General features: G+C 69.4%; 44 protein-coding genes and 9 pseudogenes (1 of these 53 running past the window's edge). 21 read left to right on the top strand and 32 right to left on the bottom strand.

Annotated features, from left to right (window positions below):
• From ACLF3G_RS26650 to ACLF3G_RS26640, 3 genes are all read right to left on the bottom strand, one after another.
• The coding region annotated (locus ACLF3G_RS26650) for a beta strand repeat-containing protein (RefSeq protein ID WP_430672415.1) crosses the window boundary (this coding region is incomplete at its 3' end): on the bottom strand, window positions 1-2609 show 2609 of its 4851 nt. 2242 nt of the annotated region lie to the left of the window's left edge.
• Window positions 2610-2650: 41 nt separating this feature from the next.
• On the bottom strand, window positions 2651-4387 hold the full coding sequence (locus tag ACLF3G_RS26645) for a ShlB/FhaC/HecB family hemolysin secretion/activation protein (RefSeq protein WP_430672414.1): 1737 nt from the start codon (window positions 4385-4387) through the stop codon (window positions 2651-2653).
• Between the two features lie 192 nt (window positions 4388-4579).
• Window positions 4580-5218 carry an OmpA family protein gene (locus tag ACLF3G_RS26640; RefSeq protein ID WP_430672413.1) on the bottom strand — a complete coding sequence of 213 codons (639 nt, stop codon included), beginning with the start codon at window positions 5216-5218 and terminating at the stop codon, window positions 4580-4582.
• Between the two features lie 315 nt (window positions 5219-5533).
• Between ACLF3G_RS26640 and mbhE the strand changes: the two genes are divergently transcribed.
• From mbhE to ACLF3G_RS26625, 3 genes are read left to right on the top strand one after another with little or no spacing between them, the layout of a single operon-like run.
• Entirely contained in the window at window positions 5534-7837 is a 2304-nt protein-coding gene (mbhE, locus tag ACLF3G_RS26635) for a hydrogen gas-evolving membrane-bound hydrogenase subunit E (RefSeq protein WP_430672412.1), read from the top strand.
• 2 nt (window positions 7838-7839) lie between these two features.
• On the top strand, window positions 7840-8256 hold the full coding sequence (locus ACLF3G_RS26630) for an MnhB domain-containing protein (RefSeq protein WP_430672411.1): 417 nt from the start codon (window positions 7840-7842) through the stop codon (window positions 8254-8256).
• A 4-nt stretch (window positions 8257-8260) separates the two neighbouring features.
• Entirely contained in the window at window positions 8261-8671 is a 411-nt protein-coding gene (locus ACLF3G_RS26625) for an NADH-quinone oxidoreductase subunit K (RefSeq protein WP_430672410.1), read from the top strand.
• 8 nt (window positions 8672-8679) lie between these two features.
• Here the strand turns inward: ACLF3G_RS26625 and ACLF3G_RS26620 are convergent, their stop codons facing one another.
• Window positions 8680-9861 (bottom strand): IS110 family transposase, encoded by a 1182-nt coding sequence (locus ACLF3G_RS26620; protein ID WP_430672409.1) that lies wholly within the window; start codon window positions 9859-9861, stop codon window positions 8680-8682.
• A gap of 245 nt (window positions 9862-10106) precedes the next feature.
• On the opposite strand from ACLF3G_RS26620, the gene ACLF3G_RS26615 reads away from it, so the two are divergent.
• The 9 genes from ACLF3G_RS26615 to ACLF3G_RS26575 all read left to right on the top strand — a co-directional run bounded on the left by ACLF3G_RS26615 (window position 10107) and on the right by ACLF3G_RS26575 (window position 19646).
• Window positions 10107-11633: a proton-conducting transporter membrane subunit gene (locus ACLF3G_RS26615; RefSeq protein WP_430672408.1), complete on the top strand. Its 1527-nt coding sequence runs from the start codon at window positions 10107-10109 to the stop codon at window positions 11631-11633.
• Window positions 11630-11956 (top strand): Na+/H+ antiporter subunit E, encoded by a 327-nt coding sequence (locus tag ACLF3G_RS26610; RefSeq protein ID WP_430672407.1) that lies wholly within the window; start codon window positions 11630-11632, stop codon window positions 11954-11956. Before ACLF3G_RS26615 ends, ACLF3G_RS26610 begins: the two co-directional genes overlap by 4 nt.
• Window positions 11953-12252, top strand: coding sequence for a monovalent cation/H+ antiporter complex subunit F (locus ACLF3G_RS26605; protein ID WP_430672406.1), 300 nt, complete (start codon window positions 11953-11955; stop codon window positions 12250-12252). The genes ACLF3G_RS26610 and ACLF3G_RS26605 overlap by 4 nt, the downstream gene beginning before the upstream one ends.
• Entirely contained in the window at window positions 12249-13577 is a 1329-nt protein-coding gene (locus tag ACLF3G_RS26600) for a monovalent cation/H(+) antiporter subunit G (protein ID WP_430672405.1), read from the top strand. Before ACLF3G_RS26605 ends, ACLF3G_RS26600 begins: the two co-directional genes overlap by 4 nt.
• Before the next feature lie 62 nt (window positions 13578-13639).
• Window positions 13640-15091 (top strand): sensor histidine kinase, encoded by a 1452-nt coding sequence (locus tag ACLF3G_RS26595; RefSeq protein ID WP_430672404.1) that lies wholly within the window; start codon window positions 13640-13642, stop codon window positions 15089-15091.
• A complete protein-coding gene (locus ACLF3G_RS26590) occupies window positions 15088-16419 on the top strand; it encodes a sigma-54-dependent transcriptional regulator (protein ID WP_430672403.1) in 1332 nt (443 codons plus the stop codon). Before ACLF3G_RS26595 ends, ACLF3G_RS26590 begins: the two co-directional genes overlap by 4 nt.
• Before the next feature lie 83 nt (window positions 16420-16502).
• Window positions 16503-17810, top strand: coding sequence for a histidinol dehydrogenase (hisD, locus tag ACLF3G_RS26585; RefSeq protein ID WP_430672402.1), 1308 nt, complete (start codon window positions 16503-16505; stop codon window positions 17808-17810).
• 1 nt (window position 17811) lies between these two features.
• Window positions 17812-18576, top strand: a complete 765-nt coding sequence (locus ACLF3G_RS26580; RefSeq protein WP_430672401.1) for an SDR family NAD(P)-dependent oxidoreductase — start codon at window positions 17812-17814, stop codon at window positions 18574-18576.
• Entirely contained in the window at window positions 18573-19646 is a 1074-nt protein-coding gene (locus tag ACLF3G_RS26575; protein ID WP_430672400.1) for a LacI family DNA-binding transcriptional regulator, read from the top strand. Before ACLF3G_RS26580 ends, ACLF3G_RS26575 begins: the two co-directional genes overlap by 4 nt.
• Window positions 19647-19819: 173 nt before the next feature.
• Here ACLF3G_RS26575 and ACLF3G_RS26570 read toward each other — a convergent pair whose 3' ends face one another.
• Together ACLF3G_RS26570 and ACLF3G_RS26565 are read right to left on the bottom strand one after the other, a co-directional pair.
• Entirely contained in the window at window positions 19820-21151 is a 1332-nt protein-coding gene (locus ACLF3G_RS26570) for an RNA-guided endonuclease InsQ/TnpB family protein (RefSeq protein ID WP_430672399.1), read from the bottom strand.
• Window positions 21148-22059 carry an IS1595 family transposase gene (locus tag ACLF3G_RS26565; protein ID WP_430672398.1) on the bottom strand — a complete coding sequence of 304 codons (912 nt, stop codon included), beginning with the start codon at window positions 22057-22059 and terminating at the stop codon, window positions 21148-21150. Before ACLF3G_RS26565 ends, ACLF3G_RS26570 begins: the two co-directional genes overlap by 4 nt.
• 208 nt (window positions 22060-22267) lie before the next feature.
• Here ACLF3G_RS26565 and ACLF3G_RS26560 point away from each other — a divergent pair.
• The 3 pseudogenes from ACLF3G_RS26560 to ACLF3G_RS26550 form a co-directional block, all read left to right on the top strand.
• A pseudogene (locus tag ACLF3G_RS26560) lies at window positions 22268-22618 on the top strand (IS110 family transposase); the annotation flags it as partial.
• A gap of 700 nt (window positions 22619-23318) precedes the next feature.
• Window positions 23319-23414 (top strand): annotated as a pseudogene (locus tag ACLF3G_RS26555) (PEP-CTERM sorting domain-containing protein); the annotation flags it as partial.
• 42 nt (window positions 23415-23456) lie between these two features.
• Window positions 23457-23659, top strand: a pseudogene (locus ACLF3G_RS26550) (hypothetical protein); the annotation flags it as partial.
• Window positions 23660-23672: 13 nt separating this feature from the next.
• Here ACLF3G_RS26550 and ACLF3G_RS26545 read toward each other — a convergent pair.
• From ACLF3G_RS26545 to ACLF3G_RS26535, 3 genes and pseudogenes are all read right to left on the bottom strand, one after another.
• Window positions 23673-23912: pseudogene (locus ACLF3G_RS26545) on the bottom strand (integrase core domain-containing protein); the annotation flags it as partial.
• Window positions 23894-24457 carry a hypothetical protein gene (locus ACLF3G_RS26540; RefSeq protein ID WP_430672397.1) on the bottom strand — a complete coding sequence of 188 codons (564 nt, stop codon included), beginning with the start codon at window positions 24455-24457 and terminating at the stop codon, window positions 23894-23896. The pseudogene ACLF3G_RS26545 and the gene ACLF3G_RS26540, both read right to left, overlap by 19 nt.
• Window positions 24457-24738 carry a hypothetical protein gene (locus ACLF3G_RS26535; protein WP_430672396.1) on the bottom strand — a complete coding sequence of 94 codons (282 nt, stop codon included), beginning with the start codon at window positions 24736-24738 and terminating at the stop codon, window positions 24457-24459. Before ACLF3G_RS26535 ends, ACLF3G_RS26540 begins: the two co-directional genes overlap by 1 nt.
• 66 nt (window positions 24739-24804) lie before the next feature.
• Between ACLF3G_RS26535 and ACLF3G_RS26530 the strand changes: the two are divergent.
• Window positions 24805-24936, top strand: a pseudogene (locus ACLF3G_RS26530) (IS110 family transposase); the annotation flags it as partial.
• Between the two features lie 110 nt (window positions 24937-25046).
• Here the strand turns inward: ACLF3G_RS26530 and istB are convergent.
• A complete protein-coding gene (gene istB, locus ACLF3G_RS26525; RefSeq protein ID WP_430672395.1) occupies window positions 25047-25847 on the bottom strand; it encodes an IS21-like element helper ATPase IstB in 801 nt (266 codons plus the stop codon).
• Entirely contained in the window at window positions 25844-27355 is a 1512-nt protein-coding gene (gene istA, locus ACLF3G_RS26520; RefSeq protein ID WP_430672417.1) for an IS21 family transposase, read from the bottom strand. Before istA (ACLF3G_RS26520) ends, istB begins: the two co-directional genes overlap by 4 nt.
• Window positions 27356-27527: 172 nt before the next feature.
• Here istA (ACLF3G_RS26520) and ACLF3G_RS26515 point away from each other — a divergent pair, with 172 nt between their 5' ends.
• Entirely contained in the window at window positions 27528-28658 is a 1131-nt protein-coding gene (locus ACLF3G_RS26515; protein ID WP_430672416.1) for an IS110 family transposase, read from the top strand.
• A gap of 98 nt (window positions 28659-28756) precedes the next feature.
• Here the strand turns inward: ACLF3G_RS26515 and istA (ACLF3G_RS26510) are convergent.
• Window positions 28757-29470 (bottom strand): annotated as a pseudogene (gene istA / locus ACLF3G_RS26510) (IS21 family transposase); the annotation flags it as partial.
• A gap of 297 nt (window positions 29471-29767) precedes the next feature.
• Here istA (ACLF3G_RS26510) and ACLF3G_RS26505 point away from each other — a divergent pair.
• Window positions 29768-31492, top strand: coding sequence for an FG-GAP-like repeat-containing protein (locus ACLF3G_RS26505; protein WP_430672394.1), 1725 nt, complete (start codon window positions 29768-29770; stop codon window positions 31490-31492).
• Window positions 31493-31642: 150 nt separating this feature from the next.
• On the opposite strand, the pseudogene ACLF3G_RS26500 reads toward ACLF3G_RS26505, so the two are convergent.
• The 3 genes and pseudogenes from ACLF3G_RS26500 to ACLF3G_RS26490 form a co-directional block, all read right to left on the bottom strand.
• A pseudogene (locus tag ACLF3G_RS26500) lies at window positions 31643-31792 on the bottom strand (IS256 family transposase); the annotation flags it as partial.
• A gap of 255 nt (window positions 31793-32047) precedes the next feature.
• Window positions 32048-33001: a rhamnan synthesis F family protein gene (locus tag ACLF3G_RS26495; protein WP_430672393.1), complete on the bottom strand. Its 954-nt coding sequence runs from the start codon at window positions 32999-33001 to the stop codon at window positions 32048-32050.
• A gap of 71 nt (window positions 33002-33072) precedes the next feature.
• Entirely contained in the window at window positions 33073-34716 is a 1644-nt protein-coding gene (locus ACLF3G_RS26490; protein ID WP_430672392.1) for a class I SAM-dependent methyltransferase, read from the bottom strand.
• Window positions 34717-35028: 312 nt separating this feature from the next.
• On the opposite strand from ACLF3G_RS26490, the pseudogene ACLF3G_RS26485 reads away from it, so the two are divergent.
• A pseudogene (locus ACLF3G_RS26485) lies at window positions 35029-37072 on the top strand (IS1182 family transposase).
• A gap of 258 nt (window positions 37073-37330) precedes the next feature.
• Here the strand turns inward: ACLF3G_RS26485 and ACLF3G_RS26480 are convergent.
• From ACLF3G_RS26480 to ACLF3G_RS26455, 6 genes and pseudogenes are all read right to left on the bottom strand, one after another.
• Window positions 37331-38650, bottom strand: a complete 1320-nt coding sequence (locus ACLF3G_RS26480; RefSeq protein ID WP_430672391.1) for a transposase — start codon at window positions 38648-38650, stop codon at window positions 37331-37333.
• Window positions 38651-38979: 329 nt separating this feature from the next.
• Window positions 38980-40950 carry a glycosyltransferase gene (locus ACLF3G_RS26475; protein WP_430672390.1) on the bottom strand — a complete coding sequence of 657 codons (1971 nt, stop codon included), beginning with the start codon at window positions 40948-40950 and terminating at the stop codon, window positions 38980-38982.
• Between the two features lie 8 nt (window positions 40951-40958).
• The gene (locus ACLF3G_RS26470) at window positions 40959-42113 is read right to left on the bottom strand and encodes an HlyD family efflux transporter periplasmic adaptor subunit (RefSeq protein ID WP_430672389.1); all 1155 of its coding nucleotides are present in this window, start codon (window positions 42111-42113) and stop codon (window positions 40959-40961) included.
• A gap of 499 nt (window positions 42114-42612) precedes the next feature.
• A pseudogene (locus ACLF3G_RS26465) lies at window positions 42613-43164 on the bottom strand (DUF2254 family protein).
• Window positions 43145-43825, bottom strand: a complete 681-nt coding sequence (locus ACLF3G_RS26460) for a DUF2254 family protein (protein ID WP_430672388.1) — start codon at window positions 43823-43825, stop codon at window positions 43145-43147. Before ACLF3G_RS26460 ends, ACLF3G_RS26465 begins: the two are co-directional and overlap by 20 nt.
• 96 nt (window positions 43826-43921) lie before the next feature.
• Window positions 43922-45028, bottom strand: a complete 1107-nt coding sequence (locus ACLF3G_RS26455; protein ID WP_430672387.1) for a zinc ribbon domain-containing protein — start codon at window positions 45026-45028, stop codon at window positions 43922-43924.
• On the opposite strand from ACLF3G_RS26455, the gene ACLF3G_RS26450 reads away from it, so the two are divergent.
• The gene (locus ACLF3G_RS26450) at window positions 45020-45739 is read left to right on the top strand and encodes a sulfite exporter TauE/SafE family protein (protein ID WP_430672386.1); all 720 of its coding nucleotides are present in this window, start codon (window positions 45020-45022) and stop codon (window positions 45737-45739) included. The two genes, ACLF3G_RS26455 and ACLF3G_RS26450, sit on opposite strands and share 9 nt — an antisense overlap.
• 224 nt (window positions 45740-45963) lie before the next feature.
• Here the strand turns inward: ACLF3G_RS26450 and ACLF3G_RS26445 are convergent, their stop codons facing one another.
• The 6 genes from ACLF3G_RS26445 to ACLF3G_RS26420 form a co-directional block, all read right to left on the bottom strand.
• Window positions 45964-47043 (bottom strand): AraC family transcriptional regulator, encoded by a 1080-nt coding sequence (locus ACLF3G_RS26445; RefSeq protein ID WP_430672385.1) that lies wholly within the window; start codon window positions 47041-47043, stop codon window positions 45964-45966.
• A 116-nt stretch (window positions 47044-47159) separates the two neighbouring features.
• Window positions 47160-47996: an RES family NAD+ phosphorylase gene (locus ACLF3G_RS26440; protein ID WP_430672384.1), complete on the bottom strand. Its 837-nt coding sequence runs from the start codon at window positions 47994-47996 to the stop codon at window positions 47160-47162.
• Between the two features lie 6 nt (window positions 47997-48002).
• Window positions 48003-48443: a hypothetical protein gene (locus ACLF3G_RS26435; RefSeq protein ID WP_430672383.1), complete on the bottom strand. Its 441-nt coding sequence runs from the start codon at window positions 48441-48443 to the stop codon at window positions 48003-48005.
• Between the two features lie 68 nt (window positions 48444-48511).
• Entirely contained in the window at window positions 48512-49585 is a 1074-nt protein-coding gene (locus tag ACLF3G_RS26430; protein WP_430672382.1) for an NAD(P)H-dependent flavin oxidoreductase, read from the bottom strand.
• Window positions 49586-49612: 27 nt separating this feature from the next.
• Window positions 49613-51487 carry a DEAD/DEAH box helicase gene (locus tag ACLF3G_RS26425; protein WP_430672381.1) on the bottom strand — a complete coding sequence of 625 codons (1875 nt, stop codon included), beginning with the start codon at window positions 51485-51487 and terminating at the stop codon, window positions 49613-49615.
• 100 nt (window positions 51488-51587) lie between these two features.
• Window positions 51588-51911, bottom strand: a complete 324-nt coding sequence (locus tag ACLF3G_RS26420) for a hypothetical protein (RefSeq protein WP_430672380.1) — start codon at window positions 51909-51911, stop codon at window positions 51588-51590.
• Window positions 51912-52149: 238 nt separating this feature from the next.
• Between ACLF3G_RS26420 and ACLF3G_RS26415 the strand changes: the two genes are divergently transcribed.
• Window positions 52150-52533, top strand: coding sequence for a thermonuclease family protein (locus ACLF3G_RS26415; protein WP_430672379.1), 384 nt, complete (start codon window positions 52150-52152; stop codon window positions 52531-52533).
• An 18-nt stretch (window positions 52534-52551) separates the two neighbouring features.
• Here the strand turns inward: ACLF3G_RS26415 and ACLF3G_RS26410 are convergent, their stop codons facing one another.
• The 5 genes from ACLF3G_RS26410 to recD2 all read right to left on the bottom strand — a co-directional run.
• On the bottom strand, window positions 52552-52995 hold the full coding sequence (locus tag ACLF3G_RS26410) for a hypothetical protein (protein ID WP_430672378.1): 444 nt from the start codon (window positions 52993-52995) through the stop codon (window positions 52552-52554).
• Between the two features lie 169 nt (window positions 52996-53164).
• Entirely contained in the window at window positions 53165-53842 is a 678-nt protein-coding gene (locus ACLF3G_RS26405) for an SOS response-associated peptidase (protein WP_430672377.1), read from the bottom strand.
• 746 nt (window positions 53843-54588) lie between these two features.
• Window positions 54589-54747: a hypothetical protein gene (locus ACLF3G_RS26400; protein ID WP_430672376.1), complete on the bottom strand. Its 159-nt coding sequence runs from the start codon at window positions 54745-54747 to the stop codon at window positions 54589-54591.
• 178 nt (window positions 54748-54925) lie between these two features.
• Window positions 54926-55786 carry a hypothetical protein gene (locus ACLF3G_RS26395; protein WP_430672375.1) on the bottom strand — a complete coding sequence of 287 codons (861 nt, stop codon included), beginning with the start codon at window positions 55784-55786 and terminating at the stop codon, window positions 54926-54928.
• A 14-nt stretch (window positions 55787-55800) separates the two neighbouring features.
• The coding region (gene recD2 / locus ACLF3G_RS26390) for an SF1B family DNA helicase RecD2 (protein WP_430672374.1) at window positions 55801-57671 on the bottom strand (1871 nt) is incomplete at its 5' end.

Genomic DNA, 57671 nt, shown 5'->3' with positions numbered 1-57671 from the left:
CTGACGCTGGTGGTGCCGGCGACTGCCCCGGTCAGGTCGAGCGAGGCCGCATTCAGCGCCACGGCGGTGCCGCTGGTGCCGGTCACCGTCAGTGCATCGGTCGAGGTGAGGCCGAGCGTGGTCCCCGCGGTGCCGCCGAAGCTGCCAACGGCATTCGAGCCACCCAGCGCCATGTTCGTGGCGGCGCTGGCGGTGAGGGAGGGGGTGGTGAGGGCGGCAGACTGACTGATGCCGCCGGTGGTGGCGGTGAGGCCGACGCTGGTGGTGCCGGCGACCGCGCCGGTCAGGTCGAGCGAGGCCGCATTCAGCGTCACAGTGGTGCCGCTGGCGCCGGTCACCGTCAGTGCATCGGTCGAGGTGAAGCCGAGCGTGGTCCCCGCGGTGCCGTTGAAGCTGCCGACGGCATTGGCACTGTTCAGCGCGATGCTGCCGGTGGCGGCGGAGGCGGTGAGGGATGGGGTGGTGAGGGCGGCGGACTGGCTGATGCCGCCGCTGGTGGCGGTGAGGCCGACGCTGGTGGTGCCGGCGACCGCCCCAGTGAGGTCGAGCGAGGCCGCATTCAGAGCCACGGCGGTGCCGCTGGCGCCGGTCACCGTCAGCGCGTCGGTCGAGGTGAGGCCGAGCGCGCCGCCCGCCACACCGTTGAAGCTGCCGACGGCATTGGCGCTGTTCAGCGCGATGCTGCCGGTGGCATTGGCCGTCAGGATCGGCGTAGTGATCACCCCGGTCTGGCTGATGGCCGTTGCGGTCATGGTGATGCCGGAGCTGGCGGTAACAGGAGCATCAATCGTCAGGCTCCCGGTGATGAAGCCAATCGACCCATCCTGCACGCGGAAGCCCTGGTTGACCGCAATGGACCCTGTGTCCCGCGTCTCCAGCGTGATGTTGCCCGACGTAGCCCGGTTGACGAGGAAATTGACGCTGATGGTGTTCTCCGCCTGCAGGAGAATGTTCACGCCGGCTGCGAAGGTATTCAGCTCCGCCGCGCTGATGTTGATGACGCCGTTGAGGTTTGGGTCGTCAGCAAAGGCAATCATGCCGCCGCCAATCGTTCCATCAGCATCACCGGCGCCCACAATATTGATGGTGTCCGGATCGATCAGCAGCGTGCCACCCGCTCCGGCTGGCGCATCCAACCGCACATCCCCCGCGAGCGTCAGGCTATGCTGGCCCGAAACCTCGATGAAACCGCCGTCGCCCAAGGCTAAGCCGCCGCGGGCCGAAAGCAGCCCGCGAACCTCCGTCCGTGTGGTGCTGTTCACCGCGATGGTGCCGCCATTCCCGCCGTCGGTCGCATCCGCGCGCAGTTCCGCTCCCGCGTGGATCCGGACTTCCGCCGCCATCACCTGGTCGCGTCCGACCCCCGTGGTGCCCGCCAGCACAGTCCCGCCGCCGCTAGTGCCGGAGGCATCGAGGCTGCCGGCAATTGCCACCTGGTCCTGCGCCTGCGCTGCGACCCGACCGCCGCGCGCGCGGCTGCCGCTGCCAGTTCCGGTGCCGCGGGCGCTGGCTTGGCCGGCCATCGCAACGGTGCGCGTGCTCGCGCCGCCCAGTTGAACCTGGCCACCACGCGCGGCGCCGGAGGCATCGATCCGTGCGCCGGCGGCCACCGCAACGGCGCCGCGCGGGCTGGTCACGGCAACCGTGCCACCACCTGTGCCGGGCCCGGTGCCGGTCGCGCTGACGATACCCCCGTCGATGCGCACGTCGCCGCCCTGGCCGCGGATTGACACCTGCCCGGCCCGGTCGCCGGTGGCAGCGTCCGCGCTGATGCGGCCGGTGTTGCGCACCATCGTGTCGATGACGCCGCGTGCCGCATCGGCGCTCAGCAGGATGGAGCCGCCGGCGGCCTCGATCGTGCCGCTGTTCGTCACCAGGGCCACCGCGCCGTCCGGCGCCTGGCGCACGGACTGCGTCACGTCGATGGACACCATCCCATCCCCCGCCAGGTCGAGCGCATAGGTCTCCGCCCCCGCCAGGGCCACGCGGCCGAGCCGCGCCTGGATCACGCCGCTGTTCGAGACGCCCGGTGCGACGAGGGAGGCGAGGCCGCGATCCGCGACGGTGATCTGACCGTGGTTCTCGATACGCGCGCCGGGTCGCGGCGCACCATCGAACACCATGCGGCCCGACATGAAGTTCTGGTTGGTGATGTTGGCCGCACTGGCGATCAGGCTGCCGACATTCACCTGCGAGCCAGGCGCGAAGACCATGCCGGACTGGTTCACGATGGCGACGCCGCCATTGGCGGTGATGCGTCCCGCGATGAGCGAGGGGTCGGGGCTGTTCACCCGGTTCAGCGTCCAGGCAGCCGCCGAGGGCTGGTGGAACTGAACCGCATGGTTGCGGCCGACGTCGAAGCTGCGCCAGTCGATCGCGGCGCGGCTGCTGGTTTGGTCGATGCGGGTGGCGCCGGCGGATTGCTGGATCGCCGCGTTGCCGGCCACGACCTGGCCTCCGGTCGGCGCCGCGTTTGGCGCCTGCGCCGCGGCCGGCATGACATGCAGCATCGCCACCGGCAGCAGTGCCGTGGTTGCCAGCAGCAGGCGCCGCCTCGGCGACATCGGCAGGATCGTAGCGGGCGATTGCGCCATGTTGGTGGGCCTCATGTCCTGGCGTTGGGTCAGGCGGCGGATCGGCATGGCGGGCCTCAGAACCGGGTCAGGAGGCGGAAGTAGCCGGCCGTCTCATCTAAGGGACGGACGCTGCCCCCGGCTGCATCGACTCGGCGGGTCATGCGGCGCACGCCTTCGACATCCAGCTGCACCGTCTCGGTCAGGAACATCCGCACGCCGCCGCCCCAGGATTCGACGGTCCTGCCGGCATCGGTCCGCAGGTTTTCCCAGGTCCGCCCGAAATCCCGGAACAGGTAGAACTGCGCGGTCGGCTGTACCTCGACCGGTTCCGACTGCAGGCCCGGAATCAGGAAGGGGGCGGGACGCACATCGAACAGAAGCTCGAGCGAAGCGCCCAGCGCGCTGTCGCCGGTGACCTGCCCGGCATAGAAGCCGCGGCCAAGGCGGTTGCCGCCGAACAGGAACTTCTCCGCCAACGGCAGCACGTCGCTGCTGTGCTGGCCCGCGACGAGGCCGGCGACGCTGATCACCAGGCCGTCGGTGGGCGCGAGCAGGGGCTGCGTGCGGCTGGCCTCGCCGGTCCATTTCTGGAACCCGAAGTCGCTCTCGACGCGGCCGGGGCCAGGCACCTCGCCATTGCCGGTGGCGCCGAGCCAGGCGACACCGCGATGCAGCCGGACATTGGCGGTGTTGATGGCGGGGCCCGGCGTGAAGGGAACGAGCGTATCGCGGGCACTGCCATCGAGGCCGAAGCGCAGCGCGCGCACCTCATCGAGGCTCTGCCGTCCGCCCCCGGCCTCGATCTCGCTGTTCAGGTAATCGAAAGCCGCGCTGGCGGACAGGTTGAGCGGACGGCTGCGGATGATCGGGTATTGGGCGGAGATGCCGGCTACCTCGGTGTTCCCCTGGTAGCCGATCTGCGCCAGGAACGAGCCCGGGCGGCTGACGCCGGCGCCGGCATAAAGCCGCATCCGCAGGCCGGAGGCGCCGATGAAGGTCTCGCCCGAGAGCTGCCCGAAGCTCTGTTCCCAATCCTGCGTCTGGAAGATGGTCGCCTCGATCCGCTCGCCGGTCGAGGTGAAGGAGTTGGCGCCAACCGAAAGGATGCCCTGCAACGGGCCGGTCAGGTTGTAGCCACGGTTGTCGACGTAGACGTAGCCGCTGAACGCCCGGCGCGTGACCTGGGCCACCAGTTCCAACTCTCCCGGCCCGCCATCGGCCAGCGGGCGGACCACGCTGCGCACGCTAACACCTGGAACGTCGCCCGCCAGCAGCAGGGCCCGCTCAAGCTGCCCCGTGGTCAGCGGGCCGCTGCCGAGAAGGTTTTCGAGGAAGCGCAGGACCTGGGTGCCGGCAGGACCGATGTCGTTGTCCAGCTTCACCGAAGCGACCCGGCCTTCGACCATGGCCAGGAGGATCTCGTTGCCGCCCTCCACCGGACGAAGCCCGGCCACGGCCGAGACAAAAGGGTAGCCCCTGCGGCCATAGGCGGCGATCGTGTCGACCCGGGCGCGTTCGATCGCCTCCAGTGTCACCTCCTGCCCGACCAGGGGCAGGAAGGCGGCCGTCACCTCGGCATCCGGGAGCACCGTGTTGCCGCTCGGCTGGACGCCGGAGACTCGGATCCGCAGTTGCTCGTTCGGGCCGCGGATCGGGTCCGGGATTGGCGCCTGCAAGGCCGGGGCCAAACGCGGCGCCTGGGTCGGAGCCAGTTGTTGCAGTCGATCGGGCGTGAGGGGCGGCACGGCCTGTGCCGCGGCCTGCTGGGAGCCGAGCAGCAGCAGGATGACAATGCCGTGCGTTGACCGCATGAACTCGGGCCTTCTGGCTGATTTTCCGCAGGGACAAGCGGCCTGCAGCCAGAATGTAACAGAAAGTTTCGATGTGGTAACTAAAGAAAACCGATACTCATGAAAAATTATCGGTCGAAACTTTGATGGTTGTCGGCTGCCAGGACCCGTCCCATCATGCGCGTCGGGGCTAGCCGGCGCGAAAACACTGAACTACCGCCCCAGGTTCAGGACCTGCACCCGGCGATTGGCTGCCGCAGCCACCTCATCCGCGGTGGGGATCAAGGGATCGTCCTCCCCCCGTCCGACCACCTCGATGCGCGCTGCATCGACCTGATATCGCCGCACCAGGAAATCCCGCACGGCCTCGGCGCGTCGCTCCGACAACGCCTGATTCATGTCCCTTGAGCCAATCCGGTCGGTATGGCCTTCGATCCTGAAGCGATCCGCGCTGAGATCCGGCGAGTTGAGCGCCCGCCCAAGCGGCAGGAGGACGGCCTCCGCGCCTGGTGTCAGGTCTGCCGATCCTGACGGGAAAGTCACGGTGATGCTGACGGCGGGAACGTCCACCGGCGCCGTCGTGCTGCGACGCGCATCCGCCACGACCGGAACGGGGCGGCGACGTGCTTCAGCAGCGACCGGGCTTGTCACGGCATCCGAAGCCGAAGCCGAAGCCGAACCGGGCGCCGCGACCGAAGCGGGAGCCGGGGCGGGCAGGCGAATGCCTCGTTCGGCGCTCGGAAGCCGGCTCAGCTGCTGAATCAGGGCACGGGTCGCGGCGTCGGATTGTGCGATGGCAGGCTCATGCGGCGCGAAGATCAGCCCGGCCATGGCAAGCGCGATCAACCTCATCGGCGAGATCCTCGGTGGCACGGTTGCTAACGTATGGTTGATCAAGAATGTTATTTTTGTAACGTCTTACTATTTTTGAAATTGTGTACCGAGTCAACACGAAAATTGCCGTGGCAGATTCGCCCCGGGCGAGCGTCGCGCCACCATGCCGGACGGCGGCATCCGCCGCAGCTGCAAGAACCGGTGTTCATCATCCTGAACGTGGACGTTTAGCGACGTTCAACGGCATTGACGCCAGTTCCCGGGCAGCTGACCCAGGACATTGATTCTACGAACATCGCCGACTGGCACAGAGCTTGCCAACAGCGGCCTGTCATGGCCTCGATCGATTTCATCCTGCAGCTTCCACTCATCCTCGGCATCGTCGCCGCGGCGGTCGTGGCATGCCTGCGCCCCGCCTTCGCTGCACCGGTCGGGGCTGCGGCGGCGGCCCTTTGCTTCGCCCTCTATCTGGGCATCGCCGGCGGAGATCCGGTGTCGGCCAACTTCTGGGCGGTGCCGTCGCTCGGCATCGCGGGCGGGTTGCGGTTGGATGGTCTCGCGGCGCTTTTCGCGCTGCTGATCACGGGCATCGGTGCGCTCGTTCTTCTCTACGCCGGCCGTTACCTGGAAGGCGATGCCCGGTTGACGCGGCTCGTGGTCCTGCTGCTCATCTTCATGGTGGCGATGCTGGGGTCGGTCACCGCCGACGACGTCATCACCCTGTTCATCTTCTGGGAACTGACCAGCCTCGCTTCCTTCTTCCTGGTCGCCTACGACCATGAGAAGCCGGGGGCCCGAAAGGCCGCGATGCAGGCGCTGCTGATCACCGGCGGCGGCGGCCTGGCCTTGCTGGCGGGCCTGGTCCTGGTCGGCATCGCCGCCGGCACCACCAGCATCTCCGGCATCATTGTGGCGCGCGAGGCGGTGCTGGCGCATCCGCTGGCGGTGCCGGCGATGCTGCTGCTGGTGCTCGGCGCCTTCACCAAATCGGCGCAGTTCCCGTTCCACTTCTGGCTGCCGAACGCCATGGCCGCGCCGACACCGGTCAGCGCCTACCTGCACTCCGCGACCATGGTGAAGCTCGGCATCTACCTGCTCGCGCGGTTCAACCCGGTCTACGGCACGGAGGTGCTGTGGCAGAACCTGCTGACGGTGACAGGCTTGGTGACGGCGCTGGCCGGCGCGATCCTCGCCTTTCGCGAGACCGACCTGAAGCGCGTGCTCGCCTACACCACCGTCACCGCGCTGGGCACGCTGACGATGCTGATCGGCGTCGCGCCCGAACTCTCCGCCACCGCGGCCGTGACCTTCCTGCTGGTCCATGCCCTGTACAAGGCCGCGCTGTTCCTGGTCGCCGGCATCCTGGACCACGAGACGGGCACGCGGGACGCCTCCGCCCTCGGCGGTCTGCGCGCCACCATGCCCTGGACGGCCGCCGCGGCCGTGCTTGCCGCGCTGTCCATGGCCGGGCTGCCGCCCTTCGTCGGCTTCGTGGCGAAGGAGATCGTCTATGAGGCGAAGATCGCGACCGATGGCGGGGCGGGCCCGGTCGTCGTCGTCGGCTTCCTGGTGAATGCAGCAGGCGTGGCGATCGCCGGCCTGCTGTCCTGGCGCATCTTCTTCGGCACGGTGCGGCCGACGCCGAAGGCGCCGCATGATCCGCCGGTCGCGATGCTCGCCGGGCCGATCCTGCTAGCGACCCTCGGCCTCGCCGCCGGCACGGCACCGTCCTTCCTCGGCGACTGGCTGCTGGATGGCGCGGCGGCGGCGATCCTCGGCCATCCGCCCGCGACGCAGTTGAAGCTGTGGCACGGCTTCACGCCGATCCTGGCGCTGAGCGTCGCCACCGTCCTGCTGGGCGTCATCCTGCTGCTGCTGTGGCCACGCTTCATGCCGCATCTGCGGGCGACGAAGGTGCTGGACCACATGGGGCCGGGCCGCGGCTATGAGCGCACCCTGGCCGGCACCGTCGGCTTCGCCGAGGCGGTCACGGCGGCGGTGCAGCACGGCAGCCTGCGCGGCTACATGCGGATGCTGCTGCTGGTCGCGGCGCTCGGCCCGGTGGTGATGTTGCTGGCGCGCGGCGGCCTCGCCTGGCCGGCGGATGCGGCCATCGACTCGCGCGTGCTCGCCTTCGGCCTGATCGCCGCCGGCGCGGTGGCGACGGCGCTCGCCACGACCACACTTGCCGCGGTGATGGCATTGGGGCTGGTGGGCTTCGGGGCCGCAGTGGTCTTCCTGACCTTTGGCGCGCCCGACGTCGCGCTGACGCAGTTCACGGTCGAGGTGCTGCTGGTCGTCATGCTGGCGACGGTGCTGATCCGGCTGCCGATCCACGGCCGCGATATCCGCAGGCCCCGCCAGCGGGCCGGCGATGCCGTGGTGGCGGCGGCGGCGGGCAGCTCCGTCGCGCTGCTGCTGCTGGCCGTTCTTGCCTCGCCCTTCGATCCGCGACTTGGCCTGTGGTTCGGCGAGAACAGCATCCCGGGCGGCCATGGGCAGAACGTGGTGAACGTCATCCTCGTGGATTTCCGCGCGCTCGACACGCTGGGCGAGATCGCGGTGCTCGCCATCGCCGCCTTCGCCGTCATCGCGCTGCTGCGCGGCGCGGCCCGCCCGCTCCGGAGTGGAAACTGACGATGCCCGCCTCCCTCATCCTTCGCGCCTCCGCGCCGCTGCTGCTGTGGGTGCCGCTGCTGGTGTCGCTGTACCTGCTGGTGCGCGGGCACAACGCGCCGGGCGGCGGCTTCGTCGGCGGCCTGGTCGCCGCGGCCGGGCTCGTCTTCTACGCGATCTCGCGCGGACAGGCGGCGGCGCTGGGCGCCATGCGCCTGCCGCCGGCGTCCTGGTGCGGCGTGGGCCTGCTGCTGGCGGCGGGCAGCGGGCTGCTGGCCTGGCTCGATCCCTCCGCCGGCTACCTGACGCATCGCTGGTGGTTCCCGGACCTGCCCGTGAAGCTGCCGCTGAACACCGCCTTCGTCTTCGATGTCGGCGTCTACCTCGTGGTGATCGGCACGATCACCGCGATGGTCTTCGCCCTCGTGGCGGAGGATTGAGGCCGTGGGAGCGTTCCTGGCCCTGACCGTCGGCGTGCTGGTCGCCGCGGCGGCCTACCTGCTGCTGGCGCGCGACCTGCCGCGGGCACTGCTCGGCTTCGTGCTGCTCGGCACGGCGGCCAATCTCTCGATCTTCGCCGCCGGCCGGATCCGCACGATGGTGCCGCCGCTGGTGGAGTACGGTGCGACGGCGCTTGTGGCCGGCGCGGCGAACCCGCTGCCGCAGGCCCTGGTGCTGACCGCCATTGTCATCGGCTTCGGGCTTGCCGCCTTCGCGCTGGTGCTGGTGATGCGCGCCCATGCCGAGTTCGGCAGCGTGAGCACCGAGGACATGGATGCGGCGGAGGCGCCGGACCAGCCGGTGGCACCGGCACCGGCGCAGCAGCCTCTCCCCGAGCGGCGGGAGGCAGCCTAATGGCTCAGTCAACTGGCTGTTTTGAATCCGGTCTGGAACGGCGTGCGGCTTTGGACGACGGCCCAGAGCACGTTCACGCGGCGGCGTGCGAGGGCGATGACGGCGGTGTGGTGGCGTTTCTCCTCGCGTCGCTTGCGATCGTAGAAGGCGCGACTATCGGCGTGGCTGAGCGAGCAGAAGGCCGACTGGTAGAAGACGCGCTTGAGGCTCTTGTTGCCGCCATTGGGTCGTCGCAGGAAGCGGGTTCGGCCGGATTGCCGCAGCACGGGCGCCATGCCTGCGGCGGAGGCGAGCGCATTGGCCGAGCGGAAGCGGGAGAGGTTGCCTGCCTCGGCGATGAGTTCAGCGCAGAGTACGACCCCCATGCCGGGCAGGCTGCGGATGAGGGTCGCATCAGGGTGGCGTTCGAGCAGCGCCTCCAATTCGCGATCGAGTTCGATGAGGCGGGAGCGGCAGGCCAGGGCCTCGGCGGCGAGTTCGCGAATCATGCGCGCGGTCATGCGCTCGGCTGGCACGGCGATGGCCTGTTCGGCGGCGGCGGCGAGCGCGCGGTCGGCGAGGGCCTCGACGTTGGGCAGGCCGCCGGCGGCCTGCAAGTGGCGCACCAGGCGCTTACGGCCGGCATCGCGCAGCTCGGCGGGTGTGACGAACTTGGTCAGCAGATGCAGCGGCCCTTTGGTGGTGAGGTCGAGGCGGGCTTCGAGGCCGGGGAAGATGCCGACCAGCAGGTCATGCATGCGGGCCAGTCGCTGGGTCTGGGCGTGCACCAGGTCGCGTCGTCGGCCGGCCAGCAGCTTGATCTCGATGTCTATCTCAGTGAACGGTTCGACCCTGCGAAGATCGGATCGGGTGCGGACCTGCTCGGCGATGGTGCGAGCATCGCGCGGGTCGAACTTGTTTTCGCCGCCGACGGTGCTCTGGCGGGCACGGTTGACGGCCAGGCCCGGCACATGAACGAGGGTGAAGCCTGCTTCGGCCAGCATGACTTCGGCGAGGCCGGCGATACCGCCGATGACGTCGATGCCGATCTGCACAGCTCCGCCGAGGGCTGCGAGTTGTTCTGCCAAGCCCGCGATCTCGGGCGGCGTGTTGGGGAGCTTGCGGTCGATCCGCACGGCGCCGTTGGCGTCGATGGCGGTGACCCAGTGGATGTCCTTTGCGATGTCTATCCCGACACTGATCCTCTCCATGGTGCCCTCCGGCGATTGAAGGTTCGGCACCCCACCCGCGCCGTCGTCGCCCTACAAAGCGATGGATCGCAGAGCCTAATCAGCGGTCGAGGCGGAGTGGCGGTGCCGGGGGATCTACCTCCCGAGCCATCCTGGGCGGCCAGCATGAGAACCATCCCGGCACCGCCGCCGCGCCGTGATCCTGGCATGACAGGACCACGGCGTCAGGCACTGCCAAAGCAGCATCTGAACGGTAGGGCGGCGTGATGCGCCAAATTCTCCTCGTCGCGCCGATCCTGATCCCGCTCGTGGCCACCGCGGCTACGGCCCTGCTGTGGTCGCGCCCCACGGCGCAGCGGCTGTTCGGGCTGGCTGCCGCCATCGGGCTGGTCGCCGCCACCCTGGCGCTACTGGCGGAGGTGATCTCCGGCGGCATGATGGTCGGCCAGATGGGCAACTGGCCGGCACCCTTCGGCATCAGCCTAGTGGTGGACCACCTGGCCGCCGCGATGCTGGCGATCACCGGGCTCATGGGACTGGTGGTCGCCGTCTATGCCATGGGCCCCGGCGCGCAGGAGCGTGACCGCGCGGGCTTCCAGCCGCTGTTCCATGCGCTGCTGATGGGGGTTGCCGGCGCCTTCACCACCGGCGACCTGTTCAACCTGTATGTCTGGTTCGAGGTGATGCTGATCGCCTCCTTCGGCCTGCTGGTGCTCGACCGCACGCGGGAGCAGATCGATGGCGGCATCCGCTACGTGATGCTGAACCTGGTCGGCACCACCTTCTTCCTGCTCGCCGTGGGCCTGGTCTACGGCCTGACCGGCACGCTGAACCTGGCGGATCTCGCGCGCGTCGCGCCGCAGGTCGAGAACCAGGGGGCGCTGGCGGCGGTGGGCGTGCTGCTGCTGGTGTCCTTCGGCGCCAAGGCCGCGGTCTTCCCGCTGTTCAACTGGCTGCCGGCCTCCTACCACACGGCGTCGATGCCGGTGGCGGCGATCTTCGCGGCGCTGCTCACCAAGGTGGGCGTCTACGCCATCATCCGCATCTTCACGCTGGTCTTCGCACATGACCAGGCGCTGTTCGGGCCGATCATCGGCGTCATCGCGATGGCGACGATGGTGGTGGGCGTGCTGGGGGCAGCCGCGCATTACGACGTGCGCCGGATCCTGAGTTTCCACATCATCAGCCAGATCGGCTACATGCTGGTCGGCGTCGCGCTGATGACACCGCTCGCGATCGCGGGCAGCGTGCTCTACGTCATCCACCACATCGTGGTGAAGGCGAACCTGTTCCTGGTGGCCGGCGCGATGCGGCAGGTGGGCGGGTCCTTCGCGCTCGCGCGGCTTGGCGGGCTATGGGTCACGCGGCCGCTGCTCGGCCTCGCCTTCCTGATCCCGGCGCTGTCGCTGGCCGGCATTCCGCCGCTGTCCGGTTTCTGGGGCAAGCTCGTCGTCATCCGCTCGGGGCTGGAGGCGGAGGCCTATGTGCTGGCCTTCGTCGCCCTCGGCGTCGGTCTGCTCACGCTGTACTCCATGGTGAAGATCTGGAACGAGGCGTTCTGGAAAGCCGCACCGGAGTCGGAGGCGCCGCCGGCCGCGTGGACCCCGGCCCAGCGGCTCGCGACCTTCGCGCCCATCGTCCTGCTCTGCGGCGTCACGCTGGTGATCGGCCTGTGGACCGAGCCTTTCGCCGCCTTCTCAATCGCGGCGGCGGAGAGCCTGCTTGACCGCGAGGGCTACATCGCCGCGGTGCTCGGCACCAACCCCATCCAGCTCACGGAGGCCGTCCCATGAAGCTCGCGCTCGCCTGGCTGCGGGTCTGGCTCACCTTCCTCACCGAACTGGCGAAATCCACCGGCGCAGTCGTGCGCGCCGTGCTGGGGCCGACGGAGCGGTTGCGTCCTGCGATCCTGGCCGTGCCGCTCGATGTCCGCTCGGCCGCCGGCACGGCGCTGTTCGCCAACATCGTGACGCTGACGCCGGGGACGACCAGCCTGGACGTCTCGGCCGATGGCCGCACGCTGTTCGTGCATGTGCTGGACGCGCCGGACCGGGAGGCGGCGGTCGCCGACATGAAGGCCATCCTGGAAACCCGCGTGCGTGCGGTGCTGCCATGAGCATCGGGCTGATTCCCTGGGCCGCCGCGCTGGCGCTGGTCATCGTGGCGCTCGGCGTCATTCCCGTCGCCTGGCGGCTGTTGGCTGGGCCTTCCTCGGCAGACCGTGCCATCGCCACCGACATGCTCGGCCTGCTCGGCGTCTGCCTCGCTGCGCTCACCGCCGTGGTCGCCGGCCAGTCGGCCTTCCTCGATATCGCGCTTGGCATCGCGCTCGTCGGCTTCCTCGCCGCGGTCGCCTTCGCGCGGCTGCTGGAGCGCAACGGCAGGAAGCCCGTCGTGAGGCCCGCCGAATGAACACCCTCATCGAGATCCTCGCCGCGCTCCTGCTCGTGGCGGGCGCCGCCGTCGTGGCGCTGGCCGCGCTTGGCGTGGCGCGGCTGCCCGATCCCTTCAGCCGCATGCATGCGGCCGCCAAGGCGGGGGTTGCGGGGGCCGGGCTGCTGCTGCTCGGCGCCGGCCTCGCCTTCGGGACACCGGGCGCGGTGGCGACCACCGTCGTGGCGGTCGCCTTCCTGGTCTTGACGGCACCTCTCGCCTCCCACGCGCTCGGCCGCGCCGCCTATGTCGCCGGCGCGCCGCTCGGCGCCGCGAGCCAGGCCGACGCGCTTGCAGGCGTGCTCGAGCGTCGCATCCAGGACATCAACCCGGCGCGCGTCGCGGCCTTCCCGTCGACATCGCGCGCCCCGTTTCAAGGAGAGCCGCCCATGAGCACCCTCCAGGCGTTCCCGCGCCAGGCCGAAGCGGCCATCCGCGAACCGGATACCGGTGCGCGGAACGACGACGTGGCGGTGCCGCTGCGCCGCATCCTGGTCTGCCTGGTCGGCGGCCCGGCGCAGCGCGAGGCGGCGGCGCAGGCGGTGGACCTGGCGCGCTCGCACGACGCCGCGGTGCTCGGCCTGTCGGGTGCCGGGCTGGAGCCGCGGGCCTGGCGGGGGCCGCTGCCGCTCGGCGGCACCTACTGGTCCAGCTGGCTCGCCTCGAAAAGCCGCGCCCGCATGCGGGAAGCCGCGGCGACGGCCCTGGCCGAGTTTCAGTCGGTCGCCGCCGCCCATCCGCGGGTCGAGACCCTTGCGCGGCATGAGGAAGCCTCCTCGCAGGATCTCGTCCGGCTGCTCGCCGGGCAGGACCTGGTGATCGTGCCGGCGGGGGCCGGGCCGCATGAGGTGGAGAGCCACCCGGGGCACGAGACGGCGGCCTCGCTCGCCGCCGCGCGCATCGTACCGGTGCTGCGGGTACGGCGTCGCCAGGGCACGATCCGCGGCGTGCTGCTCGTGGTCGGCTCCTCCCCCGGCTGCGGGGCGCTGGCGGCGGGGCTGCTGCGAACCGGGCTATGGTCCTCGGCGCCGGTGTCCATCCTGCCGGTCGGCGACGACCGGCGCGGGGTGCGGGAGATGGTCGGGGCCCAGGCCGAGTTGCTGCGGGCGCATGGGCGCCGCGTGGCGGTGATGGCGCCGGTCGGGCTTGATTTCGAGGTGGACGAACTGCGCGCGCGGCTGGCCTGCTTCGATGCGGCGGTGGTGTCCTGCCTTTCGACACGCTACGGAGGATTCTTCGACAGCATCCGCGGCTGCGCCTTCGAGACCGCCGCGGAGACCGTGCCGCTGGTCCTGCTGCCCTGACGCAGGGGCCCCAGGGGTGCGGGTGGGGATGGGATGGGAGGATGGGTGGAGCCGACCGGGCCATGACGCCTGCCCCAGCCAGTGCCCGGCCCCGGCAGCTTCCGCGCCCGGTCCTGTTGCCCGCGTTGCGGCTGCCGGCGGCGGCCGGGCTGATCGTCTTCGCGGTGGCCGTGGGCACCACCCAGGTCGCCCTGCAGGTCACCAACCGCCAAGCGGACCGGCAACTCCAGCAGGTCGGCCAGGTCTATCTCGACGGACTCGTGGCCAGCGTCCGGCCGGGGCTGCAGGCGGGTGATGCGGCCTACATCTCGGCCCGTTTCGCGCGGGCCTTCGGCGAGCAGTACGGGGTCGTCGAGCGCGCGCTGTTCGCCTACGCCGCCGATGGCCGGCTGCTGGCCCGGCACGGCGACCCGAGTTTGCCGGAGCCCGCCGCCGAGATCGTGGCGGGCACCACCTGGCGGATCGACGTCGAGACCGGCATCGCCTGGGCAAGCCGCGGCGTGCAGGAGGTTTCCAGCCCGGTCGGGCGCCTCGTCGCCGCGCTCGACATCGCCCCGGTACTGGCGGCGCGGGAGCGGCTGGCCTGGACGGTGGTCGCCGTGGACCTGCTGCTGGCTGCCGCCTTCGCGGTACTGACCGGGCTGGTGCTGCGCCGCATCGGTCGCCCGCTGCGCGCCCTGGTGCAGGAACTGGCGGAGGGCGCGCAGCGCCCGCCCGCCCGGCTGCCCGAGCCGCTGGTCGCCGGATCCGACCCGCGGACGCGGCACGTGCTGCGCGCCTATAACCGCATGGCCGACGGGGTGCGGGAGCGGGAGAGGCTGTCCGCGGTCCTGGCCGAGCGGGAGCAGGTGGCGGCCCTCGGCGAGCTCGCCGCCACCGTGGCGCATGAGGTGCGAAACCCGCTGGGTGGCCTCGCCACCGCCGTCTCCACCCTGCGGCGCTTCGGTGACCGGGCGGAGGTGCGCGAGGAATCGCTCGGCTTCCTCGAGCGCGGGATCGCGGCGCTGGAGCGGATCGTCACCGGCACCCTCGATGCCTACCGGCCCGGCAATGACCGGCCGCTGACCCGCGCGGATTTCGAGGATCTGCGCCACCTGGTGCGTCCGGCGGCGGAGCGGCGCGGCGTGACGGTGGCGTTCGATCTGGACCTGCCGGAGGGGCCCATCGGGCTGGGCTCCGGTGGGGTTCGGCAGGTGCTTCTGAACCTGCTGCTGAATGCCTGCGCCGCGACGCCGCCGCAGGGCGTCGTCGGGTTGCAGGCGAGGATCGTGGGTGGCGACCTGGTCTGCGAGATCACCGACGAGGGCGACGGACTGGCTCCGGCCGAGGCGATGCGGCTGACCGGCGCGGCGGCATCGGAGCCTGGCTCGCGCCGGCTTGGGATCGGTGTGGTGGTCTCGCTGCTGGGCAACCTGGATGCCCACGCCTCGGTGACGGAGCGACCGACCGGTGGCACCGCGATCCGGCTGGTGATCCCGCTGGCCATTCCTGGTGAAGGCGGGGGCCGCGGATGAGTGGGCCGAAGGTGGTGCTGGTGGTGGAGGATGACCCCGTCCTGGGTCCGGCGCTGGTGCAGCGCCTGCGTCTCGAAGGCTTCCGCCCCCGCCTGGCCGCCACCGGGGCCGCGGCATTGCGGGAGGCGACGGCGCTGCGCCCCGATGCGGTGGTCAGCGACATCCGCCTGCCGGACATGTCCGGCGAGGCGGTGTACCAGCGCCTGGTGGCGGAACTCGGCGCGCTTCCGGCCGTGTTCATGACGGCGTTCGGGGATGTGGCGCAGGCGGTGCGGCTGGTGCGCTCCGGCGCGCGGGACTACCTGACCAAGCCGGTCGACGTCGACCGCCTGGTGGATGCGCTGACGGCCGCATTGGCAGAGGTTCCGGCCGCGCCGAAGGTCGAGGCCGCCGGACCCGTGCTTGGGGTCTCCCGCGCGATGCGGGAGGTCGAAGCCCTGATCCGCAAGGCCGCGCGGGTGGATGCGCCGGTTGTCCTGACCGGCGAGACCGGCGTGGGCAAGGAGGTTGCGGCGCGCTTCCTGCACGCGGCCTCGGCGCGGGCCGATGCCCCCTTCGTCGCGCTGAACTGCGCCGCCATCCCGCGCGACCTCGCCGAGAGCACGCTGTTCGGCCATGAGCGCGGCGCCTTCACTGGCGCTACCGGCCGTCAGGTCGGCGTGGTGGAGCGGGCAGGGGCGGGCACGCTGCTGCTGGACGAGATCGCCGAACTGTCTCTCGACCTGCAGGCCAAGCTGCTGCGGCTGGTGCAGGAGCGCAGCTACCTGCCGCTCGGCGCCGCGGCAGAGCGGCCCTTCGCGGCAGGGCTGGTCTGCGCGACCCATGCCGATTTGGCGGCCCGGGTGCGCGCGGGCAGCTTCCGGGAGGATCTGTACTACCGCCTGCACGTCATCCCGGTGGAGGTACCGCCACTGCGCCGCCGGACGGAGGACCTGCCCTGGCTGGCGGAGCGCCTGTTGGCCGAGGCCGTGGCGCGCTTCGGCCTCGGCCCGCGCCGCTTCGCCCCGGCCGCCCTGGCGTGCCTCGCCGACCACGACTGGCCGGGCAATGTCCGTGAGTTGCGCAACCGGATCGAGCGGGCGGTGGCGCTGGCGGATGGGGAGGAGATCGGGCCTGTCGACCTGTTCCCGGAACGCCGGCTGGAGGAAGGCGGGGGTGGGGCAGGGCCTTCCCGGCTCGGCGCCGCGATCGGTGGCGCGACCCGGGACGCGATCGCCGAAGCTCTGCGCCAGGCCGGAGCCAACCGGGCGGAGGCGGCGCGCCGGCTCGGCATCTCCCGCACCACGCTGTGGAAGCGGATGCGGGAACTCGGGATGGCGGCGGACTGACCTACCGCGTTACGGACGGGCTTGAGTTGACCTTGCATGCGCATGCAAAATAGAGCGCTCAGGGACAGGAATGGGTGCGGGCCATGGCGGTTTGGCTTAAGCGATCGATCGGCGCGGCGGAGAAGGAATCCGCCCAGACCGCGGTGCGCGCGACGGTGGAGACGCTGCTCGCCGATATCGCGCAGCGTGGCGACGTGGCGGTGCGCGAGATGTCGGCCCGCTTCGACGGCTGGGATCGGACCGACTTCCGCCTGACCGATGCCGAGATCCGCGCCTGCCTGGCCGAACTGCCGGCCCGCGCCCTGGATGACATCCGCTTCGCGCAGCAACAGGTGCGCAACTTCGCCCAGCACCAGCGCGCCTCGATGACAGATATCGAGGTCGAGACGCTGCCGGGCGTCGTGCTGGGCCACAAGAACATCCCGGTGAACTCGGTCGGCTGCTACGTGCCGGGCGGCAAGTATCCGCTGCTGGCCTCGGCGCACATGTCCGTGGTCACCGCCAAGGTCGCAGGCGTGCAGCGCATCGCGACCTGCGCGCCGCCCTACCAGGGCCGCCCGGCGCCCGCCATCGTCGCCGCCCAGCACCTGGCCGGCGCCGACGAGATCCGCGTGCTCGGCGGCGTGCAGGCGGTGGGCGCCATGGCGCTGGGCACCGAGAGCATCGCGCCGGTGGACATGCTGGTCGGGCCCGGCAATGCCTATGTCGCGGAGGCCAAGCGCCAGTTGTTCGGCCGCGTCGGCATCGACCTGTTCGCCGGCCCGACCGAGACGCTGGTGATTGCCGACGACACGGTGGACGGCGAGATCTGTGCGACCGACCTGCTGGGCCAGGCGGAACACGGCCCGACCAGCCCGGCCATCCTGCTGACCACCAGCGAGAAGCTGGCGCGCGACACGATGGCGCAGGTGGAACGCCTGCTCGCCATCCTGCCGACCGCCGATATCGCGGCGAAGGCCTGGGCCGACTATGGCGAGGTGATCCTCTGCGAGGACAAGGCGGAGATGCTGCGCGAGGCTGACCGCATCGCCTCCGAGCATGTGCAGGTGATGACCGACGACGACGACTTCTTCCTGAAGAACATGACCAATTACGGCGCGCTGTTCCTCGGCCCGCGCACCAATGTCAGCTACGGCGACAAGGTGATCGGCACCAACCACACGCTGCCGACGCTGGGGGCCGCGCGCTACACCGGCGGGCTCTGGGTCGGGAAGTTCCTGAAGACCGTCACCTACCAGCGCGTGCTGACGGACGAGGCGAGCGCGATGGTCGGCGCCTATTGCTCGCGGCTCTGCATGCTCGAGGGTTTCGTGGGCCATGCGGAGCAGGCCAATGTCCGGCTGCGGCGCTATGGCGGGCGCAACGTGCCCTACGGCCAGGCGGCGGACTGAGATGGACCTGCCGAGGACGCCATCCTTCCGGCTCGATGGCCGACGCGCCCTGGTGACGGGCGCGGGGCGCGGCATCGGGCTCGGCGCCGCGGCGGCGCTTGCGGCGGCGGGCGCGCATGTGGTGCTGGCCGCACGCTCCGCCGCCGAGATCGAGGAAGCCGCCGCCGCGATCCGCGCGGAGGGTGGGTCGGCGGAGGCGCTGCCGCTCGACGTAGCCGACATCGCCGATGCGGGCGCGAAGATCACCGCCGCGGGGCCATTCCACGCGCTGGTGAACAATGCCGGCACCAACCGCCCCGCCGCCTTCCCGGACGTGACGCCGGAGGATTTCGACGCGGTGATGGCGCTGAATGTCCGCGCCGCCTTCTTCGTGGCGCAGGCCGTCGCACGCGGCATGATGGCGACCGGCATTTCGGGCGCCATCGTGCATGTCTCCTCCCAGATGGGGCATGTGGGTGGGGCGCGGCGCAGCGTCTACTGCGCCTCCAAATGGGCGATCGAGGGCATCACGCGGGCCATGGCGATCGATCTGGCGCCGCACGGCATCCGCGTGAACACCCTGTGCCCCACCTTCATCGAGACGCCGATGACCCAGCCCTTCCTGGCCGATGCGGGCTTCAAGGCCAACGTGCTGGAGAAGATCAAGCTCGGCCGGCTGGGACAGGTCGAGGATTTGATGGGCGCCATCCTCTTCCTCTGCTCCGACGCCGCGACGCTGATGACAGGCTCATCCCTGCTGGTCGATGGAGGCTGGACCGCGGAATGACTGCGCGGCGGCACGCGACGGCGACCGATGTGGCGCGCCTGGCCGGTGTTTCGCAATCCGCCGTCAGCCGCGCCTTCACGCCCGGCGCCTCCATCGCGGAGGAAACCCGCGCCCGGGTGGAGGATGCGGCGCGCGAACTCGGCTACCGTCCCAACGCCATCGCGCGGTCGCTGGCCACGCGCCGCAGCCGCATCATCGGCGTCGCCGCGGCCTATCTGCAGAACCACTTCTACCCCGAGGTGCTGGAGGCGCTGTCGCGCGGCCTGCAGGCGCGTGGCTACCAGCTGCTGCTGTTCACGCCGGATGCCGGACGCCATGCCGATCCGCAATTGCAGGACGTGCTGGCCTGGCGCGTCGATGGCCTGATCCTGGCCTCCACCACCCTGTCCTCCGCGCTGGCGGAACAGTGCCGCCTGGCCGGCATCCCGGTGCTGCTGTTCAACCGCACCAGCCGGGCCGCGATTGTTTCCTCCGTCACCGGCGAGAACCTGCGCGGCGGGCGGATGATCGCGGAGTTCCTAGTCGCCGGCGGGCACCGGCGGCTGGCATTCCTGGCGGGCATCGAGAATTCTTCGACCAGCCGGGACCGGGAGCGTGGCTTCAGCGGCTGGCTTGCCGAACAGGGACTGCCGCCGCCGCTGCGCGAAGTCGGCCTGTACCGCTTCGAGGCCGCCGCCGCCGCCGCACGGCGGCTGCTGGCGCGGCCGGACCGGCCGGATGCGATCTTCTGCGGTAACGATCACATGGCAACTGCGGTGTCCGAGGTGGCGCGGCACGAATTCGGCCTGCGCATCCCGCGCGACCTGTCGTTGGTCGGCTTCGACGATACTGGCCCGGCGCGCTGGCCGACCTTCTCCCTGACCTCCTTCTCCCAGCCCTTGCAGCCGATGGTGGATGCCGCCGTCGCGATGGTCTGCGAGATGATCGAGGACCCGGAGACGCCGACGCGGCACCAGGTGGTGCCGGGCGAGCTTGTGGTGCGTGAATCGGCGCGCATTCCGCCCGAATGCTGCGTCAGCATCGGCGGGCAGCTGGTCTGGCGGCCGGTGCGGGAGGAGGCGACGCAATGACGGGCCTGCCAGCAGCGGCGACCTGCCAATAAGCTTGCATGCGTATGCAAGAACAGGCGCGGCGGACCGATCGCGCAGAGGGAGGAGACCGGGCCCTGCCCGGATGCCCAGACCGACCTGCAGTCACTCCCGGCCTGGTTCACCCGCTATAACGACGGCATCGTTGACGTGGTTCAGGCAGCCACAAGGGGCTGCTCCGAACTCGTATCTCCGTTCGCGGCTCCACGACGGGCACCACGACGCAGACCAAGCCCACGCCGCTGAACTCCCGTCTCCCCGCGCGTAGGCTGCCGGGCTACCCCGGCAGCCGGTTCGCCCATGCCTTGGGCTACCCATTCTCGTGTCAGCCGCTCGATCCAACGAGCGGCAGCGTGGTCCCGGTCATGCACCCGACCGCACCCGTAGCAGGTCCAGACCCGCACCTTGAGGCCGAGACGCGGACCCACGAGGCCGCAGTCCGGGCAGCACCCCGTGCTGCGCTCGAACCGGCCCACTTCGTGCAGTCGTCGGCCGCGCCACTCGGCCTTGTAGCCGACCTGCCGATACAACTCGCTCAAGCCCGCATCCGCGACCGATTTCGCGAGATGCGGGTTGCGGGCCATGCCCTTCACCGACAGGTCCTCCACCCCGATCACGGCTGCCTTGGCTGTCAGCGCCGACGAAAGGTGGTGATGGTGGTCGGCCCGCCTGTCCCGCACCTGACGGTGTTGGCGGGCAAGCCGCTGCTGCCGCCGGGCATGGCGGCGGCTGACCTCACGCTCCTCCTTCTTCCTCGCGTGCTCCGCACGGCTCCACCGCCGTTGCAGGCGTCGCAGCTTCTTCTCGGCCTGGCGCAGATGCCGTGGCGCCTCGTCGCTATCGCCCGTGCTCTCCACCACCAGCGCCGACAGGCCACCATCAAGCCCGAGCACATCGACAGTCGGCCCGGGGACGGGCACGCGCGCCTTCGGCGGCGGCGCCCGGAACTGAACAGAGAACACGTGCCGCTCGCCATCGAGGCGCAGCCGGGCGGCCAGCAGGTGTCCCTCGGGCCAACGTCCGCCCCGGATGCGAATGACGCCGAGCCGCATGACCTCCGCCCGGCCACGCGCGTGCTTCTCATGGGTGCGGGTCAAGTCGGGCAACGCCGCCGACGCGAGATAGACCGAGCCCTCGCCCGCCTTGCGCTTCCGCCACTTCGGGAAGCCAGCGCGGCTCCCCTTCGGCAGACCCCACTTGAGGTCCGCGAAGGCGCGCGAACGCGCTTGGCAGTATTGCCGGATCACGTCCACCAAGGCGATGGCGGGCACCTCGGCCAGCCACGGGTGGCTCTCTTTCCAGATCGGCAGCCACTTCGTCAGATCAGCGTAGGGAATACTCTTCCCCGTGCATTCCCTGTGCGCGCCGTCGAACTCGACGCACCGGTTCCAGACCCATCGGCACGAGCCGACCCACCCACGAAGCTCATGCTCCTGCTGCGCCTTGAGATAGGCGCAGAACGTGGCGGCCTGCACGACCTCCGTCATGCCGCCCGCTCAGTCAGCGCGGACCAGCCCAACGGCAGCGCGAACGCCGACAGGATGGCGTCCACCCGCTCGGCGGCGACCACCTTCCTGCGATTCCAGCGCCACTCCATCTCATGGAGATAGCGGTTGGCGTGCTTGCGGCTGATGTGGTGCCAGACGCCGTTCACGGCGCGGCGGAACAGGCCGAAGAAGGCTTCTGCGGTGTTCACATGGGCGTCGCCCTCCGCGAAGCGCCGTCGCCCGTGGTCCACCGTGTCGTGGCCGGCGAAGCCGCGCCCCGGTTCCCGGTAAGCCGGAAGCCCGTCAGAGATCAGCCGCGCGCCGGGGTCCACCGAGGCTCGTAGCGCACCCCCGATGGCCTCCTTGGTGTGGCTGGCGATCAGCCCGGCGCGTGCCTCGCCGCCCCGCTCCACGGCGACGAACATCGTGGCGCGGCCCCTTCCATGACCCCGCTTCGATGCAGCCGGGTCGTGCGGCTCCTCCGGCTTCTTGCGTCCCCCGAGATAGGCTTCGTCCGCCTCCACGATGCCGGTGAGTAGGCGGTCGCGTCCCGCCATCATCGCCCGGATGCGATGACCCATGAACCACGCGGTCTTGGTGCTGACCCCGATAAGGTCGGCCAGCCGCAGTGCGGCAATGCCCTTGCTGGACGATGCGATCAGGTAGATGGGCGTGAACCACTTGGAGAGCGGCACCTTGGTGCCATGAAGTGCGGTGCCGCTCGTGACCGAGAACTGGTGGTCGCAGTCACGGCATTGCAGGAAAGCCGGGTTCCGTCGAAGGCGTCCGGCACGACGAACAAGGCCACAGGCGGGGCAGACGGGACCATGCGGCCAGCGAAGGGCTTCGAGATGAGCGCGACACGCCTCCTCACCTCCGAACCGCTTCTGAAAGGCCGCCAGCGTCATCCCGCCACAGTTCCTGTTACGTTCTCAAGATAGGGTGGGGCCCCGAACCACGTCAACAGTCGGGCTATAACGAAATCCACCCTCACAGCGCGCTTGGATACCGCTCCCCGCGCCAGTTCATCCGTGCCCCGTTAACAGCCTGATCCTGTCCGGGAATTCGGGGGCAACAACAAGTCCCGCACCGAGCCTCATGCATAGGAGACGGGTCATGGAGAAGCTTATCACCTACGTCGGCCTTGATGTGCAAAAGGAGACGATTGCGGTGGCGGTGGCCGCGGCAGACAAGCGGGGCGAGGTCCGCGAATACGGCATGATCGCCAACACGCCGACCGCGCTGGGCGCGTTGGCGGGCAAGCTGGCGAAGTCGGGGACAGCGCTCCATTTCTGCTACGACGCCGGACAGTGCGGCTACGGGATCCAGCGGCAGTTGAGCGCGGCCGGGCACGACTGCGTCGTGGTCGCGCCGTCGCTGATTCCGCGCAAGCCGGGTGACCGGATCAAGGTCGATCGGCGCGATGCATTAAATCTTGCCAGGCTGCACCGGGCGGGAGAGCTGACGTAGGTCTGGGTGCCGGACCCAGCCCATGAGCGCTCGGCAGCCTTGGCCTGCCCACTGGCTGGTCATGCCTAGCCACGGCGGCGAGTCATTGCCAAAGTCGGTCGGATAACCTTACACCGCGTCCGGTAAACGAAACGACAAGACAATATCTTATCTTATTTTCAGACACTTAAGTGTATGGCATAAGCCTTGCTAACAGGAGATGGCACCGCCCAATTCCGCGGCGGCCCTGGATCGGATGAACAAAATGAAGAAGGCACTACTCGGCGCAGTGGCAGCCGTCGCACTCGCCGCCTCCCCGGCCCTGGCAGGCCCCATCGCGGCCGGCAGCACCCTCTCCATCGCGGGCGCCAACAACGTCTCGCTGACGCAGATCACCTTTCCCGCCGCCGGTAGCCTCCTCGTCAGCACAGGCGACTTTGCCGGCCTCGGCACCTGCTTCGGCTGCGTGACTCTCAGCAGCATCACCTACTCACCGACCGTGTCCTCGGGCCAGATCTTCTCCATCAGCAATGCCGGCATCACCGGCACCTTCACGCTGGATCCGGGCGCCAATGCAGTGATGGTTGGCGGCAGTCCCGGCGCGATCAACATCCTCGGCACCGGCACGGCGACGCTCACCGGCTATGACCCGACCCAGGGCAACCTGTCCTTCTCGACGCAGGGCGGCATCCCGCAGACCGTGACCTTCTCCGCCACCGTCACCGCGGTGCCGGAGCCGGCAAGCTTGGCGCTGTTTGGCGCGGGGCTGCTGGGCCTCGGCCTGGTGCGCCGCGCGCGCGCTAAGAAGGCCTGATTATAGGCCAGGCGGAGGCGGGGAAGTTTTCTGCCTCCGCCACTGCCAGACCGCCGTGGCGCACGATCTGACGGCGCCGGTCCGTCACCAAATGTCGATACTGGAGATCGGGTGCGATTGGCGCCGATTGCTCCTGACCGGAACCGGCCTCAGAAGCCTGTCCAGCGCGCACGGATAGTCCCGCTATCGGCCGAGCGGCTGCCCGTTGCCGAGGTAGCCGTCAGGCCGCGGCGAGCCGACCGGCTTAGGTTGATCCGCCTAGATGGTTGGTCCCGGCATTTGGTGGAGCGGGTAGGCGTTGAACCGTTGTGGCTCTGCGGTCCACTGCTTGCAGATGAACTCGTAGGGCGTGAGGCCGCGCAGGGTCTTCAGTCGGCGGCCGAAGTTGTAGGCGGCCACGAAGTCGGCGAGGTGCCGCTCGAGTTGCTCGTGGTCGTCGTAGTGGTAGCGCCGGACCGTGGCGTCCTTGATGGTGCGGTTCATCCGCTCGACCTTTCCCTTATCCGGCATGTCGGCGTCGGCGCCCTGATGTCCCTGCTGACCCGTCTTGGGGCCAGTGCTATGGTGAGACCATCCGGGGCATGGGGCGCCGGGAGCACGCATGTGCGGGCAGGCCGACACTGAGACAATGGGTCGATCGCCCACATGACGTCGGGCGCCTCGGTGATGATCTGGCGCTGATGCGCGTCGTCCGGCCTGCGCCGCGAGCGGTGGGGCGAGAGCAGAGCGTTCTCGCGCATCATGCGCAGGAGCCGTTTGCGGGAGTCGCGGATGCCATCGCGCACGCGCAGGCGGGCCCAGACTTTGCGGTGGCCTTCACCGGTCCAGGTCGAGGTTTCCAGGTCCCGCTTGATGGCGGCGAGCAGGGCCTCGTCGGTGATCGCGGGCTTGGGCCCGCGCCGTGCGGGCAGAGCCGTCGGCGGGGCGCTCTCCGGCGTGGGCGCCTTGGCGGCGTAGAAGCTGGAGCGCGGCACGCCCCAGGCATCACAGACACGCCGGATGCCGTAGGCCTGGCCGCTGGCGGGTGAGGTCGCCTTGGCCATCAGCGCGACCTCCTGCGGGCCAAAGGGCCGGGCCTGTCCATCTTGGCCCGGAGCAGCTCGTTCTCCATGCTGAGCTCGCCGATATGCTGCATGGCCGCGGCGAGCTCGGTGCTGGCGGCCTCCGCCTCGCGCTCCTTGAGTGCGCCGTCGAGGGCGGCGTCGGCCTTCTGGCGCCATTGCTCGAGCCTGAAGATGGGAACGCCGAGCTCGCGGGAGAGGAGCTCCCCGCCCTCGCGACCCACAGGCCCATCAACGGCAGAAGGATCTTCGATCTGCTTCATGTTGGACATCATCGTTCCGGTCTCTCCTCGGACAAATGGGTGTCCAGAGAAACCGGGTGCAGCTCAGTGAGAGTCGTGGGACTGGATATCCACCGCGTATTCGCGGAGGCGGTGATGCTGGACGACGGCAAGATTGTCCGTCTGGGCCGCATCGGAATGACGCGAGATCATCTCGGGGCGTTTGCTTGTAGCGCGACAATCTGGATGCGAGCAGCGCGGCAATCAGGATGAGAATCTGGTGTCGCGGCGCCGGGATGATTATCGCGGCGCGACAGGGTGGCAAGCGGATTTTTGATGACGCGCGACAATCAGGATGAGGCTTTGATTGTCGCGCGGCTTGGCGGCCGGCCTGGCCCGCGTTTGCGCTCGATGGCGGTACGGCGGCGGTAGCTCTCGACGTTCATCTCGAAGATCGTCGCGTGGTGGACGAGGCGGTCCACTGCGGCCAGCGCCATGACCTGGTCGGGGAATACTCGATGCCACTCGCCAAAGGGCTGGTTGGAGGTAATGAACATCGAGCGACGCTCGTAGCGGGTGGCGATGAGCTCGAAGATGACGCTGGTTTCGGCTTGGTCCTTGGTGACGTAGGCGATGTCGTCGAGGATCAGCAGGTGGTATTTGTCGAGCTTGGCGATGGCGGCCTCGAGCTGCAGATCGCGCCGTGCGGCCTGGAGTTTCTGGACGAGATCGGTGGTGCGCGTGAACAGCACGCGCCAGCCGTTCTCGATGAGAGCGTAGCCGAGGGCGGCGGCGAGATGCGACTTGCCGACGCCGGGCGGGCCGAAGGCCAGGAGGTTTGCGCCTTTCTCCAGCCAGCTGTCGCCGGCGGCGAGCGCCGCGACCTGGGCTTTGCTGACCATCGGCACGGCGTCGAAGTCGAAGCTGTCCAGGGTCTTGCCTGGTGGCAGCCGGGCCTCCTCGAGGTGGCGTGCGATGCGGCGGTTGGCGCGCTCGGCGAGTTCGTGTTCGGCGAGTGCGGCAAGGAAGCGCGCAGCGGGCCAGCCCTCCTTGTCGGCGCGGGCGGCAAGCTCGGGCCAAACGAGCTTGATAGCGGGCAGGCGGAGGTCGTTGAGGGCGAGCGAAAGGCGGCCGTTGTCGATGGTGGTCATGCGGCATCTCCCGGGGCGCCGGCGGCGAGACCCTCGTAGGCGCTGAGAGGGGGATGGCGGACGGTGACCAAGGGCAGCGCCGCGGCGTCGGGTGCGAAGTGGGCGCGGAGCGCTGCCATGTCGGGCAGCCTGCCGGCCTCGAGGTCGGCCTCGATCAGGCCAGCGAGTTCCGCCTCGCAGGCGCGCTCGTGGGCGAGGGCCAGCAGTTCCACGGCGAGGCGGCAGGCCATACGGTCGGGGAGTGCGGCCCGCATAGCCTCAAAGGCACGGGCAAAGGCCGGCCGGGGAAAGAGGCTGTCGCGGTAGACCAGGCCCAGCAGCGCCATCGGCTTGCGGCGCAGGGCGCGGATGACGTGGCGGTAGTCGACAACGTGGCCATGCCGGCCGTCCGGGTGTGATCGGCCGCGGGCGGTCGTGAACTGGTGGGTGCTCCCAAGGAAGACCTCGAGCCGGTCGTCGAACAGCCTGACGCGCAGGCGATGGCCGATGAGGCGGGAGGGCACGCTGTAGAACACCTTGCGCAGCGTGAAGCCGCTTGAGGAGGTGACGGCGACGACCGCCTCCTCGTGGTCAGCGGTGCGCCGGATGGGGAGGTCCTGCAGGGCCTCGCGCTCGAGGGCGATGCGGGGAGCGAGGCGGGCATTGTGCCGGCCAACCACTTCGTCGACGAAGCCCCGCCAGGCGGCGAGGTCGGGGAAGTCGCGTGAGCCGCGCAGCAGCAGCGCGTCGGCGATCGCAGCCTTGAGGTGGCCATGCGCGCTCTCGATGGCGCCGTTCTCGTGCGCAACGCCCGGGTTGTTGCGGCTGGGCTGCATGCCGTAGTGGGCGCAGAGCGCGTCGTAGCGGCGCGTCAGGTCCTCCTGCGCGTCGCGGCCGAGGTTACGAAAGGCGGCGGAGAGACTGTCGCTGCGATGCTCGAGCGGTGCGCCGCCCAGCGCCCAGAGCGCGTTTTGCAGCCCCTCGGCGAGAGCGACATAGCTCTCGCCACCGAGGACGACATGGGCGTGCTCGAAGCCCGAGTAGGGCAGACGGAAGTGGTAGAGCCGGTGCTCGAGGGGCTGGCCGACGACGGTGACGGCGAGCTCGCGCATGTCGGTGAAGTCCGACAGGCCGAGGCGCCCGGGCTGATGGATCTGGCGGAAGATCACCTCTCTCTCTGGCCCGTGCAGCGCCCGCCAAGCCCGGATCCGTCGCTCCAGCGTGCGGCGGCTGCCGGCGTCGAGGTCTGGATGACGGCGGCGCATCTCCTCGAAGACAGCGATCGGGCGCAGCCCTGGGGCGGTCTCCAGCAGTGGCACCACCTCGCTCTCCCAAAACGTGGCCAGCGGGTCCGGCCGACGCCGTCCTCGCGGCACGGCGCGGTCCGACGGCGGGCGGGGGTCTCCCTCGAGCCGGTAGGCGGTGGCGGTGCTGAACCCCGCTTTGGCAGCGGCGATCGGAACGGGTTCGGTCCGGCGAAACGTCATGTACAGCCTCATCTGGCGTTCGGTGACATGGCGACCGGGCACCGGAAGACCCCCCGCAGCGAAGGGATCCATTCCGACGCCGGCCGGCCGCGACCGCCAGCCATCCACCCCAGCCCGGGATGGGCGCCCGCCTGCATGGCCCCGCCGGTCGGGCTACGCCCTCCCGCCGGCGCCATGCAGGCGTTTCTCATCCTGATCGCCGCGCGTTCTCACCCTGATCGCCGCGCTGCAGTTTGCTCGGACTCTGACGCACGACGACCACGTCGTGGTGGAGGCGACTGGCAACGCCGCGGCCGTGGTGGAGGTGATCGCGCCACATGTTGGGCGGGTGGTGATCGCCAACCCGCGCCAGGTGCGCCTGATCGCGCACGCCAAGATCAAGACCGATGCCATCGACGCGACGGTGCTGGCGAGGCTCTACGCCAGCAACTTCCTGCCGGAGGTGTGGGTGCCTGACGCGAAGACGCAGGCCCTGCGGCGGCAGGTGACGCGGCGCAACCAGATCGTCCGCCAGCGGGTGCGGCTCAAGACGATCACTCAGTCCATCCTGCAGGCCCACCTGCTGCCCCAGTGTCCGCATGCCGACCTGTTCGGCAACCGCGGCTGGAACTGGCTGCTGGCCCAGCACCTGCCGCCCGATGAGAGGGAAGCAGTGGAGCGGCACCTGCGGGAATACGACCGCTTGGGCGAAGACCTGAAGGTTGTGGAGCGTGAATTGGCCCGCGACGCGCTGGCGGATGGCAGCGTCAAGCGACTGATGACCATCCCGGGGATCGACATGGTAGTGGCGCTCGGGCTGACCGCGGCCATCGGGCCGATTGCCCGGTTCAAGGGACCTGACCAACTCGTCTCCTACATGGGCCTGAACCCAAGCGTCCATCAGTCCGGCGAGGGGCGGCCAAAGCATGGCCGCATCACCAAGCAAGGTCGGACCCATGCCAGGACCATGCTGGTGGAGGCGGCCTGGCAGGCAGTTCGTGGTCCTGGCCCGCTGCGAGCGTTCCATCAGCGGGTTGCGGCACGACGGGGAAACCACATTGCGGCGGTGGCTGTGGCCCGCAAGCTGACAATAATTGCGTGGCACATGTTGACCAGGGGAGAGGACTACGCCGGCGTCAGGCCCGCCCTGCATGCCAAGAAGCTGCGCGATCTCGAGCTCCGCTCTGGACAGCCGGAGCGGCGTGGTCAGCGTGGATCGGCCTACGCCTACAACCTGACACGCACCCGTCAGGAAGAGAAGCGCCGTGCCGAACAGTCAGAGGTCGCCTACAAACGTCTAACCGAGGGCTGGACCAAGCGGGGCCGGAGGGTGCCCATGGGCGCCGCAAAGGAGGAGCGACCGTAATGGCTGCGCGGCAAGGCTCGCACCTCCTGCCTTGCTCTGTGCCGCGTGGTCACCCATGGGCAAGGAGAAAATAGCAGCTCGGCAGCAGAAAGGGACTATTCAATTTCATCCGTGGTTTTGGCCCTGTAGGGGCGGCAGGCTTTTGGAACACAGCCGTAATGCGCGGCGAGACCGAGGAGCTTGTCGTTGTAGACGATGCCGCGGTCGTCGACTTCGCCAAGGACGGCGGTGCGCATGCGGTCGTAGATGACCTCCTCCGGCACACCGCCGATCGCCTGGAAGGCGGCGATGTGGCAGCGCAGCACAGTGGCGAGGTCCTGCTGGGCGACGAAGCCGGCCCACATCATGCGGCTGTGGCGGAGGACGGCGGAGAACAACCAGACGATGCGCTCGGCGCCGGGCTCATCCTCAAAGCGGACCTTGAAGAAGGCGAAGTCGACCTGCGCCTGGCGCCCCGGTGGGGTCTCAAAGCGACGTTCTAAGGCGGCGGGTTCGGCAGGCGGGCGGATGGTGCGCAGGAAGTCGGTGACGGTGGCGTAGCCACCCCCGAAGCCGAGGTCGCGGATCTCCCGCCAGAGGCGCCGGCCGGTCAACTCGGGAAAGCGGCCGATGCGCTCGCGCAGGAAGGGCTCGAAGGGCGCCAGCGGCGAAGGTGCCGGCTCCCGGGGTTTGTAGGCCGGCGGCTCCAGGCCGCGCGCGATGTAGGTGCGGATGGTCTTGCGGTCGCGGCCGGTGCGCCGTGCGATGGCCGAGACGCTGAGGCCCTGCCGGGCGAGATCCAGGATCATGACGAGCTCCCCAAGGGTGACCACCGGCTGCTCCCATGATGCCGGTCGGCATCCTGGCGCATGGCCGGCGCCGCCCGCGCCCGGGGGCTCGCCCCCGGGCGCGGGCAGTCACGCTGAACTGAGGAATTTTCAGCCAGCACATCCGGAGAGAATCCACCCAGCCGCTACACAAAACGGCATTCGGTATAACTATTTATTCAACTTTTGTTTATATTCCAATTAAATCGTGGGTTTTGGATGTGACTCCGTTTGAACTTGTGTACGAAAGCGTTAGGAGGCCCCCAAATCATGGGCATCCAAAACCAGTTGGAGGCGAGCGTAGTGTCGGGATCCAGCATTGGCAGCGGGCCGCAATTTTCCTACGCCACGCAGATCGTGGTGGGCGACTTCAACGGTGACGGCCGCCCGGACGCCTTCCTGCCCATGGCGGCGGGCAATGGCAGCGATGCCGTACCGCAGCGCATCTTCCTCGGCGTCCCGGGCGGCGCCTTCGTCGATGGCGCGCCGCTGTTCGGCGCGGCGGGCATGCCGCTGGCGATCAACCCGACCCGGGGGCTGATCGCGGACTTCAACGGCGACGGGCGCAGCGATGTCATCCTGCTGGACCATGGCGCGGCAGCGTCACCCGTGGGCGGCTTCAGCCAGCTCATCCTGACCACGCCAACCGGCCTGGCGGTCGCCAATGGCAACCTGTCGGGCGCCCAGCGGCTGACCTATGGCGGCGCGACCGGCGACATCGATGGCGACGGCGACATCGATGCCGTGCTGTTCAACCTGTACGACACCACCGGCCGTGCCGTGCAGGTGATGGTCAATGACGGCTTCGGCAACCTGGCGGAGCAGGCGGGGCGGGCGCCGCTGCACTACCAGCCGGCGGTGGGGCGGGCCGGTTCCATGGCCGGCACGCTGTTCGACGCGGATGGCGATGGCGACCTCGACCTGCTGGCGGGCACCTGGTTCGGCTCCGACCTGCCGACGCAGATCTTCCGCAACGACGGCACGGGGTCCTTCACCCTGCCGGAGGTCTGGAACCTGCCGCCTTCCGGCGTCGCGAACGAGGTGGTGTTGCAGGCGGTGCCCATGGACCTCAACGGCGATGGCCTGCAGGACCTGGTGCTGGCGGTGACCGATGGCGGCACCTATGGGACGGATTATTTCACCGTCAGCTACCTGCAGTTCCTGGTGAACCGCGGCAACGGGCAGTTCGACGACGAGACGGCGTTGCGGCTGCCGCAATCCACCGCATCCCGGGGCACCGAGCCCGGGCTGTGGCCGAAATCCGTGCTCAGTCTCGACCTCGACCTCGATGGGGACAAGGACCTGCTGGTCTGGCGCAGCACGCCGTCCGAGGGTGCGCCCTTCGCGCTGCTGAACGATGGCGCCGGCCGGTTCACGCCAGGCTCCTCCGCCTCCTTCCTCGGGCTGGGCGCGGCGGACATGAACCTGGATGCGATCCCGGAACTGCTGGTGATCAACGAGGGCCGGCTCAACGTGCAGGGCAACGGCTTCGCGCCGTTCAGCGGCGGCGTCATGTCGATCACGCGGGACGGCGGCAGTGGCTTCCTGCTGGCGGAGGTCTATGCCGGGCCGGTGGACTACCTGCAGTACGTCTTCCTGGGCTCCGAGGCCGGCGAGGCGGTGGGCGGGACGTCCGGCAACGACTTCATCAACCTGCTGGGCGGTGACGACGCGGCCAATGGCGGGGCTGGGCGCGACGTCCTGGATGGCGGCGGCGGCTCCAACTTCCTGACCGGCGGCGCCGGCCTCGACGTGTTCTTCCTCGATGGCCGGGCCGGTGCGACCACCTGGAGCACGATCACGGATTGGCAGTCGGGCGAGCAGCTCAGCGTGTTCGGCTACCGCCCCGGGGTCAGCACCCTGACCTTTGTCCAGGATGCCGGGACGGAAGGCTATCGCGGCCTGACCATGCATGGCGACCTGAACGGCGACGGCGCCATCGAGACCAGCGTGACCTGGAGCGGATTGACGAGCCAGTCGCAGCTGCCGTCGGCGGTGCAGTTCGACGGCCTGCTCTGGTTCACCTGACCGAATGTCTGGAAAGGCTTGAGGTGAGATAAGGCGTTTGGCTGCCTCAACTTTTATAGCCGAGGCAGCCATGCGCGAACCCCGTCCCCGTCGATTGTGCCCCGAGGCGGCGTGTAGGAGTTGTGCTCCTTGGCGGGTTGAGCCGCCGCGTCAGGCAGCCACGGCGGGCGGGCTGACGGTGGGATGGTCGCTCATGGAGCCGATGGTTTCCAGCGTCATGTATCGGGCACGCTGGGTGGCCCATTCTTCGGACAGTTCGAGTAGAATAGCGCCGATCAGGCGAGTGAAGGCGCCCCAGTTCGACACGCCGAGCTCGCGCATGACATGCTCGACGCAGGCGTCGCTGGGCGAGGCTCACCACTTTCCGAGGCAGCTTCCTTTAACGTGGCCTTCTCGAGCATCAGGTCCGACACAGCCCTCCAAAGCCGCGCGTTCTCGCGCTCGAGTTCCTTGCAACCCATCCGTCCCGCACCAGCGCTGGTTGCGTATTCCTGTTTCCCGCTCGCTTAAAAGCCGCGGCTTGCGGCTGTCCACTACGTCGGCAGGCCGCGCCGCTCAGGGCGTTCGCTCGCGCATTGCAAGGCGCAGATCGCGGCGCACGACTTCCTCCTCCTCCGGTGCGATGTCGCGGACCGCCTCACGCCAATTTACAATGTCGAGCACTTGGGAGGGGTTGCTGCGCAGCAGCTCGCGCTTGAGGAATGGGAAACCGTTGTCGAGCAGGGTGGCCCAAAGATCGGCTGTCGGATTCATGGGTGCCCGGCCATTGGCGGCCATCAGGATGCGCCGTTCCGCCGCGGCACGGATGGCATTCACTTCCTCATAAGGTTCGCGCTCCTCGACCTCCCGACGAACCTGATCGATAAGATCAAGGTACGGCCACAGCGCCTCGCAGGCGATGCCCGCCCGCAGCATGGCCTGGGTCAGCCCGATCTCATAGGCTGTCACCACATGGTGCTTGGAGCGGGAGGGCAGGACCCGGCTCCAGAAGGCCGACCAGGCCGCGCTGCGGAATGCCTCCGGCCGAAACGCCACGAAGTACGATTGCAGGTGATAGCGTTGCTGCCAGCTATCCGTCAGCCCGCAGACCGGGGCCATGGAGGCCTCGATCCGGCGCAGCAACTGCCCGATCGGGCGGAAGGGCCCGTAGACGCTGTCATTCGCCAGAATGATTTGCGTGGTCTCCGGTCGCGGCAGACCGCAGGCCGTCAGCGCGTCCCGCCAGGCGCCAAAGTCATAGCCGATGTTGCGGCGAAGGATGACCACGCCGAAGACCGAGGCCGCCCAGGCCGCATCCTCCGGCGCCAGGCGTTCTGCGTTCGAGGCCAGGACGAGCGACAGGCCCTCTGCCCGCAGCGCCTGCGCATAGCGCCTCGTATGTTCCTGCACGCGGCCGCGCCCATCCCAGTGGCAAAACAGCACCACTCGCGGCCCAAGCGGCGCGCTGCCCTGCGCCATGCTGCGGATCGCAGGCCGCCATTTCTCAGCCTCGGCGATGGTCCTGGCCATGGTTGCCTTGGCCTCGACCCAACCGTGTCGGCAGACCCGGATTCCGTGGCGCATGAGCCGAGCAGACAGGCTCATAGCCCGGCACCTGCGCCGGCAGCGAATTCGGCGGGGGCGGGAGGAAGGGCAGGATTGGCACGCAGCACCGGAAGCACGTCCCGCGCGAAGGCTTCCGCCTCGGTACCCAGGTCCAGCCGCTCCAGCGCCAGCAGTTCCAGTGTAGCGGATGGCCAGGCGAGGCCAGCCGACCGGGCGCCGGGTTCCGTCAGGACCCGGCGCAGCAGGGCTTCCGGCGCCAGTCGTGCCAGCCGCAGGGCCGCGGCGGCATCACCAGGCTGGTGGTTGAGCGCCCGCACGGCGCCAGTGAACAGGCAGTCGATTTCATCATCCGACATGGCCGCGCCAGCCGCGGCCCGTTCGGCGGCCGCCGGAACCACGTCGCCGAATTCCCCAGCTTCCTCCAGGTTGCCGGCATTGACCAGCGTCACGAAACAGCGCCGGCGCAGCAACGCGGTGCGGTGCTGCGACCGCGCCGCATCGCCCGGTGCCGGACCAAGGCCCGCAAGCCGTCCCGGCCCCGTCGCGATCCCTGCCTCGGCTGCGGCGAGAACCTGTTCGAACCGCGCGACCCAGGCGATATCCTCGGCATCGCCATCATCCGTGCCGATGCGCGCAAATGCGTGACGCAGCTGGTCGCAGGCCGCCGCGGCCCGTCCGAGCATAGCATGCACCTCTGCCGCCGGCGCGCCGCGCAGCCTCCAGTGCATGGCCTGGGCATATAGCAGCGGGCCGAGCGCCAGCGGCTGTTCCTGGGCGAGCGCCTCCAGCGATACCGGCCCGCCGACCGGCACGTCCTCCGGCGCATGCCCGAACCGCGACGTCACCTCCGCCGAAACCAGTGGCTCCAGGCGGTCGGCCGCGCCGAGTTCGCCGGCGGCCACCCAATCGCGGTAGGCGCGCACCAGCAGGCCGAGGCGAAGGTCGCTGCCCCTGGCCGCCGCGGCGGCCGCGGCTTCCAGATAGACACAATAGGCCGCGCGATCGGCCTCGTTCGGCTGGCGCCAGAGCGTGCCGGCATCGCTCGCATGGGCGAGCAGCGAAGGCCCGCGATCCTCGACGGAGACATGGCAGAAGCCCGCGGCACTCAGCGCCTGCGCCAAGCTTGCGGCGGTGTGGATGATGGTGTGGAAGCCCACCGACAGCAGCGGCACCAGGATGCCCGGCGTCATTTCCGGCATGATTGCGCCCGCATTGGGCGTGGTCAGCACCAGCACGCCGCCCGGGCGCAGCGCGGAGCGCAGCAGCCGCAGGATCTCCACCGGGCGGAATAGATGCTCGATCACTTCGGAGCAGGTCACCGCATCATAGGCCGCGATTTCGCCCTGTTCCGCGGTGAAGTAGCGGTTGGCGATGGGCAGGCCGAGTTGCATGGCGCCGGCGGCGGCGAAAGGCGATGGGTCGAAGCCCTGGACCTCCCACCCGCGCATGCGGCGCGCGACATCCAGGCCGAATCCAAATCCGCAACCGATCTCCAGCATCCGGCGCGGCCCGGGCAGATCAAGCGGCAGCACGTTCGCCGCGATGCTCCAGATGCCGGCGCCCTGCTGCAGGTAGAAGGCGAGGGCTTCCGGTCCGCCGGTTGGTTGATCTCCGTAATCCGGCCGCGGCATCGGGTCAAAGTGGGTCGCGGTGCAGGCGGAGCAGGACAGCAGGCGCATTCCATCGCTCGGGCCGCCCTGCACGGAAAGAAGGATGCGGTGCGGGCCGGTGGTGTTGCAGGATGGGCAGGTGGATTTATCGTCACCGCTAATGGTCCAACAGAGTTCCAAATCGAATCCTTCTAGTTTGCTGTGGCCAGTTCTATTAAGCCTTATGTGCGTTGCGATATACTCAGTAATGCTCCCTGCATACCGCCAGAAAGTTCTTCCTTTTCAAATGATAAGGTCTGGTCCTGGGGCAGGAATGGCGCAATCCGTGGAGCGGCCATAGGATTCGGCTGCGAACCCAGGACCCTGCCGTTTCCGGACACCATGCCCACCGAAACACACGCTACGCCGCCCCTGCCAGGCCTGTCACCAGTCGCCGGCAAGCCCATCATCGCTCGCTTTGACGGCGGGGCCCTCTCGTCGGATGGCGGCCTGCTGGCGCTGCGCGAGGTTGAGGCGCGGCTTTGCGTGGCCGAACGTCTCGCCGGATGCATCGACGATCGGCGCGCACCCGAGCACATCTAGCACGGCCTATCCGAGATGCTGCGCTTCCGCCTGTTGATGATCGCGGCCGGCTACGAGGACGGCCACGACGCCGACAGCCTGCGGCACGATCCGCTGTTCAAGCTCGCCAACGGGCGCCTGCCGGGCGCGGCCGCGCTCTGCTCGCAGCCGACGCTCTCGCGCCGGGAGAACACGCCGGGGCCGCGCGCGCTGATCCGCATGGCGCGCGCCATGGGCGCTCTATTGCGTCAGCTTCCGCCAAGCGCCGTGCCGCATCGCGCTCGGCATCGACGACACCTTCGACGCCGTCCATGGCGGGCAGCAACTGCGGCTGTTCAACGCCTACTACGACGAGTACGGCTTCCAGCCGATCGTCGTGTTCGACGGCGAGGGCCGTCCTGTCGCCGCCATGCTGCGCCCCGCCAGGCGCCCCACCGGCGCCGAGGCGCGCAACATCCTGCGCCGCCTGGTGCGCGAGATCCGCAGCCACTGGCCGCGCGTGGAGATCCTGGTCCGCGTCATCGATGCCTTCGTCGCCAAGATCGATCTTGCTGAGCTCGGCTTCGAGGGCGTCGTGCCCGAGCGCACTGGCAGGCCCGGCTACCATCCGGCAACGCTGCTGAAGATCTACATCTACGGCTACCTGAACCGCGTTCCGTCCAGCCGGCGGCTGGAACGCGAGGCAGGCCGGAACCTCGAGCTGATGTGGCTCACGGGCCGGCTCGCGCCCGACTTCAAGACGATCGCTGAATTCCGCAAGGACAACGGCCCCGCGATCCGCGCCACTTGCCGGCGTTTCGTCCTCCTCTGCCGCGAGCTCGACCTGCTGTCCGAGGCTTCGGTCGCGATCGACAGCAGCAAGTTCAAGGCGGTCAACGCCCGCGAGCGGAACTACACCCTCAACAGAATCCGGCTCCGCACGGAGCAGACGGAGGCGAGTGTCGCGCGCTACCTCGCTGCGCTGGAGACAGCGGACCGGCAGGAGGAGGAGACGGCGCGCCAGCGGACCGAGCGGCTGAAGGACCGGTTTGCCCGGCTCGAGGAGCGTATGGCGCATCTGCGCAAGATGGAGGCAGCGGTGTGCGCGGCGCCCGATGGGCAGGTCTCGGTGACGGACCCGGACGCGCGTGCGATGGCGACGACGGGCAAGGACACCGGCCTGGTCGGCTACAACGTGCAGGCTGCGGTGGACACGAAGCACCACCTAATTGTCGCGCACGAGGTGACGAACATCGGCAACGACCGCGCCCAGCTCTCGACGATGGCGGGGGCGGCGAGCGAAGCCACGGGCCATGACGCGCTGACGGTCTTCCCCGACCGCGGCTACTTCTCCGGCGAAGAGATCCTGGCCTGCACGCAGGCGGGCCACTCGCCGCTCGTGCCCAAGCCAATGACATCGGGCGCCAAGGCGGATGGGCGGTTCGGCAAGCAGGACTTCGTCTATTTGGCGGCCAAGGATGCGTACCGCTGTCCTGCGGGGGAGACGATGAAGTGGTGGTTCAACCGCGTCGATGAGATTGGAATGACGCTGCGCTACTACTGGACGACCAAGTGCCAGGCCTGCCCAATAAAGGCCAGGTGCACGCCGGCCAAGATGCGTCGCATTGCGCGCTGGGAGCATGAGGGCATCCTGGATGCCAAGCAGCGCCAGCTCGACGCCCAGCCAGACGCGATGCGCCTGCGACGGCAAACGGCCGAGCACCCGTTCACGCTGAAGGCTTGGATGGGCGCGGCACACTTCCTGACCCGGACAATTAAGCGCGTCAGTACGGAGATGAGCCTGCAGGTGCTGGCCTACAACATGAAGCGGGCGATCGCGATCAAGGGCATCGGCCCGCTCCTCTCAGCCATCCCGGCCAGATAGGGGCGGCTGGCCTCGCCTCTCTGGCGCCCAACAACTCGTTGCGTGTCTGCCGGACATCGAGTTCGGCTCTGACCGACGCTGGCCCAGGTCAGGACGTTGTGTTTCGACACGGCCTCGGCGGGAAGCGGACATGCGCGACCTGCGCCGAAGGGCTGCTTTGCGTCGATTCTGTTGAAAAAGAGCTTGGCGGACCGGCTCTGGGGTCGGTGCCTGCTCGGTGCGGGTGACCGCGGTTCGGGCTCTCCCGACGCTACCGCATCAGCCGGCGGGTGCCGGCGTGGGCAGTGGGAGCAGCTTCGCGAGCTTGCGGAGGTTCTGCGCGGCGGCGGCGAGGTGGAACTCGTCACGGGCACCATTCGGACCTCGTAGCCGCAGCCTGCTCAGGCCAAGGATGCGTTTGAGGTGGGCGAACAGCATTTCGACCTTCTTCCGCTGCCGCCGCGAGACCGCGTACTCCTCGGTCCTGGCGATGTCCCGGGCCATGTCGCGCGCGCCCTCGTGGATCGAGCGCGGCAGTTTGCGGGCCGGGTGGTTCGGGCAGCAGCGGGGCTTCAGCGCGCAGCCGCCGCAGTCGTGCTTGGTGGCGCGATAGCGCATGAGGCCTTCGGCATCGACGCCTAGACGGGGCCGCACGAACTGGCGCCGGTAGTGCAGCAGCTCCTTGCCGCCCGGGCAAATGTAGAGGTCGCGCCGGTGGTCGTAGATGAAGTCCGAGCGGCTGAAGGTGCCATCCGTCCGCTGCGACTTGTCGAACACCGGGATGTGCGGCTCGATCCCCTGCTCATCGGCCAGCCAGCCCAGCATCGCGGCCGAGCCGTAACCGGTGTCGGCGATCAGGCGTCCGGGCCAGAGGCCGAAGGTCTCGGCGGTCCGCACCAACATGGTCTGCGCGGCGCCGACCTCCGCCTGGCGCACCGCTGTGCTGGCCTCGACGTCGATCAGGCAGTTGTCGCAGTAGGCATAGTAGGCCAACCCACCGGCCGCCGCCGTCCAGCGCGCGGCGGGATCGGTCGGCGAGACGAACTTCGGCGGCACCTCGGTCGCCGCGCCGAAGGCGGCATCGTCCAGCACCGCCAGATACTCGCCGACTGTCCGGCTCGCGCCCTCCGGGTTCAGATCGGCAGCGCTGGCGGCGCCCTTCTGCCGGCTGGCGTCCGCGCGGATCATGCTGGCATCCACCACAAAGCCCTGGCCGCCGACGATGCCCTCGGCCATGCAGCGCCGTACCGTCGCCTCGAACAGCTGGCGCAGCAGGTCGCTGTCGCGGAAGCGGCCGTGCCGGTTCTTGGAGAAGGTGGAGTGGTTCGGTACGCGGCAAAGGTTCAGGTGGACCTCTTCGCACAGGCGCCGCTCGGAGCGGATGCCGCAGCAGTAGCCGATCAGCAGCATCCGGATCATGAGCTCGGGATCGGCCGACGGCCGGCCAGTCGCGCTGTAAAAGGGCTTGAGCTGACGGCGGATGTCGCTCAGTTCGACGAAGCGGTCGATGGCACGCAGCAGGTGATCGGAGGGCACATGCTCCTCAAGGCTGAAGCCGTAGAACAGCGCCTTCTGCCGCACCGGCCGCTCGCCCATCATGGCCGTGCCCTCCTCTACCAGGAGGACTGAATCAGCGCCGGCGCCCGATCTCAACAGCCTTTTCCAACAAAATCCGTCCATACCTGACATCTGGCGTCACTGCCTCCTTCCCGGTAGCGGACATGGCGTCAACCGGCATCTCTGAGCGAGTTGGGGGGAATTGGATGACCGAAAGGCGGTGAAGCGGCCGATCTGTTGCGTGTTCTGATGATTGTGACAGTCCGTGAACCGGTTGCCCTCTGTGGGCTCGTACCGAGGCTTGTCGCGCGGCTGGCCGAGGCTGGGCTTCCGCCGCGCTCCGCCCGGGGCGACTGCGGCAGGGGGCAGCCTCAGCTGAAGGCGCGGCGCGCCAGCGTCGCCACCAGCCGCCCTGGCGGCGTGCGAGTGACGGAGCGCAAATAGGCGCCCGAGAAGACCTTGCGGATTAGCGCCGCCTGCTCCTGCTGCGTCGCTGCGAAGGCCAAGTGCAGCCCGGCTGGCGTGGCGCGCCGCACCTCCGCCTCCAGCTCGCCGACCCCCTCGACAAACAGTCGCACCACGGAGCCGCGTGGAATGGAGCCCGCCGCCTCCACCCGCGCGCCGAGGATCGACAGGTCGCGCAGCCTGGCCCACTGGGCCGCGCCGTCGGGGCCCGTGAGCAGCGCCGCCTCGTCGGCGTCGAAGCGCTCTTCGCGGCGGAAACGTGGCTGCTCGACGCAGATCATGCAGGCGATGAACAGCACGGCGCAGTTGTAGATGCTCCAGAACAGGTTCATCACCTCGATGTCCGGCGGCGTGCCCGGCAGCGGCCCCTCCAGCACCCGCCAGACCAGCCCGCCCATCGTCGCCAGCGCGAGCAGGAGGAAAGGCCCGACCAAGCTCCATTGCACCACGACCTGGTCGCGGTTCGTGCCCTTCGCGGTGACCTTGAACTTCTGGTTTCGCGACCCGAAAAGGCCGATGACGCTGGCCCGCATCGCCTCCCGCGCGACGAGGATGCCGACCGCCTCCGCCATCACCGGCACGTTCGTGCCGCGGCTGACCCAGCCGAGGAAGCCGACGCAGACCACCCAGTAGGGCCCGAGATGGGCGATGATGCTGGGCAGATCGGTCTGCATCACCGTGAGCCCGAACCACCAGTAGAGCGGCGGGACCAGCAGCGCGAGCACCTTGATCAGCGACCCCACCGTCCAGAACAGCACGGTGTCGAGCGTGTGCAGCCGCATCATCAGCGGCGTCGGCCCGCGCGACAGCGGCCCCCAGGGCGTGCGCACGATCTGCATGGTGCCGAGGCACCAGCGCCCACGTTGCGTCAGGTACTCCTGCATCCCCTCCGGCGCGAGACCGGCGGAGAGCGGCTCGTTCAGGTAGGCGGTGCGCCAGCCGCAGCCCGTCATCTTGACCGAGAGCAGCAGATCCTCCGTCACGCTCTCGGTCGGGAAGAGGCCGATCTGCTCCAGCGCGTTGACGCGCACCACCGCCGAGGTCCCACAGGAGAAAGCGGTGCCGTGCGCATCCTTCGATGCCAAGATGACGTCGAAGAAGAAGCGCTGCTCGTCGGCCACGATGTTGGTGGCCTTGAGGTTGAGCTGGATCGGGTCGGGATTGAAGAAGTACTGCGGCGTCTGCACACAGCCGATCGCCGGGTCCTGCAGCAGCGCCGCGGAGCGGCGCAGGAACTGCGGCGCCGGCACGAAGTCCGCATCGAGCACGGCCACCGCCCCAGCCTTGTCGGGCAGCGCTAGCAGCAGGCGGAGCGCGGCGTTCATATTGCCAGCCTTGCCATGCGCGTTGTCGGCGCGCGTCAGGTAGTTCGCGCCCAGCTCCTGGGCGATCTCCTGCAGCCAGGGCCGGCGGCCGTCGTCCAGCACCCAGACACGGTAGAGCGGATAGTCCTGCGCCAGCGCCCCGACCAGCGTGCGCAGCAGGATCTCGCGATTCTCGTTGTAGGTCGGGATCAGCACGTCGATCAGTGGCGCGCCGTCGGGGAACCGGTCCACCGGGAAGTGCTGGTACGAATCGGCTTCCGCGCTCCGGTCCTTCGTGCGGGATAGGACGTGCAGAAGCAGCAGCCCGGCGAAGGAAGAGAGCGTCTCCACCCCTAAGAATCCGACCGCCGCAGCGTAGCCGAGGGACCATTCCGCCGCCGGCAGCGTCTCCGTCACGCGCCAGAGGATGTAGCGCACCAGCAGCAGCGCCGCGACCGCCGCCACCACCATCCGCGGCCACGGCCGCCGCGGATCGACCTGCGGCAGCACCATCAGGCCGAGCCCGAGCAGCACGAGCGTCGGCGCCGCTGCGAGGAGGATCTGCTCGCCCATGGGGCCGGCTAGAACACCAGCCGCCCGAGCCGCCCCGCCGCGCATTCGACGGCGTCGTCCGGGGCCGGCGCGAAGCGCACCACCACCTGGAAGCGCCCGCCGGTGCCGTCGGCGGCCGGCGGCTCCGCGGCGAGGGTGGCGATGCGCCCCTCCCGCCAAACGCCGCCCGCAACGCGGAACCACGTTGTCTGGCCAGGGGCGAGCGAGCGGAATACCCGCGCCTCCACCGCCGCCACTGCTTCGAGCTGGCCGCAATCGGCCAGCTGCGCCACTTCCTGCCCGGCACGGAGCTGCTCCCCATCCTGCGCGAGGCGGCGCAGCAGCCGTGCCTGCACCGGCACGGCGAGCTGCGCCTCGCGCAGCCGGGCGAGCCGCGCGGCCTCCGCCTCCTCCTGGTCACGGATCGCCGCGCCGCGGGCCGCGATCTCCTCACGCTGCGCGGCCAGCTCGGCGAGCAGTAGGCGCAGTCGGTCCTCCGCCTGCTGCGAGACGGACCGGTCGTTGGAGGGGTCGGAGGCGATCGTGCCGGCGCGCGCCGCCGCCTCCTCGGCGGCTGCGCCGCGGCGGCGGCTGGCGGCGGCCAACAGCTCGGCCTGGGCGACGGCGCCGTTGCGGCGCGCGGCGTCCAGCGCAGCGGGCGACTGCACGCCGCTCGCCGCCAGGCTCACCGCTCGCCGCACGACGGCGGCGGCTTCGCGCGCACGGGCCTGGGCGGCGGCCTCGGCCGAAGCGGCCTCCCGGAGCCGGGCGGCGAGCACTTCGCTGCGCGCCGCAATGAAGGACCCAGAGCGGCGCCTCGCCGCCTCCAGTTCCCCAAGCGCGTCGGCCTGCCGGCGGCCGAGCGCGGCGAGCTCGACCTCGGCCAGCCGACGCTGCCGGGCGAGCTCGGCCAGGCGGGCGTCGTCCACCCGCGGATTGCGCACCTCGCCGATCACGGTGCCGGCCGGCAGCACCTGGCCCGCCTCCGCCGTGGAGGCCAGCCGCAGCGCCCCCTCGATGGGCGCGCGGAGCGTGAGGACGGCTCCGCTCATCACCGCCTGCCGCGCCCCCGCAACGAAGAAGCGATCGTGCAGGAAGACCCCGGCGACAAGGATCAGACCGAGGCCGAGCGCGATCCGCGCCAGCCGCCCGGGCGGCGGCAGCGCCGCCCGGATACGGTCCACAGCCGTCCGGGGCTTCCAGACCGTCGCAGTGACCGCATGCTTGGCGTCGGACGCCGGGACCGCCGGAAGAGGGCTACGAAGACCATCGGGCATAAATCACGTTATAGTGAGAATTGAGTGGCAACAAAACAGGAAATCGTATCTGTTCCGCGTGACGTTGCGAGAGCGCGTTATGGCGGCGTTTCTGAGACCGCAAATTTGGCACCATATCAGTTGCAAATCACGGAAGCGGTTCTTTGCTGAGCAGCCCCCGGACTCGTTTCGGTCGGTAAGGACGACGCGGCTTACAGATCTTCCGTCGAAGCAGGGCGGTTGTCCTTTTGTTACCGGAGTGGACTCGCGGCCTCGAGGGGAGCCGCGGGGGAACCCGGCCGCGCGTATCCCTTACCCCGCCCCGCAGCTTCTCCGTGGTCAAGCTTCCTCTCCGCCATCTGCAGACTCCGCGTGATGTCCTCCCGGTCCCGTGGCTCGGCCGCCTCGCGATGGCCGGCGTCCGCAATCATGCGTGCGTGGCGCACCAGTGCGTCGCACTGCTCCTCGTTCGGGCGTGCTCGGCGATGCGGGCGATCGCCTCGAGGAGGTGGATGACCACCGCCGTGTGACCCGCCCCGGCTTGACGCATCTGGTTGCAAGCGGCGTCGAGGACGCCGCCGAAGGTCGTCGTCTGGCGCACCACGCGCAGTCGACCTGTCGCGCCGTACAAGCTTGGGCTCGGCAGTTGCCGTCCCGACAGCCGTGCCAGGCAGCCGCGCAGCCGGTCCACCACGGCGATCGCGGTCGCGGGGTCGTTGATGCCGGGCGAAAGGGCCCGCACTGCCACCTCAACAGGGGACGCACGGCGAACTCAAGGTCCTGCGTCGGCGTCCGCTCGCGCTCAACCATTGCGGCTTCGCAGATGGCGTCGCGGTCCGCCGCCTCCGCCCCCGGGCGGCAGCGCCGGGATACGGCGGTCACCGGCGACGACGAAATCGCCTGCGCGGAAATCAACGCGGAGCACCGCATCGTGCCGCTCCGCCCAGGCTACCAGGACATCATAGTCGATCGAGCGCACATAACCTTCCTTGCGCCGGGCGACCGCGACCGCCAACTGCCCCCCGCGAGGCCTCCTCCTCGCCGCCCCCACGCCTGCGGTCTTCCTCCAGCAGCGGAAGGTGTTCGATAGCCTCGTCGAACTCGCGCCCAACACGGGCAATGATCTCGTTGGCGACGGCGATCTTAGTCATCTCCTGGATGAAGACGAGCAACGCCAGGACGCAAGCGAGCGCGAGCGCCGTGCCGAGGCTGATCGCCACGTGCGGCACGTCCTGAAATTCGGCGTCGCCGCGGACCACGCGCAGGATGAGGACCTGATAGACGATAGACATGGCGAAGGTGCCGAGCGTGGCCTGGGTCGTCAGGTCGGAGCGGAAGACGCGGATCAGCCGCGGCCCGTATTGGCTGGCTGCGAGGGTCAGCACGACGACCGTTGCGGAGAAGGCCATGGCGGCCATCGAGATTACGCCGGTGAGCAGCGAGGAGAGGAGGTTGCGCGCATCCTCGCCACTGCCAGCATTCATCCACCAGCCCAGCACCCTGTCCTCGCCGCCATGCCCGGCATCCACCGCCAGCATGGCCCAGGCAAGCCCGGCACCGGCCAGGACCATCAGGCCGGGAACGAGCCAGAGGCTCGTCCGCAGTGCATCCCAGGTCACCTGGAGCCGGTTCTTGCCCATGCCGCGGCCTCGTTCTGTCGTGGTCCAGAAGGAGCAACGCGGCGGCAGCCAGAGCGTGGCAGAGCAGGAATCGGTGGGCACTATCAAGTTGGAGCACTAGGCCGCTAGGGCTTGTGTCATTCCTGATTTCACGGGCGCCTCACGGCGCTCGGATGACCTCACCACGGCCAGCGGCGCCCCACCGAAGTGAGGGTTGGTCTGGCGTGGGTCGGCGGGGGCACCCCTGATCCCGGTTCTGCCCGCGCGTAAGGCGCGGACACGTCGCTCCCCGATGGCGCGCACGACTTCGGCAAGGAATGCATCCTTCCTCTGGAACACCGAACCGATAGGAAGCGCACGGCGCCCCCCGATGTTCGGTGCTGCATTGAGGTCGGCGTGCTTGGTGTGGCCGCACCACAGGCATTGGAACCTGCTCTGTGAGCGGCGATTTCTGGCATCCACATAGCCGCAGGCATTACAGGTCTGGCTGCTGTATGCCGGGTTGACCTCGGTGGACGTGATGCCGAACCGCTGTTCGAGGTCGGCCAACTTGGACTGGATGACGGACCTGCCGCAGTTCCGTAGGATGGCGTTCAGGCGGCGCGACAGGTCCGGGTTGCGGAAGTCAAGCCGCTCAAGGACCAGTTCCTTCAGGCGCCCCTGCGCCACGAGGCGGTTCAGGACGCGCGCGACCTCGGTGCGAAGGAACCCGCGCACGTCCTCGACCAGCGCCCGATACCGCTTGCTGTCGCGGGGCTTCTTCCCGGCTCGCTGCTGGCTGGTGGCGATCATGGTCAGCAGCGCGTCGTAGCGCCGCAGGCGCTTGAGCCAGCCCTGACCGAGCAACTGTCCCTCGGACGTGGCGAACAGGGTGGACAGGCCGAAGTCGAGGGCGAGGACGCCGTGGCCGTCGTAGTCCGCCCGGCTCTTGGCGCAGGCTTCGCCCATGTCCGTCACCACGCCGAAGGTCAGGCAGCCTTCCCGGTTCAGGTTGATCTGCACGCCATTGGTGACACGACCGGGCCGCTTCGCGTGGTAGTCGTAGGTCAGCAGCGGGACGGCGATTCTCCGGCCCGCCTCCATGGTGGACAGGTTGACCCACCAGCCGACCTTGCCGCCCTGCGTGGCCTTGGTCGGGGCCGCGAGGCAGGCGGCCCGGTGGTCGAGGCGCATGGAGATGTGGGAGAGGTCCGGGCGGCGATGCCGCCCCATGACGTGCCGCATGATGGAGCGGGCCAGCCTGCGGACCTCGGGCGGGTTAAGGGTGTGATCGGCCTCGGCCTACCGACGGTCGCGATGGGGCTGCTCGGCCTCGCCATGCTGCCCGTAGAGGCCGCCGCCCTGCTCATCGTGCCTTCGCTCGTGACGAATGTCTGGCAGCTTCTTGCCGGCCCGCTCTTCGGCGCCCTATTGCGCCGCCTCTGGCCCATGATGGTCAGCATTGTCGCGGGCACCCTCGCCGGGTCGGGGGTGATCGTCGGAACCGATGCGGGCGCCGCAACGGCGTTCCTCGGCGCCGCGCTGGCCCTCTACGGCGTCGTCGGCCTGGCAAAGCCCAGGCTGCGCGTGCCGCCCGCCGCGGAGCCGTTGGCGGGACCATTGGTCGGCGCGGTCACAGGCGCGACGGGCGTGTTCGTCATCCCCGCCGTGCCCTACATCGGCTCCCTGGGGCTGGAGCGGGACGACCTCGTGCAGGCGCTCGGCCTGTCCTTCACGGTCTCCACCCTCGCGCTCACGGCCGGGCTCGTGCTGCATGGTGCGCTGCCACTAGCCACCACAGCCATTTCAGTCCTGGCTGTTCTACCGGCACTTGTCGGCATGGCGTTCGGTGCCTGGCTCCGCGCGCGGGTCCGGCCCGAGGTCTTCCGGCTGTGCTTCTTCGTCAGTCTGCTGCTGCTCGGCGGCGAACTCGCGTGGCGGGAGATGGCGTCGTAGCTGCCGCGGCGCCAAGACCCCAAGTCGCTGTGCGAGAGTTCGCTAATGGTCGGGTGCCGAAGTATCGCCGCGGGCCCGGGCTACCACGGGAATTGGCGGAAAGTGGCTGTAGAGGACCTGAGGCCCAGGTGGTTTCTCAGCTTCTACACGCGGATCTGGCGTCCAAACATGGGTGACATCTGAGTGGCAACTTCACCGCCAACCAAGTCAGCTCTTGGCGGCAATCAACGGGCACCCATCCTGGCGCGAGCGTTGACAAAGCCCGCAGTGCGGCGCGCGGTCTCCGATGGTGACTCGCCGAAGCGGCGGCGATACGCGGTGGCGAAGCGTGAAAGGTTGGTGAAGCCGTAGCGGTACGCGACGGCTGCCGCGGATGTGCCGGGGCCGGTGCCGACGGCCAGCAAAGCCTCGCTCACCGCGTCCAGCCGGATCGCGTGCAGCGCGGTAAGCGGCGTCGTGCCGCGGAAACGCCGGAACACGTCGTTCAGGTTGCGCACGCTGCATCCGGCCGCGACGGCGACCTCAGCGATGCGGATCGGCTTGGCGCTGTTCGCGCGCATGAACTCCTCAGCGCGCCGCACGTAGGCCGGAACCGCGCATGAAGCCCCGGTGTCCAGCTGGTCGGTGTAGTTGTGCGGCGCGGCGCGCAGCAGCAGCGTCACAAGGAGGTCGGTCGTGGCGGCGAGCGCGACGGGATTGTCAGCCACTCCGTTAAGGCTCTGGAACTCGGCGAATACGGCATCCAACTGGCGCTTGAAGCTCACGGCCAAGCCGCAGGTCCAATCCAGTCCGGGCGCGAATTCGAGCGGCCGGCGCAAGTCGCGGTCGAGCGCGTGCCGCAGCGCCGCCTCGACCTCTGCCACCTTGAAGTAGAGATTGGCGCGGGCGCCGGCGTCACTGAACACCACCCGGGCGCGCGGGCTCGGACGCATGACCAGACCGCGGCCCTCGCTGGCCGTCGTCGCGGCGCCGTCCTGCAGTAGCGTCAGCGCGCCCTTACAGGGCATCACGACGACGAACATGCTGCTTTCGTCGCCGCTGAGCGTGACCTCGGTGCTGAAGCGATTTTCAGCGAAGCACGCCTCAATCGTGCCAGCACAGCGGTCCGCCATAGTAAAGATCGGCTCGTTGAAGCGCATGCGCCACAGCCCGCGGTCCCGCAGCTGGTAGCCGTAGTTGTAGCTAACCCCCGGAAGGCGGGTGCTGATGCGCGAACTGGCAGTGAATTCCGCAGGGTCGGTGCTGCGGGTGGTCTTGAACTTCGCAGCCGTGGCAGGATCGACGATGTGTGCGCCGGAAAACATCGTTCTCACCTCTTTATCGCGAGCTATGCGGAAAGATGAATGACGGCCGGCTGATCAGGCCACGGTCTACGCCGGCGTGCTGATGACCTCGATGCCATTGCGGAATCTGACACCCTTCACAACCTTCGGCAACTCGTCTTTGTTCCTCCCTGGTTTCCGTTGGCACCAGGGCCAAGCCTTGAGCTGGAGGTGTTCGATGGATTAGCAGGCGACGAAGACCAAGCCGCGTTCCTACACGGACGAGAACAATTGCCAAGCGGCTCGACGGCAGGCTCAGGCGTGCCGGCCCAGACCATGCGCCAGACGGTGCCCTGCGCCACGGACTGCACCGCGTGCGGCCACAGCGCCAAGAGGCAGGTGCCGCCGGGATGGCGCGTGCTGGGATAGACGATGCCGTTCAGCCCCGCGGCGCGCGCTTCCTCCGCCAGCGCGACGCCGGGCGGGTAGCCGATGGCGGGATCGGGGTCGAGGCAGGTGGGCTTCGGCTCGACGTCCCGCAGGTCGACGAACTCGCCGGCGGCGCTGGCCCACAGCTCGCCCCACTCCACTATGGCCTGGAAAGAGCCAGCCTCCCGCAGGCTGCGCGTGAGGTGAAATCGCACCTCGGCGAGCGCGGTCTCGACCTCCAGCGCGGCATACCAGGCGCCGCGTCCGGCCGGGCTGAAGCGGTTGGCTTCCTGTGGGCGGCCATAGGCGAAGGCGGCGTTCGCCAGGTTGGCGTGCGGCCGGCCGCGCGGGAACAGCGAGGCGGCGGCGGATTCCAGGGTCAGGCGCGCGCTCGTGGCGCCCTCGATCTCCGCCAGATCGGCCGCGATGGCGTCCAGCCGCTCGCGTGGCAGGTCGCCCAGGGCGGGGTCGCGCAACAGAAGATGCAGCACGGGGTCGCGCAGGCGGGCGGTCGAGACCAGGCGGACGATGCGCGGCTCGGCCAGCCGGAGGACGGGATGGTCCAAGGGTGGTCAGAGGCCTCCGCGCAGCGCGTCGACATGCTGCCGGATCTCGATCATGCCGGGGATGCCGCGCTCCATCATCGCCTCGAGTGGGGACAGGTTGGTGAACAACGGACCCGCATTCCGCAGCCGCACCCAGCGATCGGCCATGTCGTCCGCGAACAGCAGGTGCAGCGCCTTGAAGGTACCGATCATCGCGGACACTCGCATGAGCTGGTCCTGCGACAGGACGCCGCGCCAGGTGCCGGCCTTGATCCGGTCCCAGGTGCTTTCGGAGACGCCCAGCAGGATGGCGGCCTCCGGCCCCGTGAGCGCCCAGGCCTTGGCGAGGCCGCGCAGCGCCAGGATCGAGGACGCGGTCAGGCGCGCGCGGTCTTCCTCCCGCGCGAAAGTTTGCGGTGGCCGAGCGGGGCCGGTTGATGGGGTCAGGCTTAGGACGGCATTGGCCATGGCTTACCTCCAGGACGGGAGGATGGCAGCATGTGATGCTCCACGCAACACCAAATGAGGAGTATGCCTCACGGCAGCAGCGCCTGCGCCTCCTCCCACAGCCGCCGTACCAGGGCATCCGCCGGCTCCGGCCGCGACAGCGCCGCGCCCTGGCCGGCCCAGCTCTGCATCTGCGCGACGTTCCCCGCCGCCTCCGCCGCCGCCCGCACTGGCACCATCAGGGCGCGTTGCACGGGGTAGGGGGCGGGCTTCAGCGCCGGGTTTGCGAAGGCTTCCGTCACTTCGTTGCGGATTCCGCGCGCCAGCCGGCCGCTGAAGGCACGGGTCATCACTGTATCCTCGGGTGCCGTGCGCCCAATCGCCGCCGCCCAGGCGGGGTTGATCGCGGCTTCCGGGCAGCGCAGGAAGGCGGTGCCCATCTGCACGGCGCTGGCGCCCAATGTCAGCGCCGCCGCGATGCCGCGTCCGTCCATGATGCCGCCGGCGGCGATGACGGGGATGCGGACCGCGTCCACCACCTGCGGCAGCAGCGCGAACAGGCCGATCTGCGTGTGCTCCGCCGCCGCATCCTCGAAGCTGCCGCGATGGCCCCCGGCTTCCGCGCCTTGCGCCACCACGGCATCGGCACCGGCGGCTTCCGCCGCGCGGGCCTCGGCGACGGTCGTGGCGTTGCAGAACCAGGCGATGCCGCGCGCCTTCAGCCGCGCCACCACCTCCGCCGGGAACAGACCCATGATGGAGGAGGCGACCGCCGGCCCGACCTCGATCATCGCCTCGCACTGCGCCGCGAAATCCGGCAGGAGGCGGCTTGGGTCCGGGTCCGGCACCTCGATGCCGGACAGATGTGAAAGCGCCGCCCGCACCCGCGCCTCATGTGCCGCGTCACGGGCCGGCGGCGGGTCCGGAATCCAGAGGTTGACCTGGAAGCCGCCGTTGCTGCGACCGCGGAACTGCGCGGCCCAGTCGCGCATGGCGTCGGGATTCGACATCAGCGCGCCGAAGCCGCCCAGGCCGCCGGCATTCGCCACCGCGGCGGCGAGACCGGGCGGGCTGGAGCCGGCCATCGGCGCCAGCAGGATTGGCGCCCGCAGGCCGAAGCGGTCGCAGAAGGCGCGGGTGCGGTCGCGCGTGGGTGTGGGCATGACAGCTTCTCCTTTTCGCCGCGCCGATCATCGCAGGGCCCGCGATGGCGGCTTCCACGCACCTTGCGGGCGGGCGCGCCAGCCGAAGCGGTGGTCGTCCTCCAGCAGGTGCAGGTGATCGTGCAGCCGGTTGCGGCCGAGCCATTCCAGCGCTGCCTCCAGCTCCGCCAGCGACATCGCGGCGCGTCCCTTGCCGCCGGTCGCGTGCTTCAGCACGGCGTTGTAAGCGTGGTACAGCCCGTTGCCACGCGGCAGGGCGGTGGCCAAGCCATCCGCCATGTCCTCCACCGCCTGCGCCGCGATCAATTCGCCGACGCGCTGTCGCAGGCGCCGCTCGGCGATGGAGGGCGGCTCCAGCAGCGTACCCTGCGGGTCGGGCGCGCGCGCCGCGGCGAGGCCCTGCGCCAGATCGGGGCCCGGCCGCAGCGTGGACAGGCGCAGCGCCAGCGCGTTGCTTTCCAGCGGCACGATGCCCTGGCGTTCCCGCGTCTCGGCCATCTCCGCCTCCAGCCATTCCGGCAGGGGCAGGCTGGATTGGCGGGTCGGGCGGGGCGGCTTCGCCCGCGTGCCCTGCTCACGCTCCATCCGCCAGCGGAAGCGCGCGAACAGCGGGTCGTCGGGGTGGAAGACCGTGGCGCGCTGCGTGGCATAGGGGCCGGCCTGCGGGTCCACCCGCGTGGCGCGCGCCACCATCTGCTCCAGCCAGGGCCGGGAGCGCACATGGGTCAGCGCCGCCACCACGGATACCTCCGGCGCATCCAGCCCCTCATAGGCCATGGCGACGGTGACCAGGATGGAGGGTTCGGGCGTCAGCCGGAAGGCCGCCAGCGTCTCATGCGCGTCGCGTTCCTGGGAGACCGCCAGCGCCACCGTGGCGGCCTGCGCCGGCGGCACCCAACAGCGCAGGGTCTCCAGGTAGCGCCGCGCCTGCACCTGGTCCGGCGCCACCACCAGCAGCTTGCCGAGGCCGCGGGCCGGGGCATCCAGCGCCCTTTGCGCGCGGCGTTCCGCGCGCAGGCTTCGCGTGGTGTCGAAGGCGCGGCGCAGCAGGGCGTCGGCGAAGCCGGTGCGAAGGGCGGTGAACAGGGCAGGGCGCGTCGCCTCATGCGGTGCCGGCGCACGCAGGCGGTGCGGGCCAAGATGCGCGCGCGCGCCCTGCGCATCCTCCGGACCCAGCCAGGACGCCTCGCCATCCAGCGCACCGAAGGACACCGGCAGCACGGCGCGCTCCGCCAGCGCCCTGGCGCGGCTGTAGCCGATGACGGCCCAGCCGGGAGCGGCGAGGTCGACCTCCTCCCGTCCCCCGGCGCCGCGGCGGTAGGGCAGCCACAGGATGCGGCGGCCATCGGCGCGCTCCAGCGTGCCGGACAGCAGCAGGCGATGCGCCGCCAGGCTGAACAGCGGCTCGATGGCCGCCGACCAGCCGGCGGCGTCGTCGGCCTCCCCGCCCGTATTGTCGTTGTGGCCGAGGCTCGGCAGGTGGTGCACCTCGTCCACCACCAGCAGGGTGCGGTGGCGGCGGAACTCGGCCAGATGCAGGTCGGGCGCCGCGGCGATGCCCTGGTAGGTGGTGACGTAGCCGGCCAGGCCGCGGCAGGGGTCGGGCGTGTTGTCGGCGGCGCGGACGGAAAGCCCATGGCCGAGGGCGCTGCGCCAGACGGGATCTGCGAAGGCTTCCTCGGCCTGCAGGCGCAGGCTGTCGCGTGGCACCACCCAGCAGATGCGCTCGCACAGGCCGGCACCGATCAGCGCCTGGGCGGCGATGACCGGCAGCAGGGACTTGCCGCCGCCGGGCGTGACGGCGGCAAGGATGTCACTGACGCCCGAGGCCTCGCCCGCGGCGATGGCGCGGACGATGCCGAGCAACTCGGACTGGTGGCTGCGGAGTGGGCGTGGGGACACGCGGCATGGAATTCCAGGCAATCAGGCCAGAATCCTGATTCCTCGGCGAATTTTTGTCCAGCGCGCTCTTGCGAGACGGCGGCGAGACCGGGCGCCGGCGTCAGCCCAGCGCTTCGAGCACGTCTGCGACCATACCGGCCAGCCGCACCTCCGCCTCCGTCACTGCCTCCGGATTGGCGCGGCGGATCGCCCCGGCATGGAGCCCGCCCAGCGAGCCCTCCACCTTCCGGAAGGCCACGGAGCCGAGTTCCTCGGTCACGCAGGCGATCTTGCCAATCGCCGGCGGCCGGGCACCGTCGAGCGGCGTGGCGAGGTAGCAGACCGTCTTGTCAAGCGGTGCCGCGAAGATCTCGCCGTCATTGCGGACGAGGTGCGCGCCCTGGCCCAGGCCGCAGAAAAACGAGCGGCCGAAATCTTGAGCCACGCAGGTCTGCCACTTTTGCAAACTAACCGTCCCCCGCCCGATGATCCATTCCAGGGTTTGCCCAAAGTCGAACTGTTGCGGGTCGGCCTGTCCTTCGCCAGCGCCACCCCACCGAGCCAGCTCCAGAGGACTGGTCGCCAGAGATGAAGGCAAAGATTGCGGCTGCTTCGCAGCGAGCTACTTCGGCGGGTCCGTCCTAGAGGTGGCAATCGCGCAGCAGGCATAGGCATCTTGCGCGATGCGTAGCCTTGCCACGGTGGGCCTGGCCCTCACCTTGCTGATCACTCCCGCAGCCGCCCAGCGCGCCCAGGTGATCGACGGCGACACCATCCGTGTCTCCGGCGAGACCATCCGCATGATGGGCCTGGACGCGCCGGAGAAGCGTGCCCGGTGCCCTGCCGAGGCTCGCCTCGCCGCCCGTGCCACCGCCCGGCTGCGCGGCCTGTTGCAGCCCCGCGTCTGGCTGGAGCGCCACGGCCGGAACCGATACCGGCGCACGCTCTCCATCGTCCGCGACCGCGCTGGCCGCGACCTCGCGCAGGTGATGATCCGGGAAGGTTTGGCACGGCCCTACAACGGCCGTGGGCGGCGACAGGAGCGGTGCGACCCAAACCCACGATAAAAGCGAACAAATAACACATCACTCAACTTGAGATTTCTTGCGGTAGTCGATATCGTCACGCAATAGACACGAAAGCGGAATGGCGCAGACGAGGGTGCGTAGATGGATGCGAAGCAGGGCAAACCGGGCGCAACAGGGCAGCCATCGCCGGCGGAGATCGCAGAGCTTGTCGGCTTGTGGGCCGTACTGTCGGAAGACCGACGCAAGGCGGTGCTGGCGTTTGCCCGAGTGGTAGCGCGGGAGACAGAGGCGCCGGTGATGCAGGACAGGGTGGCGGCGTAGCAGCCAGACGTCGAACCAGGCGTGGCTGAACCGCATGGCCAGCGGAGGAGACGAACCCCTGGCACCGGTGACCGCGCCCGCTGGCTGGACCGCGATGCGCTGGCGGTGCACATCAGCGTCCGCGTGGACGAACTGCCGCGCCTGGCACGCGCCGGCAAGCTGCCCACGCCGTCGCTTCACCTCGGCCCGCGGACGCCGCGGTGGTGTTCAGCCGATGTGGGTGTGTTGTTCGGGCGCGGCGCGCCAAGTGCGGGCCTGGCGCACAGCTCTGCCGTGCAGGCTTTTATCCAAGACATCCTGGAGAGCCGCATTGGGCGCGGCATACGGCGGCCGGTTCGGTAACCACCGCTCAGCCTGCCGCCGACACGGCCTCGAGAAGGGTTGGGTCGTCGTCGCCGACACCAGTGGCGTTCATCCGCTTCGACACCGGCCATTCCCGCAGTGCGCTGGCAGGCGCCGGGCCCAGTGCCTCCGCCCCTAGCGACCCCTCCAGCCAGCCGGTGAAATCCTGCGGGCCCAGCAGCACCGGCATGCGGTCGTGGTACGCCTCCATCCAGGCGCTGGCGCCCGAGACGATCATCGTGCAGCTCAATACTTCCTCCGCCGCGGCCGGGTCGTGCCAGCGGTCCCACAGGCCGGCAAAGGCCAGCACGGGCGCACCGTCGGCAGCGGTGAACAGGTGCGGCTGGCGGTCCTTCTTCCCGCCGGTCCACTCGTAAAAGCCGGACGCCGGGATGATGCAGCGGCGGCGCTTGAAGGCGTCGCGGAACATCGGCTTCTCCGCCACCGTCTCGGCGCGGGCGTTGAAGGTCGCCGGCACCTCCTTCGCCGACTTCTTCCACCACGCCGGGATCAGACCCCAGCGCATCTGGGTAACCTCGCGGCCAGCCTCGCCGGCGCGCACCACGTCTATGCTGGTCGTCGGCGCGATGTTGTGGCGGGGGCGGAGGTTGCGGGGTGACCCAATCAGGTCGAGCAGCGCGTGCAGCTCGGCCCAGGTGTAACGCTGCGTGAAGCGGCCGCACATCGTGAGATGCCCCTTAGTCCTGCGCTCAGCCGCAACCTGGGCCAGTTCGGGCTGCGCCAATCACCCGTCCCTCACGCAGATCGTAGCTGGTGGTGCAGCTCGCCAGGCCGCCGCCACCGCCACCGCCAAAGCCCAGGCCAAGGCCAAGGCCAGTGCCGATGCCTGTTCCCCTACGGCCTCCGCCGGAAAAGCCGCCAACGCCAAACCCGATCGAGGGCGTTACCAAAGGGGCAGAGGACCCGGCTCTGTCGTAGGACAGCACCCGCCGGCCATCCTGCTCATAAACCCGGTCGGGTACACCGAGGTTGGAAACCAGCGCGGCCTCGGAGCTCCCGATCCATGCGGTAGGGTCCGGCCGGGTCGGGCCGGCGCAGGCGACTGGCAGCAGGAGAAGCAAGGGGATGAGCTTGCGCATTAGGGGACCGCATCGTTGCCAGGGGCTCAACGCGCCAAGCCGGTTTCAAGATGCCTACGCAGGCCCAGGAGCAGAGGCCCTTCTTTGGTAATGAACCGAGCCACAGACGTGAAGGTTCCGTTCATCATCCGTGACCCGGAATAGGTCTACCAGGCCAAGGCAACGGCCTGTGCGCCGAGGGATCGATGAGAGGTTGCGCGATCAGGCAGGCGGCGCCATCTGCCGCGAGATCCCCGTGGGGTCGGCCCATAGGCCCGCTCATGGACGATCTCTCCCTGAACTCGGCCCGGTACGCACTCAGCGCGCCGGGCTTTTTTTGTCGGAGCCCCCGTCAGCCCATGCTCCAGGCCAGCGCCAAGACCACCAGCATCAGGAACGTCGCCACCAGCAGCGCCACCTCGTCCACCACAGCAATCAGAATCCACAGCATCAACCCGAACGCGACGGCCGTGCAGACCCACTCCAGCGCGCGGATGAAGCCTGGTCTCACATGGTCACTCTTGGCACCCGGATAGATGCTCGCTCTATCGGAGCGGATCGAAGGGCATGTAATTCATCTCGCTTTCTGCTGCCGGCGGATGATGTCCGGAGGTGGCAAAGGCAACTGCGGCACCAACTATGGCCATTACGGCCGCAAGCACCAATTGCGAGGGCTACACCCAATGTCTTCAGTGTCGGAGCGCAGCATCGGCTTCCGTCTTGACGGCAAAGGCGACGAAGCGGTCGAACAGTTCTGTCTTCCGGTACAGGTGACGGCTGGCGAGCAGCTTGCCTTCGACGGGCTCGCGCCGATGCTCGAGCAGGCCGAACCAGAGCAGGGGCTTCAGGATCCTGGCCTCCATTGCCAGGCTGCCTGAGTCCCAGGTGGATTCGAGAACCCCGTTGATCGGGATCGTGCAGAGGCGGGTCAGCCGCTCCGGCGCCTGCCAGTCGCCCGCCGCCACGGAAAGCGACCACAACACGACGCCAATGTCACCCTGCGGCCAGCGGCCGTGCAGGCCGCGCCCGAGGTCACTCAAGTCGATTTTCCACATGACGAAGTGAAAGAGCAGCGCGGCCAGCGCGGGGAGGTTCGCCTCCTCAAGCGCGCTGCGCCCTCGAGGCGAAGCCTTCAGGTGGCCCTTTAACCGACGGAGCAGCCGCGTCGTCTCGGCGAGCTGGCGGGCCAGATGGAGCGGGAAGAAGTCCGGCTCGTTCACCACCTTGTGGAGCCGGAACGCCTCTGCCCGGTCGAAGGCGGGCCAGAGAAAGTGGTCGATCATCTCCGCGACGACGGCCCGGGACAGGTTGCCGGTCGCGGTCAGCCTTAGGCCGTCGCCCTGCGTCCCTGCCCGCAGCAGGGCCACCATCCCGCTGTGGAACGGGGATCTTCGGAGCTCTTCGGCGGACAGGTTGGCGGCGAGGCGGATCGGCCCGCCGAAGGTCGATGGTGGCGTGTGCTGGAGCGCGTCAAAGCTCCGCCCGTCGAGCAGGGTCCAGGCAGGGTCCACGCCCCCGAGCCACGCCCTGACCGCGGCGTTTTGCAGCATGCCAGGGGCGACCATTAGGCAGACCTCGCGAAAGGAGCGGATCCGGCGCCGGACGCCCCGGCGAGCCACTCCCGCGGCTTCGACCAGCGCCGCCGCCCGGCGACGCCGCGCACTGCGATGCCGACCGCCTTTCGCTGCCCCACAAGCACGACCAGCCGCTTGCCACGGATGACGCCGGTGTAGAGCAGGTTCCGCTGCAGCATGGCATGGTGCTGCGTTAGCACCGGCATCACCACGGCCGGGTATTCGTTTCCCTGGCTCTTGTGGATCGTCACGGCATAGGCCGGCGCCAGCGCGTCCAGCTCCCCGAAACCGTAGGCGACCTCCCGTCCGTCGAAGGTTACTGTCAGCTCGCCCGCCTCGGCGTCCAGCCCGGCGACCGTGCCGACGTCTCCGTTGAACACCTCCCGCTCATAGTCGTTGTCGAGTTGCATCACCTTGTCACCGGGCGCAAAGGTCCAGCCAAAGCGCTCGACCTTCGCCTCGCCGGCCGGGTTCAGGGCAGCCTGCAGCTCGATGTTGAGCGCCCGCGCGCCGACGCCGCCGCGCTGCATTGGGCACAGCACCTGGACGTCCCGGATCGGGTCGAGCCCATACCGGCGGGGGATCCGCGTCCGCACCAGCTCGAGGATGCGCGCCACCGCCGTCTCCGGGTCGTCTGCCGGGACGAAGTGGAAGTCGCTCTCCGGCGGTGCGCGCTCGAGGTCGGGCATCTGGCCGCGGTTGATCCGGTGCGCGTTGAGCACGATCCGGCTCTCCGCCGCTTGGCGGAACACCTCGGTCAGCCGCACCACCGGCAGCGCGCCGGAGCCGATGAGGTCCGCCAGCACCTGCCCCGGCCCGACCGAGGGCAGTTGGTCCACGTCGCCCACGACTAGCAGCGCCGCGCCCTCCGGGACGGCCTTCAGCAGCGCGTTTGCGAGCGGCACGTCCACCATCGAGGTCTCGTCCACCACCAGCAGGTCGCAGTCGAGCGGGGTATCGGCGTCGCGCTTGAAGCCGCCGGCCGCCGGATCGGCCTCGAGCAGCCGGTGCAGCGTCTTCGCCTCCAGACCGGTCGCCTCCGTCATCCGCTTTGCCGCGCGCCCCGTCGGGGCGGTGAGGAGCATGCGCACGCCCTTAGCCGCCAGCACCTGCAGGATAGCTTTGACGATTGTGGTCTTGCCCACCCCCGGGCCGCCGGTGATCACCGTGGCCTTGGAGGCCAGTGCCAGCCCCACCGCCTCCGCCTGACTCGGCGCGAGGGTGAGGCCGATGCGCGCCGAGACCCAGGCGATCGCCTTCCCGGCGTCGATCGCGCCCCATGGCGGCGCGCCCTCCCGCAGGCGCAGCAGGCGCTCGGCGATCGCCTGCTCGGCCCGGTGGAGGCCCGTGAGGAACACGCAGTCGGCATCGCCCACCCGGTCGGCGACGACCGTGCCTTCGGCCAACTCGAAATCGAGCGCCGTGCCGATTAGCTCGGCCGGCACCTCCAACAGCCGCTCGGCCAGCGCCACCAGCTCCGCCTTGGGCAACCCGCAATGCCCCTCGCCCGTGGCCTCCGACAAGGCGTAGGAGATGCCGGCCCGCACGCGCATTATGGCGGTCTTCTCAATGCCGAGCTGCTCGGCGATGGCGTCGGCCGTCTTGAACCCGATGCCCCGGATGTCGCGCGCGAGGCGATATGGGTTGTCGGTCATAACCTGGATCGCGTTCGCGCCGTAGGTCTTGAAGATCCGCACCGCACGGGAGGTGCCTACCCCGTGGGCGTGCAGGAACACCATGATCTCGCGCACGGCCTTCTGCTCGGCCCAGGCGGCGACGATGCGGCCCGCGCGGACGGGGCCGATGCCGGGCACCTCGCGCAGGCGGTCCGGCGCCGTCTCAATGATGTCGAAGACCTCCT

Source organism: Falsiroseomonas sp. HC035, from assembly GCF_050563525.1.
Lineage (GTDB): Bacteria > Pseudomonadota > Alphaproteobacteria > Acetobacterales > Acetobacteraceae > Falsiroseomonas.
The sequence above is the reverse complement of the archived record's forward strand: the minus strand, read 5'-3'. Positions and strand labels throughout refer to the sequence as shown.

Bases quoted from the DNA above. Each gene is read 5' to 3' on its own strand.
- hisD (WP_430672402.1), top strand. From the start codon at position 16,503: ATGGCGGTTTGGCTTAAGCGATCGATCGGCGCGGCGGAGAAGGAATCC.
- ACLF3G_RS26430 (WP_430672382.1), bottom strand. From the start codon at position 49,585: ATGCCCACACCCACGCGCGACCGCACCCGCGCCTTCTGCGACCGCTTC.
- ACLF3G_RS26580 (WP_430672401.1), top strand. From the start codon at position 17,812: ATGGACCTGCCGAGGACGCCATCCTTCCGGCTCGATGGCCGACGCGCC.
- ACLF3G_RS26455 (WP_430672387.1), bottom strand. From the start codon at position 45,028: ATGCGGCACGTCATGGGGCGGCATCGCCGCCCGGACCTCTCCCACATC.
- ACLF3G_RS26395 (WP_430672375.1), bottom strand. From the start codon at position 55,786: ATGCTGCAAAACGCCGCGGTCAGGGCGTGGCTCGGGGGCGTGGACCCT.
- ACLF3G_RS26445 (WP_430672385.1), bottom strand. From the start codon at position 47,043: ATGTTTTCCGGCGCACACATCGTCGATCCTGCCACGGCTGCGAAGTTC.
- ACLF3G_RS26565 (WP_430672398.1), bottom strand. From the start codon at position 22,059: ATGACGCTGGCGGCCTTTCAGAAGCGGTTCGGAGGTGAGGAGGCGTGT.
- ACLF3G_RS26495 (WP_430672393.1), bottom strand. From the start codon at position 33,001: ATGGCCAGGACCATCGCCGAGGCTGAGAAATGGCGGCCTGCGATCCGC.
- ACLF3G_RS26575 (WP_430672400.1), top strand. From the start codon at position 18,573: ATGACTGCGCGGCGGCACGCGACGGCGACCGATGTGGCGCGCCTGGCC.
- ACLF3G_RS26570 (WP_430672399.1), bottom strand. From the start codon at position 21,151: ATGACGGAGGTCGTGCAGGCCGCCACGTTCTGCGCCTATCTCAAGGCG.
- ACLF3G_RS26490 (WP_430672392.1), bottom strand. From the start codon at position 34,716: ATGCGCCTGCTGTCCTGCTCCGCCTGCACCGCGACCCACTTTGACCCG.
- ACLF3G_RS26640 (WP_430672413.1), bottom strand. From the start codon at position 5,218: ATGAGGTTGATCGCGCTTGCCATGGCCGGGCTGATCTTCGCGCCGCAT.
- ACLF3G_RS26435 (WP_430672383.1), bottom strand. From the start codon at position 48,443: ATGGCCAATGCCGTCCTAAGCCTGACCCCATCAACCGGCCCCGCTCGG.
- ACLF3G_RS26615 (WP_430672408.1), top strand. From the start codon at position 10,107: ATGCGCCAAATTCTCCTCGTCGCGCCGATCCTGATCCCGCTCGTGGCC.
- ACLF3G_RS26645 (WP_430672414.1), bottom strand. From the start codon at position 4,387: ATGCGGTCAACGCACGGCATTGTCATCCTGCTGCTGCTCGGCTCCCAG.
- ACLF3G_RS26535 (WP_430672396.1), bottom strand. From the start codon at position 24,738: ATGAAGCAGATCGAAGATCCTTCTGCCGTTGATGGGCCTGTGGGTCGC.
- ACLF3G_RS26605 (WP_430672406.1), top strand. From the start codon at position 11,953: ATGAGCATCGGGCTGATTCCCTGGGCCGCCGCGCTGGCGCTGGTCATC.
- ACLF3G_RS26620 (WP_430672409.1), bottom strand. From the start codon at position 9,861: ATGGAGAGGATCAGTGTCGGGATAGACATCGCAAAGGACATCCACTGG.
- ACLF3G_RS26460 (WP_430672388.1), bottom strand. From the start codon at position 43,825: ATGGGCAAGAACCGGCTCCAGGTGACCTGGGATGCACTGCGGACGAGC.
- ACLF3G_RS26480 (WP_430672391.1), bottom strand. From the start codon at position 38,650: ATGATGGGCGAGCGGCCGGTGCGGCAGAAGGCGCTGTTCTACGGCTTC.
- ACLF3G_RS26630 (WP_430672411.1), top strand. From the start codon at position 7,840: ATGCCCGCCTCCCTCATCCTTCGCGCCTCCGCGCCGCTGCTGCTGTGG.
- ACLF3G_RS26610 (WP_430672407.1), top strand. From the start codon at position 11,630: ATGAAGCTCGCGCTCGCCTGGCTGCGGGTCTGGCTCACCTTCCTCACC.
- ACLF3G_RS26600 (WP_430672405.1), top strand. From the start codon at position 12,249: ATGAACACCCTCATCGAGATCCTCGCCGCGCTCCTGCTCGTGGCGGGC.
- ACLF3G_RS26590 (WP_430672403.1), top strand. From the start codon at position 15,088: ATGAGTGGGCCGAAGGTGGTGCTGGTGGTGGAGGATGACCCCGTCCTG.
- ACLF3G_RS26540 (WP_430672397.1), bottom strand. From the start codon at position 24,457: ATGGCCAAGGCGACCTCACCCGCCAGCGGCCAGGCCTACGGCATCCGG.
- ACLF3G_RS26595 (WP_430672404.1), top strand. From the start codon at position 13,640: ATGACGCCTGCCCCAGCCAGTGCCCGGCCCCGGCAGCTTCCGCGCCCG.
- mbhE (WP_430672412.1), top strand. From the start codon at position 5,534: ATGGCCTCGATCGATTTCATCCTGCAGCTTCCACTCATCCTCGGCATC.
- ACLF3G_RS26415 (WP_430672379.1), top strand. From the start codon at position 52,150: ATGCGTAGCCTTGCCACGGTGGGCCTGGCCCTCACCTTGCTGATCACT.
- ACLF3G_RS26475 (WP_430672390.1), bottom strand. From the start codon at position 40,950: ATGGGCGAGCAGATCCTCCTCGCAGCGGCGCCGACGCTCGTGCTGCTC.
- ACLF3G_RS26405 (WP_430672377.1), bottom strand. From the start codon at position 53,842: ATGTGCGGCCGCTTCACGCAGCGTTACACCTGGGCCGAGCTGCACGCG.
- istB (WP_430672395.1), bottom strand. From the start codon at position 25,847: ATGACCACCATCGACAACGGCCGCCTTTCGCTCGCCCTCAACGACCTC.